The 57,671-nt window shown below is 39.1% G+C and carries 47 protein-coding genes and 1 pseudogene (2 of these 48 cut by a window edge); 43 read left to right on the top strand and 5 right to left on the bottom strand.

Annotated features, from left to right (window positions below; translation table 11 throughout):
- The 37 genes from recD2 to uvrA form a co-directional block, all read left to right on the top strand.
- On the top strand, positions 1 to 1,352 hold the 3' portion of the coding sequence (gene recD2 / locus HED67_RS05985) for an SF1B family DNA helicase RecD2 (RefSeq protein ID WP_044964823.1). Its footprint begins 862 nt before the window's first position; the window shows 1,352 of its 2,214 coding nt (coding positions 863-2,214); its start codon lies off the left edge, out of view; it ends in the stop codon at positions 1,350 to 1,352.
- Positions 1,353 to 1,587: 235 nt separating this feature from the next.
- Positions 1,588 to 1,932 carry a helix-turn-helix transcriptional regulator gene (locus HED67_RS05980; protein WP_021740609.1) on the top strand — a complete coding sequence of 115 codons (345 nt, stop codon included), beginning with the start codon at positions 1,588 to 1,590 and terminating at the stop codon, positions 1,930 to 1,932.
- Complete coding sequence (locus tag HED67_RS05975) at positions 1,919 to 2,857, top strand: ImmA/IrrE family metallo-endopeptidase (RefSeq protein WP_021740610.1); 939 nt, start codon at positions 1,919 to 1,921, stop codon at positions 2,855 to 2,857. The genes HED67_RS05980 and HED67_RS05975 overlap by 14 nt, the downstream gene beginning before the upstream one ends.
- Before the next feature lie 6 nt (positions 2,858 to 2,863).
- The gene (locus HED67_RS05970) at positions 2,864 to 3,523 is read left to right on the top strand and encodes a hypothetical protein (protein WP_021740611.1); all 660 of its coding nucleotides are present in this window, start codon (positions 2,864 to 2,866) and stop codon (positions 3,521 to 3,523) included.
- 155 nt (positions 3,524 to 3,678) lie between these two features.
- Positions 3,679 to 3,849 carry a hypothetical protein gene (locus HED67_RS05965; RefSeq protein WP_154104341.1) on the top strand — a complete coding sequence of 57 codons (171 nt, stop codon included), beginning with the start codon at positions 3,679 to 3,681 and terminating at the stop codon, positions 3,847 to 3,849.
- A 419-nt stretch (positions 3,850 to 4,268) separates the two neighbouring features.
- Positions 4,269 to 6,074 carry a hypothetical protein gene (locus tag HED67_RS05960; protein ID WP_021740614.1) on the top strand — a complete coding sequence of 602 codons (1,806 nt, stop codon included), beginning with the start codon at positions 4,269 to 4,271 and terminating at the stop codon, positions 6,072 to 6,074.
- Positions 6,071 to 8,155: a VWA domain-containing protein gene (locus tag HED67_RS05955; protein WP_021740615.1), complete on the top strand. Its 2,085-nt coding sequence runs from the start codon at positions 6,071 to 6,073 to the stop codon at positions 8,153 to 8,155. Before HED67_RS05960 ends, HED67_RS05955 begins: the two co-directional genes overlap by 4 nt.
- A 50-nt stretch (positions 8,156 to 8,205) precedes the next feature.
- Positions 8,206 to 8,622, top strand: a complete 417-nt coding sequence (locus HED67_RS05950; RefSeq protein WP_021740616.1) for a hypothetical protein — start codon at positions 8,206 to 8,208, stop codon at positions 8,620 to 8,622.
- Positions 8,623 to 8,634: 12 nt separating this feature from the next.
- Positions 8,635 to 9,888 carry a hypothetical protein gene (locus tag HED67_RS05945; RefSeq protein ID WP_021740617.1) on the top strand — a complete coding sequence of 418 codons (1,254 nt, stop codon included), beginning with the start codon at positions 8,635 to 8,637 and terminating at the stop codon, positions 9,886 to 9,888.
- Between the two features lie 58 nt (positions 9,889 to 9,946).
- Positions 9,947 to 12,112 carry a hypothetical protein gene (locus HED67_RS05940; RefSeq protein WP_044964829.1) on the top strand — a complete coding sequence of 722 codons (2,166 nt, stop codon included), beginning with the start codon at positions 9,947 to 9,949 and terminating at the stop codon, positions 12,110 to 12,112.
- Positions 12,075 to 14,507, top strand: a complete 2,433-nt coding sequence (locus HED67_RS05935) for a hypothetical protein (RefSeq protein ID WP_147487312.1) — start codon at positions 12,075 to 12,077, stop codon at positions 14,505 to 14,507. Before HED67_RS05940 ends, HED67_RS05935 begins: the two co-directional genes overlap by 38 nt.
- An 85-nt stretch (positions 14,508 to 14,592) precedes the next feature.
- Entirely contained in the window at positions 14,593 to 15,513 is a 921-nt protein-coding gene (locus HED67_RS17005; RefSeq protein WP_021740620.1) for an Rpn family recombination-promoting nuclease/putative transposase, read from the top strand.
- 97 nt (positions 15,514 to 15,610) lie between these two features.
- Positions 15,611 to 15,781 (top strand): hypothetical protein, encoded by a 171-nt coding sequence (locus tag HED67_RS05925; protein ID WP_021740621.1) that lies wholly within the window; start codon positions 15,611 to 15,613, stop codon positions 15,779 to 15,781.
- Positions 15,778 to 15,969 (top strand): hypothetical protein, encoded by a 192-nt coding sequence (locus HED67_RS05920; RefSeq protein WP_021740622.1) that lies wholly within the window; start codon positions 15,778 to 15,780, stop codon positions 15,967 to 15,969. Before HED67_RS05925 ends, HED67_RS05920 begins: the two co-directional genes overlap by 4 nt.
- A gap of 33 nt (positions 15,970 to 16,002) precedes the next feature.
- Positions 16,003 to 16,971, top strand: coding sequence for a hypothetical protein (locus HED67_RS05915; protein WP_021740623.1), 969 nt, complete (start codon positions 16,003 to 16,005; stop codon positions 16,969 to 16,971).
- Between the two features lie 27 nt (positions 16,972 to 16,998).
- On the top strand, positions 16,999 to 17,313 hold the full coding sequence (locus HED67_RS05910) for an LPD28 domain-containing protein (protein ID WP_021740624.1): 315 nt from the start codon (positions 16,999 to 17,001) through the stop codon (positions 17,311 to 17,313).
- 341 nt (positions 17,314 to 17,654) lie between these two features.
- Complete coding sequence (locus tag HED67_RS05905; protein WP_021740625.1) at positions 17,655 to 18,701, top strand: DNA methyltransferase; 1,047 nt, start codon at positions 17,655 to 17,657, stop codon at positions 18,699 to 18,701.
- A 13-nt stretch (positions 18,702 to 18,714) separates the two neighbouring features.
- Positions 18,715 to 18,957: a hypothetical protein gene (locus HED67_RS05900; protein ID WP_021740626.1), complete on the top strand. Its 243-nt coding sequence runs from the start codon at positions 18,715 to 18,717 to the stop codon at positions 18,955 to 18,957.
- Positions 18,958 to 18,961: 4 nt separating this feature from the next.
- Positions 18,962 to 19,327: a hypothetical protein gene (locus tag HED67_RS05895; RefSeq protein WP_021740627.1), complete on the top strand. Its 366-nt coding sequence runs from the start codon at positions 18,962 to 18,964 to the stop codon at positions 19,325 to 19,327.
- 165 nt (positions 19,328 to 19,492) lie between these two features.
- On the top strand, positions 19,493 to 20,974 hold the full coding sequence (locus HED67_RS05890) for a phosphoadenosine phosphosulfate reductase family protein (protein WP_021740629.1): 1,482 nt from the start codon (positions 19,493 to 19,495) through the stop codon (positions 20,972 to 20,974).
- Positions 20,975 to 20,992: 18 nt separating this feature from the next.
- Positions 20,993 to 21,379: a hypothetical protein gene (locus HED67_RS05885; RefSeq protein ID WP_044964833.1), complete on the top strand. Its 387-nt coding sequence runs from the start codon at positions 20,993 to 20,995 to the stop codon at positions 21,377 to 21,379.
- A gap of 216 nt (positions 21,380 to 21,595) precedes the next feature.
- Entirely contained in the window at positions 21,596 to 22,090 is a 495-nt protein-coding gene (locus HED67_RS05880; protein WP_221717780.1) for a Cas9 inhibitor AcrIIA9 family protein, read from the top strand.
- Positions 22,077 to 22,616, top strand: coding sequence for a DUF7666 domain-containing protein (locus HED67_RS05875; protein WP_021740632.1), 540 nt, complete (start codon positions 22,077 to 22,079; stop codon positions 22,614 to 22,616). The genes HED67_RS05880 and HED67_RS05875 overlap by 14 nt, the downstream gene beginning before the upstream one ends.
- Positions 22,617 to 24,773 (top strand): PcfJ domain-containing protein, encoded by a 2,157-nt coding sequence (locus HED67_RS05870; RefSeq protein WP_021740633.1) that lies wholly within the window; start codon positions 22,617 to 22,619, stop codon positions 24,771 to 24,773. It abuts the gene before it with no gap.
- A 15-nt stretch (positions 24,774 to 24,788) separates the two neighbouring features.
- Positions 24,789 to 25,292, top strand: a complete 504-nt coding sequence (locus HED67_RS05865; RefSeq protein ID WP_021740634.1) for a hypothetical protein — start codon at positions 24,789 to 24,791, stop codon at positions 25,290 to 25,292.
- A 151-nt stretch (positions 25,293 to 25,443) separates the two neighbouring features.
- Positions 25,444 to 26,157 carry a hypothetical protein gene (locus HED67_RS05860; protein WP_044964836.1) on the top strand — a complete coding sequence of 238 codons (714 nt, stop codon included), beginning with the start codon at positions 25,444 to 25,446 and terminating at the stop codon, positions 26,155 to 26,157.
- 284 nt (positions 26,158 to 26,441) lie between these two features.
- Entirely contained in the window at positions 26,442 to 27,551 is a 1,110-nt protein-coding gene (dnaN, locus tag HED67_RS05855; protein ID WP_021740637.1) for a DNA polymerase III subunit beta, read from the top strand.
- 28 nt (positions 27,552 to 27,579) lie between these two features.
- A complete protein-coding gene (locus tag HED67_RS05850; protein ID WP_021740638.1) occupies positions 27,580 to 27,903 on the top strand; it encodes a hypothetical protein in 324 nt (107 codons plus the stop codon).
- Positions 27,904 to 27,974: 71 nt separating this feature from the next.
- Entirely contained in the window at positions 27,975 to 28,241 is a 267-nt protein-coding gene (locus HED67_RS05845; RefSeq protein WP_221717779.1) for a hypothetical protein, read from the top strand.
- The gene (locus tag HED67_RS05840) at positions 28,222 to 30,297 is read left to right on the top strand and encodes a PcfJ domain-containing protein (protein WP_021740640.1); all 2,076 of its coding nucleotides are present in this window, start codon (positions 28,222 to 28,224) and stop codon (positions 30,295 to 30,297) included. Before HED67_RS05845 ends, HED67_RS05840 begins: the two co-directional genes overlap by 20 nt.
- 89 nt (positions 30,298 to 30,386) lie before the next feature.
- Complete coding sequence (locus HED67_RS05835; protein WP_021740641.1) at positions 30,387 to 31,361, top strand: hypothetical protein; 975 nt, start codon at positions 30,387 to 30,389, stop codon at positions 31,359 to 31,361.
- Positions 31,361 to 34,354 (top strand): DEAD/DEAH box helicase, encoded by a 2,994-nt coding sequence (locus HED67_RS05830; protein WP_021740642.1) that lies wholly within the window; start codon positions 31,361 to 31,363, stop codon positions 34,352 to 34,354. The genes HED67_RS05835 and HED67_RS05830 overlap by 1 nt, the downstream gene beginning before the upstream one ends.
- 357 nt (positions 34,355 to 34,711) lie before the next feature.
- Positions 34,712 to 34,912 (top strand): helix-turn-helix domain-containing protein, encoded by a 201-nt coding sequence (locus HED67_RS05825; protein ID WP_044964841.1) that lies wholly within the window; start codon positions 34,712 to 34,714, stop codon positions 34,910 to 34,912.
- 15 nt (positions 34,913 to 34,927) lie between these two features.
- On the top strand, positions 34,928 to 36,121 hold the full coding sequence (locus HED67_RS05820) for a site-specific integrase (protein ID WP_021740644.1): 1,194 nt from the start codon (positions 34,928 to 34,930) through the stop codon (positions 36,119 to 36,121).
- On the top strand, positions 36,108 to 37,403 hold the full coding sequence (locus HED67_RS05815) for a tyrosine-type recombinase/integrase (RefSeq protein WP_021740645.1): 1,296 nt from the start codon (positions 36,108 to 36,110) through the stop codon (positions 37,401 to 37,403). The genes HED67_RS05820 and HED67_RS05815 overlap by 14 nt, the downstream gene beginning before the upstream one ends.
- A 457-nt stretch (positions 37,404 to 37,860) precedes the next feature.
- Complete coding sequence (uvrB, locus tag HED67_RS05810; protein ID WP_221717778.1) at positions 37,861 to 39,852, top strand: excinuclease ABC subunit UvrB; 1,992 nt, start codon at positions 37,861 to 37,863, stop codon at positions 39,850 to 39,852.
- Positions 39,853 to 39,866: 14 nt separating this feature from the next.
- On the top strand, positions 39,867 to 42,719 hold the full coding sequence (gene uvrA, locus HED67_RS05805; RefSeq protein WP_221717777.1) for an excinuclease ABC subunit UvrA: 2,853 nt from the start codon (positions 39,867 to 39,869) through the stop codon (positions 42,717 to 42,719).
- A 329-nt stretch (positions 42,720 to 43,048) separates the two neighbouring features.
- On the opposite strand, the gene HED67_RS05800 is transcribed toward uvrA, so the two are convergent.
- The 4 genes from HED67_RS05800 to HED67_RS05785 all read right to left on the bottom strand — a co-directional run bounded on the left by HED67_RS05800 (position 43,049) and on the right by HED67_RS05785 (position 48,575).
- Complete coding sequence (locus HED67_RS05800) at positions 43,049 to 46,369, bottom strand: DEAD/DEAH box helicase (RefSeq protein WP_221717776.1); 3,321 nt, start codon at positions 46,367 to 46,369, stop codon at positions 43,049 to 43,051.
- A gap of 186 nt (positions 46,370 to 46,555) precedes the next feature.
- Positions 46,556 to 46,819 carry a hypothetical protein gene (locus tag HED67_RS05795; RefSeq protein WP_221717775.1) on the bottom strand — a complete coding sequence of 88 codons (264 nt, stop codon included), beginning with the start codon at positions 46,817 to 46,819 and terminating at the stop codon, positions 46,556 to 46,558.
- A 24-nt stretch (positions 46,820 to 46,843) separates the two neighbouring features.
- The gene (locus tag HED67_RS05790; protein ID WP_221717774.1) at positions 46,844 to 48,142 is read right to left on the bottom strand and encodes a DUF6198 family protein; all 1,299 of its coding nucleotides are present in this window, start codon (positions 48,140 to 48,142) and stop codon (positions 46,844 to 46,846) included.
- Positions 48,135 to 48,575: a MarR family winged helix-turn-helix transcriptional regulator gene (locus tag HED67_RS05785; RefSeq protein ID WP_221717773.1), complete on the bottom strand. Its 441-nt coding sequence runs from the start codon at positions 48,573 to 48,575 to the stop codon at positions 48,135 to 48,137. Before HED67_RS05785 ends, HED67_RS05790 begins: the two co-directional genes overlap by 8 nt.
- Before the next feature lie 455 nt (positions 48,576 to 49,030).
- On the opposite strand from HED67_RS05785, the pseudogene HED67_RS05780 reads away from it, so the two are divergent.
- The 5 genes and pseudogenes from HED67_RS05780 (at position 49,031) to fliB (ending at position 55,812) form a co-directional block, all read left to right on the top strand.
- Positions 49,031 to 50,386, top strand: a pseudogene (locus HED67_RS05780) (MATE family efflux transporter).
- Positions 50,387 to 50,689: 303 nt separating this feature from the next.
- A complete protein-coding gene (locus HED67_RS05775; RefSeq protein WP_015512645.1) occupies positions 50,690 to 52,000 on the top strand; it encodes a GntP family permease in 1,311 nt (436 codons plus the stop codon).
- A 311-nt stretch (positions 52,001 to 52,311) separates the two neighbouring features.
- Positions 52,312 to 53,874 (top strand): amidohydrolase, encoded by a 1,563-nt coding sequence (locus tag HED67_RS05770; RefSeq protein ID WP_221717772.1) that lies wholly within the window; start codon positions 52,312 to 52,314, stop codon positions 53,872 to 53,874.
- A complete protein-coding gene (gene tsaA, locus HED67_RS05765; RefSeq protein WP_221717771.1) occupies positions 53,875 to 54,567 on the top strand; it encodes a tRNA (N6-threonylcarbamoyladenosine(37)-N6)-methyltransferase TrmO in 693 nt (230 codons plus the stop codon). It abuts the gene before it with no gap.
- Between the two features lie 114 nt (positions 54,568 to 54,681).
- Positions 54,682 to 55,812 (top strand): flagellin lysine-N-methylase, encoded by a 1,131-nt coding sequence (gene fliB / locus HED67_RS05760; protein WP_221717770.1) that lies wholly within the window; start codon positions 54,682 to 54,684, stop codon positions 55,810 to 55,812.
- Between the two features lie 299 nt (positions 55,813 to 56,111).
- Here fliB and HED67_RS05755 read toward each other — a convergent pair whose 3' ends face one another.
- Entirely contained in the window at positions 56,112 to 57,155 is a 1,044-nt protein-coding gene (locus tag HED67_RS05755) for a 3-deoxy-7-phosphoheptulonate synthase (protein ID WP_246612121.1), read from the bottom strand.
- A 310-nt stretch (positions 57,156 to 57,465) separates the two neighbouring features.
- On the opposite strand from HED67_RS05755, the gene HED67_RS05750 reads away from it, so the two are divergent.
- Positions 57,466 to 57,671: the beginning of an ATP-binding protein gene (locus HED67_RS05750; protein WP_221717769.1), read on the top strand. The gene runs 1,105 nt beyond the window's last position; only the first 206 of its 1,311 coding nucleotides appear in the window; its start codon is at positions 57,466 to 57,468; its stop codon lies off the right edge, out of view.

The following is a 57,671-nucleotide window of genomic DNA, read 5'->3' as shown; positions in this document are numbered from 1 at the left end:
CTAAGAAAAATTATGAGTCGGAACAAAAAGCTGTTATACAACTTGCGGCGCTCAGCCGATATCCGATAAAAAGATATGATGTAGAAAAATGGATTTCCGGTTTGGAATCGAAAGAAAACATACAATTAGCGGAAAAGCAAAGAAAAGGGATTGAAATGGTTTTTCAAAATCCAGTTTCCATTATAACAGGAGGACCTGGAAGTGGTAAAACAACCCTGCTGCGTTTTATTGTTATGATACAGGAAAAATTGAATATGGATAGTATGATTTTACTGGCGGCCCCTACCGGAAGGGCAAGACAGAGAATGTATGAGGCAACGGGGTATCCGGCACTGACGATACATAAAAGTATCGGGTTTACAGGAGCAGAAGGGGAAGAGGCATGGAATGCTGGAGAGATGCTTTGTGATGATTTGATTATCATTGACGAGTGCAGTATGGTAGATATGCATCTGTTTACCAGCCTGATGATGAAAATAAAGGCTGGAAGCCGGATCGTTTTTGTAGGAGATAAAGATCAACTGGAATCAGTAGGTCCTGGCAATGTGTTTAAAGAACTCATTGATTCCGGAGTCATTCCGGTTACTGTTTTAGAGCAATGTTTCCGGCAGGAAAACCCTACTATTTTGGAGAATGCGATAAAAATCAACTGTGGGAAACAAAATCTGGTATATGATGACAGTTTTTCTTTTGTAACAGCACATGATGATGAAGAAGCTGCGAAAAAGATTGTGAAAATTTTTGATACGGAGTGGAATCAACAAGGGAAAAATGTAAATGCAGTTCAGGTATTAACACCTTTAAGGGAGGATACAAAGGTAAGTGCCAATGCCTTGAATATAAAAATCAAAGACAGGATCAATCCATACCAGAGAGGACAGCAGGAAATCAAAAGTGGAAACAAAATTTTTCGGATACAGGATAAAGTGATGCAAACGAAAAATGAAGATGAAATTTCCAATGGAGATATCGGGATTGTACGAAAAATAGGAAAGATGAATGGCAAGAAATACATGGAAGTGGATTTTGGAGAAGAAAGGGTTATGCGATACCAGGAAGGAGAATCTTGGAACCTTGTTCATGCGTATGCAATTACTGCCCATAAGGGACAAGGATCAGAATATCCAGTAGTCATCATTCCAGTTTTGTCATGCTTTCGGCGGCATACTTTGAAGAGAAATCTATATTATACTGCGATTACAAGGGCAAAAAGAAGAGTCATTCTTGTTGGAAGCAAACAGGCATTTTCCCAGGCAATACGGGCAGGAAGATCGAAAAAAAGAAATACGTTATTATCCTATCGGTTAAAAAAAGCATTTGCGGAATTTTTGGATAAGAATGAAGCGGCGTAAGAAAATAACAGGAAACTATTTGTAAAATTAAGAATAGTTATGATAGGGAAGGAAAAATAAACAGTCCTTCCTTATTATACTGATTATATGGAAGAATGATACAGTGAGAAAAATGTCAAAATTCTTGAATAAAAAGAAAATATTCATGTATAATAGTGTTAAGAATAGCAACAATATTGTTGACATGCAATGGTTGGTTTGTTAAAATTATAAACAGATATTTAGGAGGGTAAGCATGAAAGAATTTAATGGAGAAAAGTTTTGCAAGGATATTATTGAATTAAGAGGAACAGATTCACAATCAGCATTTGCAGAGAAACTAGGGATTAATAGATCAACATTGTCTTTGTTGGAAAACGGGAAACAGATTCCAACACTTGAACTTTTTAACAAATTGTGTACTTTGGCGTCAAAAAGTACGGAGGAATATTTTAAAGAAACAACAAAGGATTCCTTAGTATATTTAATGGGAAGTCTTGATGAGGCTGATAAGGTGAAAATTGAAGAGATGTCTGAACGCATTCGCATTAAGGAGAAATATGAGAGGTTAGCGAAAAGGAGTAGTTATGTCGGATATTAATTATAAAGAATTATTTGAACACTATTACCAGAAGGATTATGATTTCAATACATCTTCTTTGTCAGCGGAGCAAATTAAAGATATTAAGCAGACAGCACGGCAGATGAGGGTGGACTATGCATTAGCGCCAATGGGAACTAGTATCTTCAACTGGATATTAAACCAGAATAGTAACATAAGATTTGAATTGGTGCCATTTGATTCTGAAAATATTGATGGTATGCTTTATGTGCCAACAACTGGAAAGGATTGTGCATATATCATATTGAATGTAAATAAGCCATTGATTAATCAGATTTTTACGGCTGCTCATGAATTTTATCATTATATCAAAGATTATAAAAAATTTAGAGAAACGCCGTATATCTGTGATTTTAATAAGCTGAAAGATATAAATGAGATGTGTGCAAGCCGGTTTGCGGCAGAACTATTATTGCCAGAAGAAGCACTGCTAAGAGAAATCAAAGATTATTTGGTGAATATGAAAATTCCAGATACCAGTAAAATGACCTTTCATCAGTATGCGACTTTGATGATTTTTTTAACAGTAAAATATCAAATGCCATTGAAAGCTGTGATTTACAGATTGGCAGAGGAAGGATACATTAAAAATATCGAAGAATATATTAAAAATTATGAATTCATAAAAAATGTGTTAAGGGAGATTGAGATATTTAAAAAACGTGTTGAAGAACTTTATAAAAAAGAAAATAATTATGTTCTTCCGTATAGTTCCACATATGTAGATATGGAAAGGGCCTTTTCTACAGGGAATGCATCAAGGGAAGAAATTCTGGAAGATGCTAAAAAACTTGAATTGGATATGAAATTAATTGATGATATTCTTGCGCAAGATACGGAAGAAGATGACGAAGAAACAGATGATGAGGAACTCTTTGCCTTGATTCGTGCAAAAAGGGGGTAACTACAGATGATAACACCATTGAAAAAAACTCCTTTGCATGATTTGTTGAATAAACCCGTTTTATTCGATGCTAATATTTTCATGGTGGGAATTGAAGATAGAATATCTAATAAGAATTGCTCTTTTGAAAATATGAAACAACTGTATATACAGCCACTTTTTGAGAGTTTCACAGATATTTATATCCATAATGAAGTATATAAAGAATTAGATGAGAATGCAAAAAAGATGGTTGATACATATATAGGGAAAAATGTTACAATCGTAAAAGAAGATGGAGTGTATGGAACAGATCCATTGTATACGACGATTTTTAACCATATTGCAGGGCATGAACTTGTGAATTATAAACGGGGAAATTCAAAAGACAGAGGGGAAGTATACAGTTTAGCTTATGCTGCATACCATAAGATGAACTATTTTTGTTCCAAGGAAATTATGGTGGATAATATTGCACACGAACTGAAGGATTTACAGGATATTGATATTATTACATTTGATATTATTGTTTTAGCAGCGTATATTTATTATGTACATAAAAACGATTTTTCAAATACTAAAGGATTAAAATCTATTTATAAAAGGTATTGTGCAGATGTTATCAAAAGGCACGGATTGCCGAAAACATTAAACGAATATATTAAGGCATCATTAGAGTATTTATAAAGCAGACTTTGACAAAAGAATGATATGCTTCAGGTATTTTAAAATTACTAGAAGTTTTGCTATCTTCGGATCGTGAAGTAAAGGAAAAGAAAGAGATATTACAGAATGATTTTTCAATTGAAATGACAAAGACATTAGAAAGTGAGGTGTCTATTATGTGTAATCTGAGTAAAGGCGTTGAAGAAAAAGGAATTCAAAAAGGAATTCTTCTTTCAATTAGAAACCTTATGGAAACAATGGGGTGGCTGGCAGAACAGGCAATGGAAGGACTGAAAATTCCTGAAGAAGAAAAAAGGAAATATTTAGATGAATTAAAAAAAGCCTAAAAAAATGCAAAGTGGTCGTGGAGATGGTGTTTCAGTTATTATAAAAACACAGGCTTATGTGGATAAAAATGGAAAAGAATGCAATCCATTAGAAACACCAAATACCCGATTTATCCATTTAAAACGTCCCAAAATCCAATATATTCAGAATACGGATAAATAATATGAGAGAGATCTTGTAAAACGATTGTTGACAGTTTCTCTATCTAATGTTAGGATAAGGTTGTATTCATTTATGTACAATCAATTTGTGCAATGAATTTTTATTCTGCATGGTAGCAGAAGAGTTACTTTGGCATAGTCTGCAATAAAATATAGGAATAAGTTTAAGACAAGGTATAGAAAGACAAATACCTTGTCTTTTTTTGCGTGTAGGAAGGAGGAACATACCTAAAAATTGCAGACAGAAAGGAGAGAAAATGGCAGAGATAAAATTATTTGACACATGGACATTTCAGGAAGAAATGCCGGAACCATTCAGCCGGTTTTTACAAAAAGAAGGATTACGAAAAACCACTACCATGGTGGAATGTCTTTCCCAGTATAATCAGGGAAGACAGGCAACACTGCATCCCCCTACATTGAGGGCAATGCTCAATATTGCAGGGATTTATTTGAAACAAATAGAAGGAGCTCTTGGGTTTCAAAAAGGAAATTATGATTTGTTAAATTTCTATTGCATGGAATATGTAAAAGGAAAACGACGCTACGCATTGGTTTATAATCCGATCAGTGCAAAGATACGTGGTGTCTGTAAAACAGAGAAGCAAACATATGCAGCTCTGGATTCCGTTGAAAGAAACATCAGTGATGGAGAGGAGCTTTTGGCAATGCTTATTTATGTCAGTCTGGAAAAGAAAGAAGCATTATATAACCTGGAGTTTGCTCAGAATTTTATTTTATTCATGCAGCAGATGAAAGAAGGATGGAAAAATGCAAAACTTGCATTAAAAGCAGCTTTTCTTTGTTGTGATAACCTGTACCGGAGAGTCGAAAATGTACAGGATTTCAGCAATGAAGGAATTCCGTTGGAGAAAAGCCAGCTTGGAAAGAATGGTATGGAACAACTTTCCACACTTGCAATCGAAAGTGAACTGTATGCACCAAACGATGCGATAAAAGGTACATTTCGGATTTTTGGAGAAACGAAGAAAGTAAGAGAATGGACGTTAAAAGAATTACAGAAAATTTACAGACAGCACTGGCAGGTTTCTAAAGATTATCAAGACCGTATTCCACGGCTTCCAGAGGATATGAAAGTTGGGGAATATGCGCAGGATATCCTTTCTGCAATTGTAGAGTCTCCTTTCCGGAAATTTATGATCACCGGAAATGCAGGAACAGGAAAGACAACAGACGCACAGATGATTGCCCAGATTTTAGGAGTGCCTTATTTTGCTTTGAACTGTGGACCGGAAACCGATGAAAGTACACTGGTGGCAGGGATTTATCCAAATTTCAGGAAAAAGACCGAAGATAGCATGAAGTTTCCTTCTTTACAGGAATTTGTTACAGATCCGATGCAGGTATTAGAAGAAGTAGCCCATACAAGAAAAGAAGGGATTACCAAAAGCGAAGCCTTTCGGGAACTGTTAGATGCAGTGTATCAGTCCGGTTACCAGAAAGCAAAAAATGAAGGGGATTTTGTAATGCAGGAATCGGAAATCATAAAAGGCTGCCGAATGCCTTCAGTGATTGAAATTATGGAGGCTTCCCTTATTGTAGAGCCGGGGACACTTGGAAAACTTAACCGGTTATTAGATGACTCCAGGAAACTGGACCTTCTGTACGGGGAAGTCGTAGAACGACATCCAAATGCAATTATCATCATCACTACCAATCTGAATTATGTTGCAAATAGGGAATTTGATTTTTCCGTGGTATCCAGAATGAATAAGGTACAGCATCGCAAAGATTTAACAGAACAGCAGTTGGCAGAACGTGCAATGTTTCGGACAGGCTGCAAAGATATGGAAGTTTTAAAACAGATGGCAAAGGTAATGAAACGACTGGATGCAGTCGTAAAAGAAGAATTTGGAAAAGCCGGACTTTGCGGCTACCGGGAATATGAAAACTGGGTATATGAATATATGCGCACCCAAAATCTTGTAAAGGCTGCAGAAGATACGGTATTATCCAAGCTTGCATCCGATGAAGAAGATAGGGATATGCTCCGGCAGGTATGTATGGAGATTTATGTAGAGCAAGGGAAGGGATCTGTATGAGAAGTAAAGAAATAGGAAATAGCAGCCAGACAGAGAAGCGCTTGCTGCGGGATATGGAAGTATTTTCTTCTCCTCAGTTTTTAAGGTTAGTGCAACGGATTGGAAAAGAAATTACAGATAAGCATGATGCACAGATCCGGTTTTATTCCGATGCAACGGATCACAGGGCCGGTTATTTTGAGGGGCGCTATATTTATATCAATACCATGAATATGCTTACACAAAGTTTTCCGACTTTGGATTTGAGAAGCAAAAGCCTGATAGGCGTGGAAGGACATGAATGCGGACATCAGAATTACAGCAGTATCTATCTGAGACGGAAATATATAGATGGAATTGCAAGTGGGATTTTATATCCAGCCTGGCCGCTGCCGGAGACGGAGCGAGAAACTGGATTTTTACAAAGTATGAAAGAGGGTTTTCAAAAGAAAGATGCGGTTCTATTAGGACTCTATCTGCAAACAGCCGGAAGGCTGCATGGATATCTGGAAGATGCCTTTATCGAAGAACAGATGTGCAGAAGGTTTCCAGGAAGTATCCGGCAGGGGATTTTGCAGAACCGTAAAAGGAATATGGAGCAGATTTCTAGTCTGAAAAGCCAGATTGTACAGAAGAAATCAAAGCTGAAGATTATGTTACTTCTGTTGGTGCAATATATGTTTACCCATAAGGTCAACACATGGGACGGAGAAGTTGCAGAATATATGGAACTGCTTAGAAACTGTATTCCGGTTCTTTTGAAAACGACTGTTGATATGGGGGAAAGCGCAAGGTATCTTGCAACAAACCAGATTTTATTGAAGTTGTGGCCTTTGCTTTTAGAAGAAGCGGAAGGTATGGAAAGAAAAATAAAATCGACAGGAGAAAACAAAGAGAGCGTATTGAAACAGGCTTTTGATGAGTGGAAAAAAGATCTGCCACAATACTCGGAAGAACCTTTCTGCAGGGAAATCCGCATGGAGCGAAAGGAAGCTTCGGATGTTCTTTGGAATGGAGGAGAACTGAAACGTACTTTTTCAGAAGAAATGCAATCCATTCAAATGGAAAGAGAAAGTGTAGTAAAAGAGAAGGAAAGGCTGACAGAAGGAAAGACAGAGCCTTTGCTTTCTGAATTGGAGCAAGAAACTGTAAAGACAATTGATATTGGAAGAGAACTGCACAATATTTGTCTGGAATTAAAAAGAGAAGCAAGGGAAAAGGGATATGAGGAATGGATGCGGGAGCGTTTGAAAGAGATTTTAGAAAATACGGAGTTTACACCTGTGAACCGGGAAATTAAAAAGCGTGTTTTCCGAAAAGAAGTCATTTCACAAACCGCATATCAAAAATATAGAATTTTTCAACCGCAGATAAAACATACTTTAATGAAAATGAAGCAGGATTTACTACCGGTTTTAAAAAGGAAGAAAACCCATATTTTACGTTACCAGTATATAGGAAAAAGATTGGATATGGCACATCTTTGGAATCCTGAAAAAAGAATTTTTCAGACCAAAATTCCTTCTCAAAACATGGATACAGCGATTGGATTTTTATTGGATCAGTCTGGTTCCATTGACAGGAAACGGTGGGAAACCTCTGTGCTGACAGCCCTTTGTGTGGTGGAATTTGCACAGGTATTTGGGATACCGGTATGTGTGAACGGACACTGCACAGGGAGAGAGCATATAGGCAGGAAACGAGAGGAAATTGTGTGTTTGCATTCCTATTTAGAGTTTGGTGAGAAAGAGGAAGGCAAGTACCGGATTTTGGATATGGAGACAGGCGGAGCCAACAGAGATGGGGCGGCTCTTCTTTACATGGCAGAAAAAATGGTAAAAAGAAAGGAAAAGATGAAAATCCTGATTTTTTTCTGTGATGGACTTCCAAATGCACAAGGCTATGGCGGAAAAGTAGCAAGGGAAGATTTACAGAAGGTACAAAGGCAGCTGAAGCAGAAACAGATTACTTTGTTTGTGGCAGCGATTGGAAGGGATCAGGAGGATATTCAAAATATTTACGGGAATGCCTGTATCAATGCGGAGAATCTGGAACAGCTTCCGCATCAGATTGTAAAGAAACTTTTAGAATACATGGGATAGAGAAACAGGACAAGGGACTTTTTCAGGTCTCTTTTTTGATTGGAGGAATTATGGAGCAGAAAAAAGAATGGATTGAGGATTTCTGGCGTACAGGGTATGCAATCCGTCTGGGAAAAGACCAGTATTTTCAGGAAATCAGAAACAAACGTATTGTAACCGCAAAAATTTGGAAAGCCGCTTTCTTTCAAAGCTTAAGAGAAGCTGAGATATTTGCTCAAAAACATCTTTGGTATACGGGAATGGATCCGCAGATTTGCTACCGTGCTTGGGTACTGGTATCTATTGAAAGTGAAGAAGAACAGGAGTTGTTTTGGAATGGAAAGCAGTTTGTCCCGGAACTTGGGAAGGCAAAACTTTTTTCCAGTTCGCAGGAAATGCAGACTTATGTAAAACGTTTGGGACTATCCAGACAGACTTATCCGGAATTATTGCCGGTAGAGAAAAAACAGATGAAAAATGCAGCGTAAGGAGGAAACAGGATGGAAATTAAAAATTTAGCACAATTAAAACGGGTTATACAAGAGAAAAGAGAATTTATTATCAGAGTACACCGACAGGAAAAATTTTTAGGACAGAAGAGAATACCTAACGTGGTACAAAGTAATGGATTTTATTCTGTCATATCCGGACAGCCGGAGCATGAGGTCAGTTGTGCAAATCATGGAAAAGGAAGCTGGATTGATTTTGGGAAAGCAACTCAGTGGGAATTTCAGGAGGAGACATGCAGTATGTATTTGCCAGAAATGGAGCATATACCTGAAAACCTGATTTGGACGATTGAATTTTGCAAGGATAAAAAGAATATCCCACAAAAACTTTCCTGCTCCATTCTCTGTAATGCTTATTATCATGGGGAATTATTGCTGCCAGAAGCAATAAAAACCTTCCCGGAGGCACTGGAATACGCGAAGGACCATTTAGATGAAATTCCATTAGGAGAAATGAATTATATCGAAAACAGTGATGTACTCGATCAGGAGAATTGTGAGCTGGTAGCTGCCGATTCGGAAGAAATTCCAGAAGACAGCAGCAAAGAAAACGGTTTGAAAAGTTCCAAAGAGGAATGGTGGAGGATCATTGAAGGAATAAAAGAACATGAAAGTAGACTGGCAGAACAGGGAAGGACAGAAGATGCAGAAAAGATTGCCAGAGGTATGGACTTTTTCTATCCAAATGATGTTGTAACGGAGATTTTAAAAGATGGAGATGGAAGAATTTCTGGGATAAAAAGAGGAGAAATTTCTTTATCAGATGACGATTATTATTTAGCAGATACCCAGGAACCTTATTCCTTCCGTCAAGTTACTTGGGAGGATATTCTTGGAATAATGGAGGAATATTCCAAGAATGGTTATCTGCCTCCCATCTTTTCAAAGGGAACGGTTATCTGGCTTTCAGAAGAATATGAGAGCGATTCCAAAACATCAAGATTTTACTATCCGATGCAGCTGCCACCATGGAAAAGTCTGCAAATGATCCGAAAGTTGGATTGCTGGTATGCAGATACCGATTTGGATCGTAGGGAATATGCAGAAGAATATCAAAGGATTGTATCTGGAATTTTGCATGGTCTTGTGATTTTAAACCCGAAAAAACTCGCATTAGAAGAGGTGATTAAAGAATGGGAAGTGAATTTTACAGAACCCGAAAAAAGTGGGTATCGAGCAGCCTTTGATGAAATTCGTAAAGGTAAAATCCCAATTGTTCGGGACTGTAATTACATAACAGATTAACCACAAAAGAAAGAAATAAAGGGCTGTGCAAGACAGCCCTTTCCAGAAAGGAGAACAAATGGATATATTAAAAGAAAAAATAGATGCAAACAGTTTTCAGACTATGAAGCATATCATTTTCCTTACCTCAACAAAGAATGATAAGATACGGTATTTTGAAAAAGAAGAGGCAGATAAACGTTTTCTTCCAATAGGGAAAGAACAAAAGGAGGAAGACGCTTATACCTTTCAGTATCCGGGTGAGATGCTGGAGAGGTATGAAGAAAAGATAGGGGATACTGTTCAAATCCGCAGGGCACTGGCATTTGCCCTTGTAACTATGTCTGATTTTCATGAAGCACAAATGTATGTGGGAACACAATATGAAAACTTTCTGAAACGGATAGAACGAGAAGCGAAAACCGATATTTATCTGGCAGGGGCTATGTGTTTTTTAACTCCGTCTGAAAAGAAACAAAAGTTTTATTATGAACGGATTAAAAGTTATTCATACAAAGAACTTGCAGAATGTATGTGTATCCTGTTTTTATTCAAAGGGAAAAAAGAAATCTGGGAAATGCTAAAAGAAAATGTATGCTCTTTCTTTGAAAATGAAAGAGCAGTAAATATCTTCCAAAATGCTGAAATGTATATCTGGTTTTTCAGAACTTATGAAAAGGAAATTAAAAAAGAAAGAAAACAGATATTTTCGAGATTAAAACTTTTGGTGAAGATGCAGCATACCTACGTAAAAGAACGTTCAGATCTATTTCAGCAGATGCGAAAGGCAGGTTACCAAAAAGAAGAAATTTTTTATTTAAACCTGCGGATGCTGCAGGCTGCAAAGGAAGACAAGTTAGAAACAGTAAGCCAGATAACATGGGAGCGTGCTTCAGAAAGTTTTTGCATTTTTATATGTAACCAGGAAAAGGAATATTCGGAGGAGCTTTATCAGCTTTGCAGAGAACTAATACAAAAGCATCGTTCTTATGAAATCAAAATCGGCGGATATGATGGGATTTTAGGCGCCATGAAATGTCAGGTAACTGTTAAAAATTCCAAGATATATGCACTGCTTCATACTTATGCAGGAGAGCGACAGGCAAATCCTAGCTGGTTTTTTATTCCATCATGTAAAACACAGGCAAAGAAAATCTTTTCCCTGTTGGGGAAAAAGGATTTTGATAAAAAAATACGGGAGACTTTATATAATCAGTCTTTTACGGAACAGGAACTTCAGGAGTATCTGAAGATTTATCAGGAATTGACAGATGTAGATTATATTCAACAGATGCTGCAAGAAGAGAATTATCAAAATCATAAAATTTTTGAAACATTTGCAGAAAAGAATTTCTTAGATCCCCGACAGATTATAAAAGAATTGCTTACAAAGGGAGAAGGAAAAGCGATTTCTGAATGGGAAGAACCGGAAAAAAAGAAGTATGGCTATATTCTTTCCTATATCGAAGATTTGGATACGGATTTAAAATTTCAGACTGCAAAACTTCTTTTGGATAACCGATCCATGGAAGAAATCAGAAAAGAAGGAAAACGGAATTTCTTATGGAAGAGTGTCGGAATTCAGGAATTTTATTACAGACGGGAATATGATAAGATGAATTTTTTGAAACTTCATTTGCAACCAAACCAGGTCCTGCAGTTGTTTTTCTGGATAGAAGAATCTGTTTATCGGTTTCAGCCACAAAAATATTTTGCTTTTCTTTTAAAAGTCTTGGAAAAAGAGGAAAATCTTATTTGGCTTCCGAAAGAACAGGCACAGGAATTTTGGAAAAAACTAATGGAGCTTGGGATAGAAGAAGCTGGAAGTAAGAAATTTAGAATGCTATACATGGAGAAAGAGGAACGGGAGAAGTTTTATAAAGAACAGGAAGAAGCCGCAAAACAGAAAAAAGTGGCTGAACTGGAAAAGCAGACAAAAGAAGCATACCAGCATTTTTGGAAACTGCAGCAGGAGAAAACAGCAGAAGAGATTTTTTGGAAAATCGATTCACTTTTCTATTCTTATCAAAAAGAAGCCTATATAAAAGCAACGGTTCAGTTCCTAAAAAAATATTTAGAAAAAGTGGGGTGGAAATTACCAAAAGCAGCAATTTGGGAATATTTAAAACTGCTATTAAACTTAGGGAAAAAAGAAGGGATAGAGATTGCAACTATAAAAGAGTGGTTGATAAAAACGGAGGTAGAAGATGCTTACGACGGTGAAGGAACACATGGAAATTATTAAGGGGTTGGAAGGACTTGGCTGGCAGGAGATTTTAGGATTTTCAAATCAGCAGCTCCTTCTTTTTACAAAAGAAATTGATACAGAGAAAAAGAGAAGAATATTAAAACAGCTTCCAATCGAGTATGGAAAGAAATTGGTTGCCTATCCGAAAATTCTTTCAAAGATTATAAGTCTACTGGAAGCAGGAATTTCAGCCTATAGAATAGAAATGTTTATCGGCAGTGCCGATGAAAAACTATTTGACCGTTCCTATGAGGAATTGGAAGCAGCTTTGAAAACAGAAGCAATTTCGGACAGATACGTAGCTGTATATCTCCAATATTATTTTTCCAGCCATTTGTCCGAAAAAGAGTGCAGTACATTAAATGGAAATCTGGAGTTTCTCGAAACATATTGTGATAAAAAGCTACAAGATTTAAGCTTTTCAGAACGAATGTTTTTGAAAGAACCGATTTTTACAGGGGACTTTTTAGGAGAAGTGATTGGAGAAGAACACTTCTTTCAGGATTTAGGAAAAGTGAATGTATTGGAACTTTTGAAGTATTTGTCAAAGTTTCAACTGCCAATGTTAAGTAAAGAGGCATATAGGCAGATTATAAAAAATGCAGAAGAACTTTATCCGTTATTAAGAAAAATCGCAGACCGCTTGCATAAAGACGTGCTGTCTTGTTTTTTGACAAGGTGGCTGGAGAATGAACAGTTATTGTTTGATTTAAACAGATTTGTAAGACAAGGATGGATTTCGCAAGGGAATTTCTATACAAGAGCAGGGTATATACAGGAGGTTTACCGGTATGCCATAAAAGCGGTGGACCGATTGAAATATTATCAGGAGTCAGTACTTCTTTATGCAGTCAAACATCAGAAAAAACACTTTTTGAAGTTGTATGAAGAAAATACAGAACTGTTTCTTGAACTTCCATGGAATTCTATTTTATTTCAAAAAGCATTTTATGAGGAGTATGTCAATCTAAATACATTAAATTTTCAAAATTTAAAGGAATGCAGAAAAATAAAGGAATGTTCTGCTATAGAAAAGACAGATATGCTACAAAAAGAGTATACTTTTGCGGAAATAAAATTATTTGCTGTCTGTCCTGACAGAGCGTATATCCGTTTGTACCACAAACTAAATTATAGAAGGGTAGACGATCGGTTGAGAGTTATGCAGGAAGTGGTGAAAAAGAGACTCTTGGACAAGGTAACCAGCGAAGAAACGCTGGAAAGAGTTGCGGCTTTTTTATCCCACAAACCATTATCTAAGTGGGTGAAAGAAGAATTGGGAAATATTTCCGGCCTAGTAGGGATGGATATACTAGATTTGTTTCTTTCCTGGGAAGAAGTTGTACGTTTTCTTCCAGAAGTGAAAAATGGTTTCCAACTGCGGTATTTGATAGCAAATAAAGAAAAATTAAGTGGATACCCAAATTTTCAGTCTGTCTATGCTGAACTAGTAAAAAATGATCCTCACTGGGAATGGATGAAGAACACTTTTGCTTTCTCCGATTCGTTTATCAGAGAACATGAAGCAAATATCCAGACATTTCTGGAACAAGGCGGTTCTGAAATTTTGTATGAATTTTATAAAGGAGATACCGGACAGACAGAAATGTTGCGTAGATTGTTGGTCGCAGAGCTTATGGGGAAATTTAAAGACTTAAAATACCATGATGCAGATCTGGAAAAGGAACTTGCTTTTCCGATTTCAGAAAAACAGATGAAACTGTGGGCAGAAAATCTGCAACTTCAGAGAAAGGAATGGAAGATCTGGGAAGAAGACCGTTTTCTTCCGGTGATGCAGATTGGGGAGCTGCCGGATAAAACCTGTTTGAGTTACAAGACAGGAATGTATCGAAAGTGTCTGCTATCCTGCTTTGACAGTAATAAGAAAATTATATATATTTCTTATCAAGGTAAGATTGTCCTTAGGGCAATCCTTCGGCTTACAAAAGCATCTGAAGAAAAAATGGAAAGGGAGAACAAAGAATTTCAATTTGTAGATTTTACAAAGGATACGGGAAAGAAAGAGAAACCAGAGCAACTGGTTCTGTTTTTGGAAAAAGCCTATGTAAAAGGGATTTCAGACAGATTGGAACAGGAGATGTTTAAGCTTCTTTTTCGTATGGTAAAGGAAAAAGCAGGAAGACTCAGCATCTCATTGTTGATCAGTCGTGATTACTTTGGGAACATTCCAAGTGGATGGTTTCAAAAAGAGAGTAGATACATCTATATCTCGGCTACCAAAGGAAAAGAGCAGTATTTGGACTCCCTAGGTGGAAATCATGGAATTGCTTCTGAAGGAAAATACCTGCAAGCATCGGTCTTCCGTCCAATATCCCCGGAAAAGTGTGCTTATGAAAGAATGGAGGGAGAGGAATTCTCTGAAATATCATAGAAAATTCAATTTGTCAGGTCCTATGAAGTTTGATATAATAATCGTAACAAGAGAGTGACTGGTTGTAGAAAAGAGAGGAATTTACGTGGAACATACAAAAGCAGATATTATATTTAAAGATTTTTGGCGGAATAATGAACGGTTTGCCGATCTTTTCAATGTAGTTGTGTTTGGAGGAAAAGAGGTTATTAAGCCAGAGGCATTGCATGAAATGGATACGGATGTTTCCGGTGTCATTCAATTAAAAGATTATAAGGAAACGTTATCCAGAACAAGAGATGTCATTAAAAAGACCGCTTATGGAGTAGAATTTGTTGTTCTTGGAATTGAAAGCCAGCAGCATATTCATTATGCCATGCCGCTACGTCATATGGTGTATGATGCAATGAGTTACCTGAAGGAATATCAGGAAATTACACGCAAATATAAAAAAGATACCGGGAAAAAGACAGAAGATGAATTTTTATCAAAGATGAAAAAAGATGACCGGCTTCATCCGGTTATCACATTGACAGTGTATTATGGAGAAAAACAGTGGGACGGACCGTATTGTCTGAAAGATATGATTGTAGAAATGCCGGAAGAAATTGCCGCTATTTTCTCAGATTACAAAATGAACCTCTTGGAAGTACGGGATTCAGACCGATATGTGTTCAATAATACAGATGTTCAAAGTGTTTTTGAAATTACCAGGGAAATCTTTGCCGGCCATTTTGAAAAAATTCAGGAGAAGTATGGAAACAAGGAGATGGGTTCAGATCTATTAACAGTTGTCGGTCAGATGACAGGATCAAAGGAACTGATTCGTATGAGTAGAAATATGGAGGTAAACAGTATGTGTGAGGCATTAGAAAAGTTGAAAGAAGAAGGCGAACAAATGGGTAGAGAAAAAGAGCGAGAAGCAGTCATTCTTACAATGCTGCAGAATAATTATCCGATTTCTGAGATTTGTAAACTTTTGAATATCCCCGAAGAAGAGGTGTTAAAAATAAAAGATAGAAAATAATACCATTTTTCAGAACAAAAGGAATATTAGATTTACTGAAAGGCATCAAAAAAATTTTTGGTGTCTTTTTTGTACCCTAAAATGAAAGGAGAAAAAATTGAAGAAACTGATATGTAAAAAATGTGGAAACGAAGTTTTACCTGAAAAAGATAAAGCATTAAAAAAGGAATATCCATATTATTGCAGTTTTTGTGATGAGAACAAATATAGATTTGAGTGTATGAGAGTAGAAGAGAATAAAGCACAGAAAAGGAAGGAACTGATATGACAGATGAAGAAAGAGTATTATCCTGCCAGCGTGAGATCCGAAGACTTCGGAGTGTGGTCCGGGAGTATGAAGAAGAAAGAAGACTGTTTCTTGCATGGTTGGAAACGGAAAGCAAAATACCGTCTGAAAACCAGGCTGGATTGAATAGGGTGAAACAATATTTGGATACATATCTGTACCAAGATTAGAAAAATAATACGATTTAGGAGAAAGGAGAAAGTATGACAAAAGGATATTTTGTAATAGAGGGAAATGGAAAGATTAGAAAAGCTACTTATTTAGTGTCAGATGCATATCTGGACAATGGATATGGAGAACAGATTATCCGGGCATTTGCAGAAAAGCGAGAGCTGGAATTTTTGGAGCAAACATATCAAAAATTGGATCTGACTGATAAAAGAAATATACAATCATTACAACCAGAGTGGTATCGAAAAACAACTCATTCCAATAAAGGAGATATTTTTTCAGAATATGCTTATGTAGTTCGAAAAGAGAAATTGCGTGTGTATCACTATGGAAAATTGCTTTTTTGTCTGAAACGAGAAGATGCAGAAATATGGCTATACTTATTAGAAAATATGCAGCAATTGGTAGATTATTTTTTATATTCAGATGAACGATTGGAGTATCAGTGGGAAAAATATTTTTCCATGTTCCAATTTTTGCAGAAAAAAATAGAAGAAGGGTTCTGCCAGCAAGAGTTTCAGCAGTATATGCGGAAAGAAGGGAAAAATCTTGCTTTTTTCAGAGATGAACATCTGGTGGATGTATGGGATAGATATGATAGACCTGCGTATCAAAAAATATGGAAAAAAGGGAACCGGGAAATCTTATTTATTGTGACAAAGCAGGAGCGTATCTGGAGAGCATACATACAAGGTCCGTATAGTCGGATTGCAGTATTTCAACAATGTTCCAGTGAGAAAAAAATGTGTGACATGATACGATTAGAACTTAGAAAAGAAAGCCTTAAATTTGAACAGTATGCAAAGATAACTGCTTATGTTAGTAAAATAGCAAAAGAATTGTTCAGTCAGAAAATTAATTTAGAGGAGGTACAACAATACTTACAGGAAGAACAGCAAAGAACACCTTGGTATCTTTGTAAAGGTGCTCTTTCCATTAGTAATATTATAAATTACTTAAAAATGGATTTGCGAAATGAACAATATAGACGTAATAGGTAAAGACAGTAGAAAGAAGAGGGAAATAATATGGTGAGATATGATGCACGAAAAGAAACTTATGAAGAAATAGAGATTTTTGATACTCGGGCACTTTTTTCAGCAGGAAGAATTCAAAAAGATAGTCTCCCAGAAGGTTTTTATTGTTATGAAGTTCGTCATGATGATGAGTGTATAAGGATTCCGTGTGAATTAAGTTCTCATATTTTGGTAAACTTTTGGAGGACAGTAATATCTAGAGTTCCACTTATAAAGGAGAAAGAATGTAGGAGATATATAGAAGATGAAGACTGGGGGTATACTGGAAATGCAGAAATACAACTGGAATCGTGGATTGAGGCATAATACATAAAATAAAAATAGCAGTCAGGCTAACAGGATATAGTGTTATTTTGTTGACTTGACCACTATATTGTGTTACCATAAACTTGTAGTTCAGTTTTATTCTTCATAAAGAAGAATGGTAATTTTTTTCTGACCATAAGGTTAGAATGAAGTTTTGAAGTTTTGATACTTAATTAAAAAGCGCGTATATCAAAAGCATTCAGGAAGAAATTCTTTGAGTGCTTTTTTTATTGCCTTTTGGAAAGGAGAAGAAAGAAAAATAAAAAGCAGAGAGAACGATATGAAAATCAGAAGGGATTTTTGTATCGTTTTTTTGTATATGCAGAAAGGAGTGTGACAATGTGCAGGAAAGTGATTTACAGCGTGCAAGTAAAATTTTGCGCACAGAATTTGGTTCCGACTGGAAACAGATTGTACAGACGTTAGGAACAAGAGAGCTTACGCATTGCGTAGGACAAGACCTGACTTCTTTTATGGCATTTCCAGAACGGGCAGAAGGAGGCAGCAATCAGTGGAGAGGAAATTGTTCCCCGCAGGTTGTAGCGAAACTCATTCAGTTTGTAAAAAAATGCAGGCGATATGAAAAGAATAAGGATTTTTTATTTTTGGATCCCATGAGTGGTTCTGGGACCAGTCAAGATGTGGCAGAGGAATTGCATATTCCCTCTGTCTTATACGATTTAAACCCACATCCGCCAAAGGGGATTGGAAACTGGAATGCATTAAAGGATGAAGTTGCGCATAGTGCAGACCTGATTTTTTTCCACCCACCTTACCATGATATTATCCAGTATTCCGGAAATATGTGGGGCAGGCCGCATGAAGATGATTTGAGCAGATGTGAAAATTATGAAGATTATATTGAAAAACTGAACTATGTGATCAAAAAACTGTATTTCAGCCTAAGACAGAATGGGTATCTGGCAATTCTGGTAGGAGATATCCGGCAGAAAGGCGTCTTTCATTCTATTGCAGCAGATATGCTTCATATTGGAAATATGAAGTCCTGGATTGTTAAGGGGCAGTTTCATTGCACTTCCAGTAAGACACAGTATTCCGGAAAACCCTTTATTCCTATTGTGACGGAAACACTGGTGCTTTTTCAAAAAGAAGAAATTCTTCTTGTACCATTTTCAATTAGAAGGGAAGGAATATTCCAGATACAAGAACAGGACTCCATTGCACTGACGTGGTTTCATTTATTGCGGATGACACTGGAACAGTTAAATGGACATGCAACGTTAAAGCAGCTATATCAGGAATTAAGAGAGCACCCGAAAGCCAAAAAGAATAAAAATTATGAGGCGAGAATTCGGGCAACTTTATATGAACATGCCGATTGTTTTCTGCCTTTAGCAAGAGGAACGTTTCGGCTAAAATACCGATAGGAAAGAGGTGTGTATGAAAGATGAAACAATGGCAGGATATTATCAGCTGCTGATTGCAATCTTTTGTAATCTGAATGCAAGAGAAGCAAGATATCTTTATGATTATGGACCGGCTCACCCAGTCTGCAGAAGAATGATGTATAGAAAATTAAAGCATCAAAAACAAGGAGAATGTCTTTCAGAGGAAGAAATTTTAGAAAGGCTGGATCAGTTGGAAAAGAATGGATGTTTTTACAGAGAAAAGAAAGGAGCGTGAAAATATGCACCTTCATAAACTGACAGATCTTTTGTCATTTCATGAGGTGGCAGTTGGAGGAACCCTTCCCCAGACAGAGTATTATCGTGAAAAGCTGAAAAGACTGCATCCTATGCAGATGCTTTCGTCGAACATACTGCTGCCACTATATGAAATTTCTTTTTCTTATATGACAGTAAGGGGAAATTACAGGCAGGCGAAAAAATATGCTTTCCTGGCAGAGTACAGCGAAGTAGATTTTGAGGCAGAACTTTTATTAAAGGACTGGATTGCGGAACAGAATGCCAGAAAACCTTACCGCAAAATTTCCAATGTACAAATTCTGGAAATTCAAAAAATTGCGTATGGGATACTGGATATCCGGTCGTAAAAGTGTTCCACTTTTTCTTATCCTGAGAAATTCAGGTTGCTGCTTAGGAAAACCGGCCATTGCGGGCTTGTTTTTCGAAAGTGAAGGTCAGGCAGTGTAAAAAGACACACCTACAAGCATGGCTTTTCCGTTTAGAGCAAACTTTTTGTAAAGAACGGAGAAAAAATGGAACAGTTAAGTTTTTTTAGCATTGAAAAGAAAATCCAAAACGCCATAACCCTGTTAAAAATGTTTGAAGCAAAAGCCATAGAGATGCATCCGGAAGGATACTATTTATGTTTTAGCGGTGGGAAAGACAGTCAGGTAATTTATGAACTGGCAAAACAGGCAAAAGTAAAGTTTCAGGCTTATTATAATGTTACAACCGTAGATCCCCCGGAATTGGTCTATTTTATCCGAAAAATGTATCCTGCGGTTATTATCAATCAGCCTGATACAACCATGTGGGAACTGATTAGCCAAAAGCATTATCCGCCCACACGAAGAATGCGTTATTGCTGCTCTGAATTGAAAGAAAGAGGAGGAAAAGGACGGTTTGTAGTCACTGGTGTGCGTTGGGCAGAAAGCAGGAAACGAAGAAAAAGAGGATTTGCAGAAATACAAGGACCGTCTGAACCAAAGGTTATTTTAAACAGCGACAATGACGAAAAAAGAAGGCAGATAGAAAATTGCCAGATAAAAGGAAAACGGGTGTTAAATCCAATCTTGGATTGGACAGATGATGAGGTGTGGCAGTTTATCCATACACATATCCGAACTTATTGCAGCCTTTATGATGAGGGCTTTACAAGGATTGGCTGTATTGGGTGTCCACTGGCTTCCACCAAGCAGCGGGAGAAAGAACTGGCGCGCTATCCTATGTTTAAAAAGGCTTATTTAAAGGCGTTTGACCGAATGCTTTCTTACCATAAGGAAGGAACACATGGAAGTGCTACATGGAAAGATGCCGAAGATGTTTACAGGTGGTGGCTATATGGAAATCCCCCAAAAGAAATACAGGTTACTGGACAAATAGAATTATCCATCGAAAGGGAGTTGGGAAACATTGTGAAAGAAATAGAGAAAAAGAAACCAGAGCCTTCAAAAAAGTGGGAAGATGTTTTTCAAAAGAAACTGTATGACTGGAAAAAGATATACCAGTTTGGAACAGAAGAAAACCTAACCACAGACGGAGAAGTATTAAACCAAATCAGAAGGGAACTGGTGCAAGTCTATGAGAATTATTTTTCTGGTACAACTGCTTGTGACAGGTATAAAAAGAAAATTCCACAAGCTGTCAAAGATGATTATATGGCAGGAGAAGTAGAAATTTTTGAAACTGCGCAAAGGCTGGTAAAGAAATATAAGCAGAGCCAGCAGTTTCGATATGTGCTTGTGAAGCGCCCTCAAATCAGGGAAACAGACCGGAGAAAACTTCAAGTTGATCTTTTGGTCGGAAAAATTCAGAAATTAGAGGTTTGCGTAAAGAGAAAAGACATTCTTGGAATGCGTATCTTTTCAAAGGAAGACGAACTGGACAAAATGCTGGCGGAGGTTTATCAAAAAATAAAAGAACTTCCCAGAATAAATGAGGGTGTAGAAAGCGCCGGAAATAAGAAAAAATCCAGTTGGAAAAATCAGATGATATTAGAAGAATTTATTCGTTAATTGAAAGGAGGAAACAGGGTGACAGATCAAAAAATGATTGCAAGTATGGTAGGCGATTTTTATGGGGTTTATCTTGGAAAATCCATGTTGGGAATCCAGGGACTTCTAAAAAAATATCATAACCATAAATTTATTATTACCTTGATTTCTAATTTGGAAACAACGGTAGAAATTGATATGCATAAGGCGATGCATGAGATTTATGATTTCTATAAGAAACATAGAGGAAAAGGGCAGAGAGAGGACAGCGAATGGGAACAGATCATTGAAGAAGCCAGTAAGATTGGCAAAAAATATGAAGGAAATGCGTGGTGCAAGCAATTCCTGATCCAAATGATCAGCATTATTGAGGAAGAAGACACGGAAATCAGAGCAAAAAGAGAAGAATTAGAAAAAGCGGCATGATGGGAAGGGGAATCCCCCTTCCTGCTTTTATAGGAGGAAATAGGAATGCTTGGAAAAATGATAGAAAATACAAAAGATTTGAATATGGTTGCAGACCGTTTAAGAGCAAGAGGCGAAATTTCACGTTTGCAGGAGCTTTGTAAAGAATGGCTGATACCGGAAAAGGATATGCAGGATTTTTTGCAGGGAAAAAGGCTGCGGCTGGCAGAAGTGCCGTTGGAAGAAAAAATTTTTTCTACTGCTTCTGAAAAGATTGCGGAAGAAATGTATCAGTTTGAAGGACCAGGGCTGGCAGTGGCTTTAGGGCAGTATCTTATGGAACGCTGTGAAGAGAAAACCTTAGGGGAACAGATTCTGCTACCTCATAAATCTTTGGAAAAAGCAATTAATTTCATTCTGCAAAGAGTATATGAAGAATCAAAAGACTACCTGCAACAGAATCGAAATGGGCAAAATGGTGCAGGAGTCGCAGTCAGTTCCCAAAAAGTGTACCATTGGCTGGAAGAATACTATGCGTTAGATGATGCTGAGGAAGAAAGAAAAAAGAAAGAGGAAGAACGGGAAAGAAAAAGAAAAGCACAAGAAAAAACTGTTGTAAAAGGCGTGAAGACTTCTGTAAAGGAAAGCAAGACCAAAAAAGACAGTCAGATTTCTCTTTTTGATATGCTGGAAGATAGAGAAAAAACGGAGGAAAAAAATGATTGCGTATAAAGCGTTTCAGAAGAATTTGAGTTGTTTGGGGTTTCAATATAAAGAAACAGAATGGAATTATACAGAAAAGGCTGCCTGCAGGAAAACGGGGTTTCATTGTGCAGAAAACCCGCTGGACTGTCTGATTTACTATAGCAATCCGGATTTAGCGCAGTATTGTGTGGTTGAAGTTGCCGGAGAACGCCAGGAAGAGGGCGATGACAGCAAAATTGCCTGCACACAGCTTCGGATTGTTAGAAGACTGACGTTATTGGAACTTTTAATAGAAGGGGTTGCATATATGCTCCAGTATCCACACAGAAGGCTGAGTAAAATCATACAGATAGAAAAAGGAAGTCCCATGGGTGGATTTACAGTGGTGCGTGGGAAACATCCCATCGGAAAAGGGAGGAAAGATACAATCCTTCTTCTCATCAGGGAAGATATTAAGGGAAATATCGTTAATTTTTCAGTCATCATAATTGACGGAAAAGAATATGTTCCAAATGTTTATTATGATTTTGATGGAAGAAAGGCAGAAGAATAAATGAGAAAAACGGAATTATTGGAAATCGGCTGTTTAGAGGCAACAAAAAAGATGTTAAAGTTTTCCAAAAAGGAAGAAAAAAAATCCAGAAAACAGAGATTACAAAAGAAAAAGAAAATGAGGAAGTTTGAATATGAAGTATCTGTAAAGATTTGTAAAAAAGGGGAGATTTTGGCAGTTTCATTTTTCAGGATAAAAGAAATGCTTGCCGGACAAGTGCAGCCGGAGATAGTTGTATTCTTAAATAAAAAGGAGCGTACCTATCTTTCGTACCTTCCAAGAGAAGCAAAGTGGAGAACAGCCACAATTATAAAGATTATGGGCTATTTTTATGGGAGTTTTTATCACTGTACCAAAAGAGATTGGGCATTATTCAGGAAATATTTTGACACAGAATGTAGCAGATGGACATCTTTAAAAGTTAGTTCTATCAGAAGTATTATAGAAGAGTTTCAAACGGATATTTTATGGGATAGGATAGAGGAAAGGCGCAGACAAGAAACCAATGAATGGGATCAGGTAATGTCCCAAATTCCGGTACTTCCAAAGGATTGGGAAAGGTGGTGTAGAAAATCGGCCATTACGCAGCACTATATTTTCTACAAACCGGAAAGAAAAGGAGAAGGCTATTGCAGCAGATGCAACACGAGAGTGCAGGGTATTTTACCAAAACATAATCAATATGGTATCTGCCCGAAGTGTAGACAGCGAATACAATATAAATCCAAGAAAATGCAAAAAAGGATTATTCACAAAGCAGAGTGCACCTATTTGTTGCAGAAGTTCGGAACTAATCAAATGGTGATTCGGAAGTTTAACGTCTATGCAAAATTTCATCAAAAGCGTGACTTTGTTCCGGAAATAAGCTGGTTTGAAACCAGAAGGGTAATCGTAGAAAAAGATTTTTCCCAGACAGCATATTATTATGGACAATATAAGGATGGCTCCTATCGGTGGAGAGAGTCTTTATATGCAGAGTACCATTATGATTTTGAAGGGAATAAAGGCACGCTATATCAGAGAACCTTATTTTCTTTGAACCAGGGAATTTTGAAGACTTCCGGGTTATACGAACTTCAAAAGAACATGAAAATGGTAGAACCGGAAACGTATTTATTATACCGTTATCATTGTCCGGCTATTGAGAAAGCTGCAAAGGCGGGATTGAAAAAGTTTGTGATCCAAAGCATCCATAAAAAGAGCCGACTTCCAAATCACAGAAAACTGATGGAAATTTTGGGAATCAATAGTTGCCTGCTAAAGCAGTTGGTGAAAATGGACGGCGGAATAGCTGGTTTATCCTGGTTGCAAAAGATGAAGAATACACAAAAGTGGATTTCAGAGGATATACTTCGTTATTTTGAAAAACATAATATTTCCACAATAGATGTTGCCTTTATTGAAAATCAAATGTCGCCACAGCAGATTTACCATTATTTAAGAAGAATGGAAAAGGAAAGCGGGCTGCCCGTAGAGAAGATTTTGACGATATGGAGAGATTATCTGTCCATGGCAAAAAAAATAGGAGAAAATCTAAAGGACTCCATCGTTTATAGACCACGGGAGTTAGAAAGAAGGCATGATGAGGCGGTAATAGCCCTGCAGGAAATAGACACAAAGCAGAGAGCAGAGGAACTACGGGAGAAATTTCCAAATCTGGAAAAGGTTTGTAGGGAAATCACGCCCATCTATCAGTCACTGAAAGATGAAAAATATGCAGTGCTGGTTCCGCAAAAGATTGAAGATATTATAAAAGAAGGAAAAGCATTGCATCATTGTGTAGGTACTCAGGAATGCTATTTTGACCGGATCAGCAGAAAAACCTCTTATATTGTTTTCTTACGCAGACAGGAAGAATTGGAAAAGGAATTTTATACGATGGAAATTGAACCAGATGGAAACATTGTACAAAAAAGTAAGGACTATAACAGAACGGGAGAGGAGTATGAAGAGGCAGAACCATTTTTAAAGAAATGGAAAAAGAATGTATTGAAAAAGATAAGGAACCAGGAAAAAGATCCTACAAAAACGCAGGTTACACTATGGACTGCGGAGCTTTCTGCTGCTTATAAGGATCATGTGGTGATGAAAGGTGGAAAATATCAGGGCCAGTATCTGTCAGATGTGCTGAAAGCAGAACAGGAAGCAGCTGCTTAGAAGAAAAGGAGAAATATGGAAAAAGAATATCAAATAGTGACAAAAAATATACCGGATAAGAATTTGCAGAAATTAAAACATATCCGGCAGAGAAACCAGTATGGTTGTTATGAGGAGAACCTGGAAGGAATGTATACAGAAAGAGGGGTATACAGACTGTTTCGCAAATATGTTAATAAACAGGAATATCCTTTCTATCAGGACTGGAAACAGGATATGCTGAAAATGGGCATTTTACTAAAAGGCCCTAAAACAGAGCTGGCAGTAAAAAGAAAGGGTGAGCATATAGTGGAAGAAATCTGTATTACGGTGAAGACGATAGAAGATGCCTGTAACCTTGTACGGCAAGCATATAGAGATTCCGATGTATGTTTGGGAGAGCTTTTTCGAAACATAGAAATTCAAGGATTGAGCATTCAGGAAGTAGTGGAAGTATTTTCCATACTGTATCGTGAACTGGAAAATGACAGAGTCTGTCGTGTGAATGTGGAAGAAAAATTTTTCACATTTGTAGCATAGAAATTTGATGATGGCGGGGGTGTGTCGGTGACATGCCCCCTAAAAAATACCATGAACAGCCAATTACGCAATAAAAAAGGCAATTTAAACAAAGAACCTTGTGGTTTTACCGGAGCATGCTATTCTAAAAGAAAAAGGGGAGGGAATACAAATGATGAAAATTGCGATATTTTACCAGAAAGAAAGCAAGCTTCTGGGTGATATACGAAAGAAGATCCGAAAGGAAGCGTGTCAGCCAGATAACGTATATGCGATTTATGAATATTCTACGATAAAGGCTTTGCGCAAAGCAAATGAACAAAGTCCTATGGATATCGTGTTTTTGGAAGATACGATAGATAATTGTGGACTGACAGCCGCCAAATATATCCGGGAAACAGGACAAAAAACTTCTCTCTACTTTTTCGGGAAATCTGCTAATCGGGCTTTTTACGGTTATGAATATAGAACGGCATATTATTTGACGGAAAAAGAACAAGTGGAAAGTTTAAATATCTATCAGCACTTTTTCAAAAAGTATTTTCCAAGGAAAACGATTTTCCTGTTTGATCAAAGCATGGATTCTGCATGGGCTATGTGTTTATCCGAAGTTGTTTATATTGATTTAAAAACCGGGGATATTTGTACAGAAAAAGGAGAGAAAAAATCGGGTTATATACTGACAGAGAAAGTATTGGAAACAATACGAAAAAAGACCTCTTTTCTAAACGTTTCCGGAGAATATCTTGTCAATCAGGATTTTATAATAGATGTGACTGGGCAGATGATTTACCTATATCAGAATAAAAGCATTTTATGTAAAGAAAAGGAGATGGATACGATTAAAGAGTTCCTTTGGAACATGGGACAAAAAGAGTTTTTATAAGGGAATATTATACATACAATATATAGGAAAAATGGATTGTAAAAAACTATATATTGTGTTATTATATTGTTGAATATATTTTTACAAATGGAAAAATTTGTAGTTAGTATTTCATTTTGGCAGAAGCCAAAAGCAGTATTTTAAGGAATATCCTGAGAAATAGAAAGAAAGACATGAAGAATCGTATGGTTTTTTGTGTCTTTTTTTGTATGCAGAAATGGAAAGGAGGACAAATTCAGTTTTTAAAAGCAGACATTATCGTTGTATGAAAGGAGAACTATTTTATGAAAATTATTTGTAAAAAGACAGATTTAGCAAAGGCAGTTCAGACTGTAGCAAAGGCAGTTCCTGCAAAAGCAACCACCTCTATTTTGGAGTGTCTTTTGCTCCGGGCAGAAAAAGAGGAGATTACCCTTACCGGGAATAACCTGGAATTGGGGATTGAAACAGTAATGCCGGGAAACATTGAAGAGGAAGGCAGTATTGCAATCCAGGCAAAAGTATTTGGGGAGATTGTAAGAAAACTTCCAGAGGGAGATGTCGTACTGGAAACAGGGGAAAAAGATCAGGCGACTGTACGCTGTAAGAAGACGAAGTATAATCTTTCTGTAAAGTCAGCAGAAGAGTACACCTGTATTCCCGATATGGAACGGAAGAATCATGTCACGATTTCAGAGTTTGACTTAAAAGAGGCAATCCGGCAAACGATTTTTTCAGTAGCAGATACTTCCTCAAAGAAGGCAATGACAGGAGAACTGTGGGAAATTAATGGAAAAGAACTGAAAATTGTAGCGCTGGACGGACACCGTATTTCACTTAGAAAAATCAAACTGAAAAAAGAATATGAACCGCGAAAGGTCATTGTTCCAGGAAAAACACTGGCAGAAATCATCAAGATTATTGGCGGAGATCCGGAGAAGGAAATTGCAGTTTACTTTACAGAGAACCATATTCAGTTTGAGATAGAAAATACCAGGGCAATCTCCCGGTTGATTGAGGGAGAATATTTAAAAGTGGAGCAGTTATTATCAAAAGATTATGGAACAAAAATCAAAGTTCAAAAAAAGGAATTACAGGAATGTATTGACAGAGCAAGTTTGTTATTGAAGGACGATGCAAAAAAGCCAATTATTCTAAATATTGAAGAAAATATTTTGTCATTGGAAGCAGCATCAAACATGGGCTCTATGAATGAAAGTATGTTCGTTGTAAAAGAGGGAGAGAAATTACGAATTGGGTTTAATCCAAAATTTTTATTAGAGATGCTGCGAGTGATTGATGATGAGGAAGTCTTCATGTATTTTACGAGTGCAAAAACGCCATGTACTGTAAGAGATGAAAAAGACAGTTATGTATATCTGGTTCTTCCGGTCAACCTTAGTGCCGCAGCGTAAAATGAGAGAAGAGGGTGAATAAGAAGGTATGGAAATTGTTCGAAATGGGCAGAAAATTCTGTTGACAGAGTGGGAATTATTTCAGGCGTATGAAGAACAGAAGTATTTGTACTTAAAAGAAAGCGTTCTGGAAAATATGGAAGACTGTCTTCCAAAAGAGATGTATAGCAAATTGAAAGCAAATGAAGATTACAAGGAAAGAAGCATCACTTTATTCCAAAAATATTATGAGGATTATCATATGGAATATGATGTGGCACTAAAAGAGGCAATCCGCGATTCTGCGAAAAAGTTTCTTGATGCAGAAAAAGCAGAACTTGTAGAAGAAAAAGGAAGGAACAGTAAAGGATGAAAAGAGAAAATTATATTATTACGGTAAAAAGCATTTATATACGTAATGCGGAGATGTTTTGCCCGGAAAGCATGACGGAACAGGAAATTTTGAACTTAGATGATATCGATATTTTTCAGTCCTGTGAGTTTGAAAGATACTGGAAAAATGCAGAAGTTTCTGCTTACTTATGTCAGATGGCTTGTGCAGAAGAAGAATTAAAAAGGGAACTTCAGAAAATTGCAGAATATTTCAAGATACCAGCCTGTTTTTTAGAAGCAATTCCTGTAAAAAAAGATTTGGAAGATGATATATTTCATAATAATGGAGAGAAGGAAAATGAAGAAAGCACTACTTAAAAAGATACCTGTTGTGGAAGCCGGTATTAAGGATAAACAATATATGGAACTTTGCAGACAAAACTATCTGATGAAGGTACAAAAGGCTACGGTAGCACATAAACGGACTTTAATCCTAAATCTTTATGACGCGGAAAACATTATAAAGGAGCAATATCAGCCGTTCTGTCGCATCTTTTTTTCTAATAGAGACTTTATTACATATTTTATAAAAGAAAACCGTTGGTCTATAAAAACTTTGGATATCTTGGAAGCTGAAAAGGGGAAATTTATATCTCAGATTGCGATACGAACATATAAGGAAAAAAGGAGTATTCAACAGTTTTTTCATTGTACAGATGATGCCGTAGACAGTATACAACTGATACAAATAGAACAGCAGAAAAGAAAAGCAGAAAAGTCGTTAAAAAGAAAAAAAAGAAGTATAAAAGATATAGAGTCTCTATTTCGCAGTGTGAAACCAGTGACTGGGAGATTTGAAAAATGGCTGGAATACGAGGTGTTAAAAGAAAGTCAATATATTTTCTATCAGTATTCCAGAAGAAAGATGATAGATTGCACATGTAGTCATTGTAAATCGGAATATCAATTGGAGAGATCTATACCAAGGCATAACAAAGAATATGTGTGTCCCATTTGCAAGCGGAAATCAATTTTTAAAGCAAAAGGAAAATCAGGATATTTTTCTGATTATTCAGAAGCAGTTAAAATTGAAAAAGCATCAGATAGAATCATACTACGTCATTTTGAAGTTAGAAAATCTTATGCTGCGCATGGTACGGGAGAATATACATTATCTTATCATGAAGACTATCGGGCTGTATTTCAGGAAAAATTCCATTTTTATTACCCGGTTTATAGCTGTTTGGCTCATAAGAATGTATGGAAAGAGAAATATATAGATCCGTATTTTCACTACAGATATCATTTGAATTATACGATAAAAGCATATCAGACGATAACCCAAATGCCTGGAATGGTGTATCCATATAATTTGAAAAATGTTTTTAAAGGAACACCATTTGAATATTGCTCCTTAGATTATTTTGTCAAAAATAATCGTTTTGTAGAGCTGCCGGTTGTATATTATCTGAAGACATATTTAAAATTCCCATTGCTTGAACAGTTCGTGAAGCAGAATATGTTTTATATCGCTTTGGAATGCCTATATCAGCTTCCAAACGAATGGGAAGAAACAAAGGAAACGAATACAAGACATTTCTTAGGAATAAATTCACGATATTGCTCTATCCTAAGTAAGTATAATATGGGGATAAGAGAATGGGGCGTTTTACAGAAAATGGAAAAACTAAAAATCCATTTGTCGGAACAGGAAATTTTTGCATATTGTAAAATTTTTGAGAGTAATAGAGATTTCTTGGAATTAAACCAGTATGCATCTATTCGGAAAATTGTGAGTTATCTGGCAAAGCAGATTGAAAAAGAAGAAAAAGGAAAGGCATATAAGTTGTCCGGTGATGTATCTGGTATCAGTCATGCAGAAATGAAATGTTATCAGACGTATATAAGAAGCTGGAAAGATTATATTGAGTGGGCAGAAAAATTGGAATATGATCTGAAAAGCCGATACGTTCTGTTTCCAAAAAATTTTAAAGATGTTCACGACAAGACTTTCCGGGAGTATCAAAAACAACAAGATAAGATGGAAAGAAAAAAACAGGCAAAAGAAAGAAGAACTGTGAACCAACTTTTGAAGAAAGATATAAAACTACTGGGGAAACAAATTCAGAATCAGGACTATATCTTAAAAGTTCCTGGAAATTATCAGGAAATCCAAAAAGAAGGACAGGCGTTAGGACATTGTGTAGGAAGTTATATCCCTCATATTGCCAATCGGGAATGTGATGTGTATTTTATCCGGAAAAAGACCGATCCGGATAAGCCCTTTTTTACGGTTGACTGGAGAAGAGGGAAGATTGTGCAATGTCAGGGGAAAGGGCGGATTCGTTATCCGCAGGAAATGGTAGAATTTGTTCATTATGCAGAAGAAAAATTAAGGCTTCTAAAAGGAGAAGAAGAAAAAAAGGCTGCATAGGAATATAAAAATTTTAAGAGAATAGAAACACAGGCAGAAGGATTAGAACATTCTTCTGCCTTTTCTTATGAAGAGAAAGGAACAGAGATATGAATGATGTATTGGAAAAATTACAACGTGTCAAAATCCAAAATAAGACCAGGCTGTCCAAAGAAGACCAGCAATTTTGTCAGATACAGCAAAAATTATATGACAGTACCAGAAATCATTTTTTAAGTATGTTTGTAGATATGGAAACACTGCACCAGCAGGAACTGACCTTTTATGGAAAGGTACAGAAATATGCAGATAGGGTGTACAAACAGAACCTGATTTGTATGGATAAAAAGAAACAAATAGAACTGATGGAAAAGGTACATAATCATTTTATCAGAACCATTATTTCCTTCTTTAACCGGAAATATGGTCTTGCCATACAGAAACATTCGTATGAACGCTATATTTCCCTGCAGGATTCTGCAGAACCCGTATTACATAAGCGGATTTCTTCTTTAACAGAAGAAGAGAAGCAAATTTATCGGGAAGAAAGGAAGAAATGCTGTAAACAGAAAGAAGAAAATCTTCATGAAGTTTTGTTTGCCAGAATTGAGTATCCGTTGATTTTGGATGATATTTTTTCTTATCTGGGCGGTTTTAGTTTTCAGGAGAAAGTGGAGCAGGAGATTAAAACAGATGCAAAAGCAGGAGTGACCTATGCAAAATATAAATTGCAAAGTAAAAAACTGTCCATTCAAAACCTGTTATGCAGCAAAACAGATCTTTGGGGAGAATACGAAATCTGTCTGGATAGTGAAAAATATAAAGCACTTTTACGGGCATTGACTTTTTTTGACTCCAGTAAAGAACAAGTTTCTATTTATGATGGCTGGCTGGAAAGATTTGTAAGTTTTTCATATAGCGGGAAAAAAGAGAAAGAAGGGATTTTTGATGAACACCCTGCGCTTGGAAAGAAAGTTGTTAAATTTAAGTATTTTAAAAATGGCAGATGGGATATTGTTTTTGTCAGTGGTGTACATGCATTGTCTTTTGCCAAAGAGTATCTCGGCTATAAGGAGGCGGCCTAATGGGAAAATACAAAAGAGATAAGGGACTTCAAATACCAATGGAGCAAAGGCAAAAATTGAATGCGAAAATTCTGTATCTAGTGGAAAACCATGAAGCAGAACTATATGGGATCACACCAGAGGATATTTTTAATGTATATATGGGAAATGGTGGGCTGCATGGACTGGACAGGAAAGACTTTCAAAATTTTCATGCTTATACAGAAGCGAAAAAAGAAATAGAGCAGGGACAGTTTTTTACACCAGCGGAAATATGTGAATTTCTTGTTGCCTGCGTCAAACCGGAACCGAAGGATATAATTTATGATTTGACTTATGGTAAAGGAGATTTTTTTAATTATCTTCCTACAGAAAGTAATATCTATGGAACAGAAATTGATATGAAAGCGGTGAAGATTGCCCAGTACCTCTACCCGAAGGCAAACCTGCAATATGGCGATATCCGGCAGTATTCCCCTGTTTTAAGCGGGGATATTGTGTTTGGAAATCCGCCCTTTCATCTGGAATGGGGAACAAAAGAAGCACCGGTATCTTCCCAGATGTATTACTGCAAAAAAGCATATCAGGTACTGAAAAACGGGGGTCTTTTGGTTTTGCTGGTCTCGGAAAGTTTCCTTTCAGATGATTTTTCAAATAAAGGGGATATTGAAGAAATCAATCACATGTTTAATTTGATTGTACAATTTTCTTTGCCGGCAGATGCATTCAAAGAGTATGGTGTGACATCTTTTCGGACAAAAGCAATGATTTTGCAGAAAAAGAGTCAGTATGTAACAGAAAGACCATACACTACAGAGTTGGAAGTTCTGAAGCGGCCACAGGAAATTTATCAAACTTATGTGTTACCGGTTCTTCAGGAACGAAGAAAAAATGCTGCAAATATTTATTTTGAATGTCAGAATACAGATTTAGAGGCAAAGCAGAAACAGGTATTTCAGGAAAAAACGGTGAAACTTTTGTTTGATATCAAAAGAAATCGAAATATCGCTCATAAAGCTGGACTGGCAGAAGCGATTTTGCAGAAATACCTGAAGCAGACGAAACCGGAGGAACTCTCCTGGCAGGAGTGGGAAAAAATTAAAATACAGCCGGAAGATGTTTTACGGAAATTAAAGGGGATTTTATCTTCTGCGAATAAGACATACAGGAATGAAATCCGGATTGTAAAGACAACTTATGGATTTAAAGAAAAGGATTATCGGGAAAATGGGACCGATATGAATTTGGGTTCTATCAATTCTTTTGTATTATCCAAAAGAGAAGTTCCTGGATTTGAGCAGTTCTTAAAGAAGAAACGGCGAGAATTTGCATTGCAGGAAACATCTTTTGAGAAAATGAAGCAGGATGACAAAATTGCAGAATATCTGGAAAATTGGCATGTAACAAGTCAAATGACAGGGGAGGTCAAATATCTGAATGCTGTACAGAAAAAAGAAGTGAATAAACTGCTGCAGAAACGATACGTTGCCCTACAGTTTTCTATGGGAACTGGAAAAAGCCTTTGTACACTGGCAATGGCGCAGTACAGAATGAAATATAATCCTGTCCGGAATATATTCATTGTCGGCACAGCCCTGGCAATCAATAATACATGGGAAGAAATATTGGAAGACTATCAGATTGATTTTTACCGTATTCGGAAGAGGGAGGACATAAAAAGGGTACAGAGAGGACAGATTGTGCTCTTGACTATCAATCTGCTTACGGAATTAAAAAGGGAGATGAAAAAACTGTTACGTATCCGCTGTCAGAAAGTCATGTTGATTTTTGATGAAAGTGATGCAATTACCAACGGAAGTTCAAAACGTACAAAAGCAATGCTTTCTGTTTTTCGAAAATGCAGATATAAAGTGCTGGCAACAGGAACACTGACAAGAAATAACGTGGTAGAAGCAGCACCTCAATTAGAACTGCTTTATAACAACTCTATTCATTATCTGGCAAAGAATGAATGGATCTACCGATTCAAAAACGGACAGATGGAAAAAAATAGGAACTTCTTTTTGAATCAGCCATTTCCAGCTTATAAAAGAGGGTATGAACTGTTTTCTTATTCCTATTTACCAAAGAAGATTACAGTGTTTGGTCTGGAGAAGGCAAATCAGGATATTTATAATGCATCATTTTTAGATGAATTATTAGAAAAAACAGTCATAACAAAAAATTTTGAAGAAGTGGTAGGAAGGAAAATTTATAAGATTTACCAGGGAACCTGTTCTTTTAGCGAAAGGGAAAAAGAAGTGTATCGAATAGCAGTAAAAGAGTTTGATAAAATCCGCAGGAAGTATTTTGCAGCTTACGGCAATGCACGAAAGGATTCCATGTTTCGGATTTTGCAGCAACTGCTGCTCCTTCTGAAGATATGTGCAGATCCTTCTCTTGCATACGAATACGATAGCAATGAAGTACCTACGAAGGTAAAAAAAGCAATCCGTCTTTTGCAGATGTGGAAGTATGAGAAGGTTGCGATTGGAGTACGCAGAATAGAAGTGGCAGATTCCTATTACCGATATTTAAAGCAGGCATTTCCAGAAAGGCAGATCTTTTATATCACAGGGGATAAAGTTCCATGCAAGCAGCGGCAGAGGATTGTAGAAAAACTAAGAAAGACAGAAAATGGGATATTACTTTCTACGCAGCAAAGCTTGTCAGAATCTATGAATATAGATGATGTGGATAAAATTATCCTACCAGAGCTTCATTACAATCATGCGGCTATGGAACAGTATTATTTTCGGTTTATCCGGTATACGTCCAGAAATTTTAAGCAGGTGGTATTTTTAATTTATGAAAATTCCATTGAAGTGAACCTGCTAAAGATGATACTGGCGAAGGAGAAAATTAACCTGTTTATGAAAAATCAATTGCTAGAAAACGGAGAACTATATGAAAGATTCGGCATCAATCCCCAGATATTTTCCCTTTTGATGACAACCAGTGTGGACCAGGAAGGAAAACTTCAGATTCAATGGGGCGAACAGAAGATTAGTTAGTATTTTCTTATTTGACAACAGATATAGATAATCGTAGTTTTATAATAGAATTTTTATTTGAAGAAATTCAAATATATTACAGATTTGCTCTGCTAATGACAGAGTATCATAATTTTGGAATTGTTATTCCTATAATTCTTTAGAAAGACATCAAACAGATTTAGTTTTGGTGTCTTTTTCTTAAATTTTTCTCAAAATGAATCCAACAGTTGCAAGAACAAATCCTAAATAGCTGAAATTATAGTTCATAGAATGGCATACAAAGCTTCGAACTTTTGTGTGCTCTTTTGTGAAGTGAGTTTAAGAAACTAGAAACAGGATACATAGATGTCATTTAAATTGGGAAGGAGGTGGAATATGGCAGATATGGAGGTTACCAAAAAAGTATATAGCGCGGATGAAATACAAGTGATTTTAGGAATTGGAAGGAGTAAGGTATATGAATTTCTGGATTCTGTAAATAAAAAGCAGGAACCGTTTCGGGTTATAAAAATAGGAAGAATATATCGGGTGCCTAAGGATTCTTTTGATAGATGGATGAATGGAGAAACTATATAGAGCAGAGGTGAAAGAATGGTTAAGAAAGTAAAAAAATATCCACATGCATTTTTTGAGAGAAATACCTGGAATCATAGAACAAAAAAATTATTGCCGGATTATACAATCAAATATGGGAAAAAGGGTGGATTTGAAACAGCTGAAGAAGCAGAAAAAGCGTATCAGGAACATATAAAAGAATTTGATAGGAAGATGAATATGACCTTTTTAGAAGTGGATAAAGAGGTAACATTAAAAAACTTCTTACTTTATTGGTATGTGAGTATCTTTTCCGAAAGAGTACAGTCAACTACCCGATATTTAGTATCCTATGTGCTATATGGAATGCTATTACCTAATATAGATGAAAAAATAAAATTGAAGTTTGTCAGCACAGATTATTTGAATGAGTTATTGGATAAAGTGGCAAAATACTGCAAATCGGCAGGATTCAAAAGCAGGGAAACATTATATATTGCAATGAAAGATGCACAGTTTCTTCGTTTAATAGATAATAATCCAGTAAAAGCAACGAAAACATATCCAAGACCCAAAAGAAAGATTACCGTTTTAAATAAAAGTCAGACAAGATGCTTTTTGACAGCCGCAAAAGAAAGAAATTGGTTTTTAGAGATTATTTTGGGGTTATATTGTGGCCTGAGAAAAGGGGAAATATTAGGACTGAAATTTGACGATTTTGATTTTGAAGAAAGAACGGTCACAGTTCAAAGACAGTTGGTAGCTGATATAGAAACCAAGGAGGGAACTTATGAAATTATAAAGTATCAGAGTATTTTACGTGATCCAAAAAGCGAAAGTGGAAAACGCAGATTAAAAGTGCCCGAAATTATATTGGTGGAAGTCGAACGCAGAAAAGATAGAATTCAATTACTGAAGGAAAGAATGGGAGAAGACTTTCAAGATCAGAATTTTATTTCTTGTCAGAAAAATGGAAATCCAAGAGGGTTGTGTTCTTTAAATACAGAAATCAGGAGACTATGTGAAAGAAATGGATTGCCACATATTACAGTGCATGGATTAAGACATATGTATGCTACAATTCTAGCTGAGAGAGGAGTGCCTTTAACGAAAATATCAGCATTGCTGGGGCATCATTCCGTACATACAACATTTGAATTTTACCTGGAAGTAATTGAGGGTGGAAATCAGATTACAGATTTTTTGAATAAGGAATTTCTAGCAGAGGAGGCAGCGTATGGATCTAAATAAAATAAAACTCAGAGCGTATGTAGATTATCGTGTTGGCAATGTGATAAAAATTAAAGGAAAGTTTGGATTTCGTGTAACTGTGATATTTGATGATATGGAAGAAAAGGAATCCCAACATTCTGGTTTTGCAAAGAAAGAAGAGGCAGAAAAAGAAAGAAATCATGTAATTGCTCAATTACACGATAAGAAATATGTTGTTTATAAAAATATAAAAGTGGAAGAGCTACTGACGTATTGGTTGGAAAATATTATAAGAAGCAAGGAAGGTGTAAGTGCTTGTACTTACAATACTTATAAAAATTGTATTGAAAAGCACATTATTCCAGAATTGGGAAAATTAACTTTAGTAAAGTTAAATCAGGGGCACATTTCAAAATTGTATAAAAAGTTGGTTGAAAAATATAGTTCCATTCCAAGAATAGCTAAGCCGATTTTGAATACCTCATTAGAATTTGCACTTTCTAAAAATTTGATTACATATAATCCGGCGGAGGGATTAAATCTTCCTAAAGGTGCGAAAAAGGTTCCATACCATGAAATCGTAATTGATGAATCAAAAACGTACGCGTTGGAGCAGGTAAAGCATTTAATAAAAGTAGCAAAAGATACACGTATTTATCTGTATATATTATTTGCACTCTTAATGGGATTAAGGAAAAGTGAAATCAGTGGAATAAAGTACACAGATATAGATTATGAAAATCGCACATTAAAAATAGAACGGCAATTAGGAAGAAGTTTAGAGGTAGACGAAAATGAAATAGCACCAAAGACACGAACAAAGCAGGAAATTGATGTGAAGACACCTGCAAGTAATCGTGTGGAGAAAATTCCTAATTTTTTATTTAGCGAAATACTAGAAGAAAGGAAAAAATATGAGAAAAACCGAAGCAGGAGACAGCATGGAAGATGGGTATTTCAAGATATGGATTACATTTGTTGTTCTAGTTATGGAAGACCAAGATCTACCACATACATATATACCCATTATAAAAAACTAATAGAAGAAGCAGGATTGCCATATATACGATTTCATGATTTACGTCATACGTATACCACATTATTAATGAAGAATGATATCAATCAAAAGGCAATAGCAGCGTCGTTAGGACATTCCAAATCGATTATTACATTTGATGTCTATACAGACAAGCAGGCATTAATAGAAGGAGGGGTAGAGGAGATTGATGCATTTATAGATGAAGTGCATCCATATGATAGTGAAGATATTCAAATACTAAAAGAAAAATATGGAAAGAAAGTTCTGCATAGATTGGCTTAATCTATATGGGAAATCAATAGAAAAGGGTATACTGCAGGTTATTTGCTGTATGCTCTTTTTTTTACGGGAAAGAGAAAAGTAGATAGTAGAAAAATTCTTTTATTGACGAAATACACAAGAACAGATATACTAAAATTGAACGTATGTTCGTGCATAAGAATACAATATATGGAATAAAAATGCAGAAAAATATCAGTAATGCTGTTCTGTGTGCTTAGGTATTATGATTGACTAATAGGTCTTTATAGTTTTGAAAAGGGATAAATTGTGGTATACTGTAGTATCAAATCATGGAGGATAGTACGAGGTGTTGCGAACCGGAAAATATCCACTTGGGTGACCAAATTCGTACATTGGCGTTTTTTTACCTATTTTTCAGCAAAATTGGAACGTATTTTTCACCTGACATGTACGAATTTTCGGGTTAATAATGAAAATAGTAAGGAGGTTTTTGACTATGGATCACTTCGAACTGGTATCAGAATATGCTCCTACAGGAGATCAACCGCAGGCTATCGAACAGCTTGTGAAAGGTTTCCAGAAAGGCAACCAATGCCAGACTTTACTAGGGGTTACGGGGTCTGGCAAGACTTTTACAATGGCAAATGTTATCAAGGAATTAAATAGGCCAACACTCATTATTGCACATAATAAAACGCTGGCTGCACAGCTTTATAGCGAATTCAAAGAATTCTTTCCGAATAATGCAGTTGAGTATTTTGTCTCCTATTATGATTATTATCAGCCGGAGGCTTATGTACCCTCTTCGGATACTTATATAGAGAAGGATTCAGCGATCAATGATGAAATTGATAAGCTGCGTCATTCTGCGACAGCGGCATTATCGGAGCGCAGTGATGTGATTATCATTTCGTCTGTTTCCTGTATTTATGGTCTGGGCAGTCCCATCGATTATCAGGAGATGGTGATTTCTTTGCGTCCCGGCATGCTGAAAGACAGAGATGATGTCATCCGTAAGTTGATCGATATCCAGTATGTACGTAATGATATGGATTTTAAGCGCGGTACCTTTAGAGTACGCGGGGATGTGGTGGAGATTTTTCCGGCGAATGCAACGGATACAGCGGTACGTGTGGAGTTTTTTGGAGATGAGATTGACAGAATTACGGAATTTGATGCATTAACAGGCAGTGCGAAGGCAAAACTGGAGCATGTAGCTATTTTCCCGGCATCTCATTATGTTGTTGCACCGGAGAAGATGGAGAAGGCGATTTGTGCGATTGAAGAAGAATTGAAAGAACGGGTGGAATGGTTTAAGCGTGAAGATAAGCTTCTGGAGGCACAGCGAATTGCAGAGAGAACGAAGTTTGACATAGAGATGATGCGTGAAACCGGCTTTTGTTCCGGTATAGAGAATTATTCCAGACATTTGTCCGGATTGAAGCCGGGAGAGCCGCCGCATACGCTTCTGGATTATTTTCCGGATGATTTTCTGATGATCGTAGATGAGTCCCATATTACAATTCCGCAGGTGCGGGGGATGTATGCCGGTGACCAGTCACGAAAGACAACATTGGTAGATTACGGATTCAGGCTGCCTTCGGCTAAGGATAACCGTCCGCTTAATTTTGAAGAATTTGAATCCCATATCAGCCAGATGCTTTTTGTCTCTGCGACACCGAATGTCTATGAGGGTGAACATGAATTGCTGAGAGCAGAACAGGTGATCCGACCGACTGGACTGCTGGATCCGGAGATCAGTGTACGGCCAGTGGAAGGACAGATCGATGATCTGATTTCCGAGGTGAATAAGGAAATTGAGCATGGACATAAGATATTGATCACTACACTGACGAAGCGAATGGCTGAGGATTTGACGGATTATATGAAAGAACTGGGCATCCGCGTCCGATATCTGCATTCAGATATTGATACGCTGGAGCGGTCGGAGATCGTGAGAAATCTCCGATTGAATGTCTTTGATGTACTTGTAGGCATCAACCTCCTGCGAGAGGGTCTGGATATTCCTGAGATTACGCTGGTGGCGATTCTTGATGCAGACAAGGAGGGGTTTCTGCGTTCAGAGACATCATTGATCCAGACCATTGGCCGTGCGGCCCGTAATACAGAGGGACATGTCATTATGTATGCGGACAGAATCACAGATTCTATGGATAAGGCGATTACCGAGACTAATCGAAGACGGGCCATTCAGCAGGCTTATAATGAAGCTCATGGCATTACTCCGAAGACAATCCAGAAGGCTGTCAGAGATTTGATTAGTATCTCGGAGGCAGCGGATAAGTCTGAAGACAGTTTTGTTAAAGACGCGGAGTCTATGAGTTATAAAGAGCTGAATGCGGCGATCCGCAAGCTGATGAAGCAGATGCATTCAGCTGCGGCAGAGCTTGATTTTGAGAAAGCGGCTATGCTGAGAGACAAGATCATGGAATTGAAGAAGATGATCCATGAGATAGAGGAAGATTAAGAAAGGAAGTAACGATGTCAGAATTGACGCAGAAAGATTTTATAGATATAAAGGGTGCCAGAGAACATAACTTAAAAGGCATTGATGTGAAGATACCGCGCAATAAGATGGTTGTATTGACGGGACTCAGTGGCTCAGGTAAATCTTCTCTGGCTTTTGATACGATTTATGCGGAGGGACAGAGACGTTATATGGAGTCTCTGTCATCCTATGCCAGACAGTTCCTTGGTCAGATGGAGAAACCGAATGTAGAGAGTATATCTGGTCTGTCTCCGGCCATTTCTATTGATCAGAAGTCAACAAATAGAAACCCGCGGTCCACTGTGGGAACAGTGACAGAGATTTATGATTATTATCGATTGCTGTATGCCAGAATCGGAACGCCTCATTGTCCGAAGTGCGGCAAGGAGATCAAGAAGCAGACAGTGGATCAGATGGTGGATGCAGTGATGGCCTTGCCTGAGAGAACGAAGATTCAGCTTCTGTCTCCGGTTGTACGAGGCCGTAAGGGCGAGCATGTAAAGATTTTTGAGCAGGCAAGAAAGAGCGGCTATGTACGTGTGATGGTGGATGGCCATCAGTATGAATTGTCGGAAGAGATTAAGCTTGAGAAGAATAAGAAACATAATATTTCCATTATTGTAGACCGGCTGATGGTTCGTGAGGGTATCGAGAAGCGACTGACAGATTCACTGGAGACCACGCTGAAACTGGCAGAGGGATTGGCGATTGTGGATCTTCCGGATCAGGAAGACAGTATGACATTCAGTCAGAGTTTTTCATGCCCGGACTGCGGGATCAGTTTTGAGGAGATTGAACCGAGAAGCTTTTCATTTAATAATCCTTTTGGTGCTTGTCCTGTATGCCATGGCTTAGGTTATAAGATGGAGTTTTCACCGGAACTGATGATACCGGATACTTCCCTGAGCATTTCCCAGGGAGCCATTGCGGTGATGGGATGGCAGTCGTCAGCGGATGCTTCCAGCTTTACCCACGCTATTCTTGTGGCTTTGGCGGAGGCTTATCATTTTGATCTGGATACGCCATTCAGAGATTATCCGCAGGAAATCAAGGACGTCATTTTACATGGTACAGGCGGACGTGAAGTAAGAGTTCATTATCGCGGACAGCGCGGTGAAGGTGTTTATGATGTTGCTTTTGAAGGCCTGATCAAGAATGTGGAACGTCGGTACAGAGAAACCGGTTCAGAGCTGACGAAGCAGGAGTATGAGAATTTCATGACCATTACCCCGTGTAAAGAGTGTGGCGGCAGACGTCTGAAGAAAGAGTCATTGGCGGTAACTATCGGCGGCAGGAATATCAGTGAATTGACAGAGCTGTCTATTACAGATCTGAATGCATTTATGGATCAACTTGAATTGACGACACAGCAGCATTTGATCGGCGATCAGGTCATTAAGGAAATCCGTGCAAGACTGGGATTTCTGATTGATGTAGGTCTGGATTATCTGATGCTTTCAAGAGCAACAGCAACACTGTCCGGAGGAGAGGCACAGCGCATTCGATTGGCAACACAGATAGGTTCCGGGCTTGTTGGAGTGGCTTACATTCTGGATGAACCAAGCATCGGTCTGCATCAGAGAGACAATGATAAGCTGCTGAAGACATTGAAGAATTTGAGAGATCTGGGCAACACTCTGATTGTGGTGGAGCATGATGAGGATACCATGCTGGAAGCGGACTGGATTGTGGATATCGGACCGGGAGCAGGTGAGCATGGAGGATATTTGGTGGCAGAAGGAACCGCACAGGATATCATGAAGTGTGAGAAGTCCGTAACAGGTGCTTACTTGAGCGGTAGGATCAGAATTCCGGTACCAAAAGAGAGAAGGAAGCCGACAGGATTTTTGCATATTATCGGTGCGGCAGAGAACAATCTGAAGCATATCAATGTAGATATTCCTTTGGGAGTGATGACCTGTGTGACAGGCGTGTCCGGTTCAGGCAAGAGTTCCATAGTGAATGAAATCCTTTACAAGCATCTGGCGAGAGACCTGAATCATGCAAGAACCATCCATCCGGGTAAGCATGATGACATCCTTGGAATGGAACAGCTGGACAAGGTGATCAATATTGATCAGTCTCCGATTGGTCGTACACCGCGTTCCAATCCGGCAACTTATACCGGCGTGTTTGATCTGATCCGTGATTTATTTGCCTCATCAGTGGATGCAAAAGAGCGAGGTTACAAGAAAGGGCGTTTCAGCTTTAATGTGAAGGGCGGACGGTGTGAAGCCTGTGCCGGTGATGGTATTATCAAGATTGAGATGCATTTCCTGGCAGATATTTATGTCCCTTGTGAAGTGTGCCATGGCAAGCGTTATAACAGAGAAACACTGGAAGTGAAGTATAAGGGCAAGAACATCTATGAAGTATTGGATATGACCGTCGAAGAAGCAGTGAAGTTCTTTGAAAACGTGCCGTCTATCCGCAGAAAGCTGGAAACGCTGAATGATGTGGGGCTTTCTTATATCAAGCTGGGACAGCCATCCACCACATTATCCGGTGGTGAGGCACAGCGTATCAAACTGGCCACAGAACTCAGCAAACGCAGCACAGGACGAACGATTTATATCCTTGACGAGCCGACAACCGGTCTTCATTTTGCCGATGTTCACAAACTGACAGAAATCCTCAGACGACTGGCTGAAGGCGGGAACACTGTTGTTGTTATTGAGCATAATCTGGACGTCATCAAAACCGCAGACTACATCATTGATGTTGGACCGGAAGGCGGTGCCAGAGGCGGTACGATTGTTGCCTGCGGTACACCGGAAGAAATCGCAGAGAATCCGAACTCTTACACTGGCATTTATGTCAGGAAATTTCTCGAAAGAGATAAGTAAAAGATTAAGCAGGCACTGCAAAATCTGAAGCCAAAAAAGTGCAACCATAAGATTTTGAAACGATGTATGCTGAAAATCAATAGTATCAAAATCGAATGATAAGCATAATGAGTCAATCAAAATACAAGAGTGCGGACAAAAACATAAATAAGGGAATCGAAAGGTGTTAGCCATTACAGGTGCTTCGACGTGGCCGGTCCTTAGGCGCAGTTTTTTTGCACCTTAGTACCGTTGCACACGTCGGCAGTGCGAAGGTGCCTGTGACGGCTAACACCTTTCGATTCCCTTTATAGATTGCCTAAGACCGCACTCTGTATGTGTTTGAACGGCTATTGGAGGATCTGCAGCAGATCTTCTTTGGTTAGATGGCTGGCTGTGACGCCTTCCTCTGAGAGTATCTGGTCTGACAGTGCTTTTTTGTTTTCCTGAAGTTCCAGTATTTTTTCTTCAATGGTGTGCCGTGCAATCAGTTTATAAACAGTGACAGTGTGTTTCTGCCCGATACGGTGTGCACGGTCAGTTGCCTGATTCTGAGCAGCGGCATTCCACCATGGGTCATAGTGGATGACGATGTCGGCTCCGGTGAGATTGAGACCTGTGCCGCCAGCTTTTAGAGAAATCAGGAACACGGGAACTTTGTTATCATTAAAAGCATTGACAAGGCGGGTGCGCTGCTCGCTCTTTGTACTGCCGTCCAGCCGATAGTAGAGAATGCGTTCTGTTTTCAGACGGCGTTCAATCACATCCAACATAGATGTGAACTGTGAAAACAGAAGAATTTTGTGGCCGCCAGCCATGGCATTTTCAATGAGCTGGATACAGGTGTCCAGTTTCGCTGAGCCGCCATGGTAATTCTGATAGATTAAGGACGGGTCGCAGCAGAGTTGGCGCAGTTTGGTTAATTCAGCCAAAATTTGGATTTTACTCGTCTTAAACATACTGTCGCTCTGCTGTTCCAGATTTTTCTGGAGTTTCAGTGCATTGGCAGTGTAAAGCTTCTTCTGTTCATCCGTCATCTGGGCATAAACCGCATGTTCCAGTTTGTCCGGCAGTTCCTTTAAGACATCTGTTTTCAGACGCCGCATGATAAAAGAACGGACAAGCTGCTGAAGCCTCGTGGCAGCGATTTTATCCTTATTTTCTACAATCGGCTGTTCCAGTTCTGAGCGGAAATAAGCATAAGGATATAAGAATCCTGGCATCAGATATTCAAAAATACTCCACAATTCACTGAGACGGTTTTCAATAGGTGTACCTGTCAGTGCAAAGCGGGTAACAGAATGAATGCTGCAGACAGAGCGTGCAGCCTGGGTGTGGTGATTTTTGATATATTGCGCTTCATCGATGATCTGATAATGAAAATGGAGATTTTCATAGCTGGCAATGTCACGTTTCAGCATGTCGTATGAAGTGATGAGAATATCATAATCTGCATAGTGTGTCAATAATTCCTGCCGTTCTTGAGCGGTACCGGTGATGAGCAAGGTTTTCAGATTGGGTGCGAAATGCTCGATTTCACTGTCCCAGTTGTAAACAAGTGACGAAGGGCAGACGATCAGACTAACAGGAGGCGGACATGCTGTATGGGAAGCAGTTTCTGCCAAATCGACAGTTTTGGATATCGCTTCAAGCCTGGCATGTTCCAACAGTGTGATGATCTGCAAAGTTTTTCCAAGTCCCATATCGTCAGCAAGGATACCGCCAAATCCAAGCTGTGCAATGGTACAGAGCCAGCGATAGCCGGTTTTCTGATAGTCACGCAGAATGGGTTTCATGGCATCAGGAACTTCATAATCGCTGTCAGCCACAGATTTCATATCACGAATCAGTGATTTGAAATAACGGTCTCTGTGGGACTGCATATCACTGTTGTGGCTGGTAAGAACGGCATCAATATAGGATGCGCGATATAAAGGCACAGAAATCCTGCCACCACGGATAGCCTGTTCAGAGAGCCGAAGTCCGTCTGCCAATTCAGATAAAACGCTGAGAGAATTATTCTCCAATTTGAGAAATTCTCCGGATTTCAATTTGTAGTATTTCTGTCGGCGTCTGTAACTGTTCAGAATGCCGGCCAGTTCATCATAAGGCAGACTGTCAGACTGAATATCTATTTCAAGAAGACCCTTGGATACGGATACACCAACGGCAGTCTTTGGTGCAGACAGAATGCGGATCCGTTTCATATTGGAGGAAATGAAAACCTCGGCCAGTTCATAAAAATGCGGCAGTCCCTGTTCCAGAAAGAGGAAAGCAGCCTGATCGTCATGACTGATGATAAAATCAGCATCAGCAACAGGGGAATCTTCATTCCCGGATACTGAGGCAGGCTGAAAATAAGTCTGAATAGCCGTCAGGATTTTGTTCTCCATAGCGGCATCACGAAAACCATCTTCACAGGAGATAGGCGTGGCAAGAGAAAATGTTTCTTCGCCATAACGGGCATAAGCTGTACAACTGATGATATTCTCAGCCGGATTGTCAAGGTAAATACTGAAATGCGCTTCAGGCGGTTCATAACCGGTCAGATCAACACCTTCAGTGTGAAAATCTGTATGGGCTTCCAGATGCTTCAGTACACTGCCGTAAAAAGGTCGAAGCTGTTTCTCGGAAAGTGTGATTTCACGGACTTTCTGACGATTTAACTCTGTCAGATAGGGCTGCATGTCCTTTTTGAAGGCTTCTGAGCAGCGATACAGGATTTTATCTTTTAGAATCCAGAACGTCCGGGCACCGGAGAGTATCAGACAATCTTCGATGGTCAGATGGTAGGTGTCACTATCTTTGGCTTTGAGTTCAAGTGTAAGTTCCGGGTCTCCGTCTGTAACATAAATGGGCCGGATATGATCATCGAGATCAAACTGAAGCGTATGTCCGATCATCATATTCAGAAACATGTCGACAGCGGTTGGAGACAGCGGAAGGTAACGCAGTGCCTTCATTGTCTGGAAACGATAGGTGCTGTCCTGAACACAGTGGAAATGGTATTCGTACTCTTCAATCCGCTGCATAATAAACGCCAGCATGCTGCGGCTCTCAGAAGTGAAAGCCGCAGGTTCATGGAAAAATTTCAGATTCTTTCCATATTGAAATAATTCACCTTGACGAATAAGGCGGGCAAACTCCAGCAAGTCTTTGATGACGTATTTCTTGCCGGTGCCAATCTTGAAGTCGACGGAAAGTTTATGATATTGTTTATGAAGAATTGGCTCCAATTCAATCAGAACTTTGGTTTCAGATGCTTCAGCAGGATAGTGGCTGCCGGAAGATTGATGAATATAAGATTCAATCAATGTCTGGCCAATCCGATTTTGTTTTTTTGACGGAAAGCTTGTTTGAATATGTCGTCTGGAGATATATTTCAAAAGAATAGCGACGCAGTGGCAGCAGAGCCCTTCTGATTGGTAAAAATCGGAGCAGGAACATAAGCTGCCGACAATCTGGCCCTCATCTTCATCGATGGATACCTGGGTTTCATGTTCACTGCCGTCTGCATCAAGGACAGTAGCGGTGATCATAGGGGTATCTGTCAGTGTGTTAATATCCGTTTCAAAGTTTTTAATGCGCTTATCGATCAAAAAAATATCCTGACCTTTTCGATAATCTGCATCAGAGGAGGCTTTGATAACAGTCATTCTGGTAATTGCCATGAAAACTCCTTTCAGCTGTGAATGCGTGTTTGTGCTGCACAGCGTATAGCAGGCCGGAATAGCCACAGCCTGCTGTAATCGTAAACTTCATTATAGCATATTTGACAAATTCTGTCCGCAGTTTGAAACGAATAAGAAAAAATATGCAGATATCATGGTGACATCTGCATATAGATTGAGCAGTCATTATGAATGGATTTCTTCAGGATAAAACAATCCCCAGTCGCTGCGGAGTTTTGTCATAATATCCATGACATCAGAAGATTCCCGGAGTTTCATGATCGTCGTATTGCCTGTAAGAATCGCTGTTTCCATATCTTCAAGTTCATATTGGAGCGCATCGGATGTGTGACCGGCCTCAATGATGGTCTGTTTTGTGGCCATCTGGCCGGAAGGATTCATCAGCAGAATGGATGCCTTTTCATCGGCCAGTGCTTTCAGCTTATTCAATTCACTGCTGTTGAGGGTAATGGACTATTTAAGTCTTTTTGCTGTTCCCAGAATAACATCCATGACATAGTCATAACCAAGCGATGTATCCAAAGACAGATGGTAATTGGCGGAAGCGCCCCATATCTGTCTTGTATAATAATGATAATTATCTGCCCTGCGGCGTTCCTCTTTGAGAATCAGACTCTTTGCCTCTTTTTCACTAAGATTTTTCTTGTCCATCACACGCTCAATTCTGTTTTTTAAAGGTGCATGCAGGAAAATATTCAGGCAATCTGTTCGGCCTTTCAGAATCTGGTCGGCACATCGTCCAACGATGACGCAATGACCTTTGGCTGCAATTTCCTGAATCACTTTGGACTGAGCATCAAAAATCTTATCCTTTGGTGCTTCTGTCTCAGGGAAAGTGTACATATGATTAACTAAATCATAAAGCAGGCTGTTAGTCAGGGATTCCTGATGTTCACCGACGTAATTGGAAGAGTATCCGGTGGTTCCGGCAGTCATTTCAATGATTTCCTTATCATAAAAATTATAGCCAAGCTTGTCGGCAAGAATCTGTCCGAGCTCGCTGCCGCCGCTGCCGTACTGTCGGCCGATGGTAATAACAGAGGCGTATTCAGAGGGAGTGGCTGCTTTTTTTGCATTTTTATCAGAAGATTCTTCTTCAGAGGATTTGGCATAATCTTCCGGGAACAGAAGCGGTTTGACGAAAGCCAGAGCTTTGCCGAACTGTCTGGCAATAAAACCGACTAACAGCGCGGCGATAACAGTACCTTCACGGACGCCATCCAGACGATGAGCCAGTACAAATGAAAGCACAGCGGCAATCACAGCCATGGAAACATCAAAACAGACTTTTGTGCTGCCGAATTCACGGTTCCATGTCTGAACGATGGCACGAACAAAGGATTCGCCGGGCAGCATGACGACATCTGCCAGGACTTCAATATATACGCCGAATCCCAGAATGACACATCCTATCAGCAGATAAATAATTTTAGAAGGATAAGATTCCGGCTGAACAAAAGCCAGCAGAATCATAGTGAAGTCAATGAAATAGCCGAATAAAATGGAAACAGGAATCTGAAGATAGTATTCCGGTTTGAAATTTTTGCGGAGGATCAGCAGCTGCAGAAAAATCAGCAAAAGACTGAAAATAATGGTGAAATTACCGAGGGTCAACGGAAAATTCAGGCTCAGTACATATGGAATAGAAGAAATAGGGGATGTACCGAGATTAGCTTTGGTAATTAGACTTACGCCAAGGGAATTGACGAACAATCCGATAAGAAAGATAATATAACGTTTGAGCTTATTCATGGGTGGTGTCTCCTTTGTTCATTAGATTTTCATATATTTTTGAGAATGTTTCCATAAAAGCGGCCTGCTCTTCAGAGCTGATATTTCTGAAGGCTTTTTTTTCAATAGAAGCAAAATTATCTTCGACCAGATCTTTCAGACGACTGCCTTTATCTGTCATAAAGATATAAAACGTCCTGCGATTGCCGTCCAGCATGCGTCGCTCAATGAGTCCCTTTTCTTCCATGCGATTAAGTACAGAGGTGAGTGAGCCAGGCTCAATATGGCAGGCAGCGGCAATTTCTCTCTGGTTGGCGCCGTTGTGATCCCGAAGATAATCCAGAACTTTAGGTTGACCGGAGGTCAGACCTGATGGTTTAACCTGTTCCATGAAATTTTTCTGTATCATGGAATGAACGGCCATGGCAAGATAATGAAAAGATAAAGATGACATAGAATAATCCTTTCTTGCGATTAATTGGAATGAAATCATAAGATTCTGTTTCAAAATATTATAATTCAAACAATTAGAATTATAACATTCAAAGGCGAGATGTCAATAGAAAATAAAAAAATACAAGCTGGATAGCTTGAAATTCGTAATTAACAGGTCTATAATACTAGTACATCATTTTCGAAATAACTACACCATTCACTTGCCTGCGAATCCGAGTGTGCAGGTAGAAAAGCCTCGGCGTAGCCCGCTACGCCTGCGTTTTTTTACCTGCACACTCGAATCCGCATCCTACGCGATTGGTATAGTTATTTACGAAACGATGTACTAGAGCAGCTCATCGTTTGGGCTGCTTTTTGTACGCTGAATTTTAAGGCCTGTATAGCCTTGAATGCAAATTCAAAGAAAATGCAGAGGAGATACAGCTTTTTATCTATGAGAAGGAGTGTGAATAAATGAGTCAGTCTTATGAAATTGATATGTGTCACGGACCGTTATTTGGAAAGATTATTCGCTTTTCAATTCCGCTGATGCTGTCCGGCATTTTACAGCTGCTGTTTAATGCAGCAGATATTATTGTGGTTGGCCGATTTGTCGGCAGTACGGCATTAGCAGCAGTGGGTTCCACCAGCTCATTGATCAACCTGCTGATTAATCTTTTTATCGGATTTTCTGTGGGTGCCAATGTTCTTGTGGCCCGTTTTCATGGTGCCGGAAGAGATGATGAAGTGAATGAAACGGTACATACAGCTATTACCCTGAGTATGGTTAGTGGTATTTTTCTGTTGATTCTTGGTGTGACTGTGACAAGAACACTTCTGATCTGGATGGGGTCACCGGATGATGTTCTGGATCAGTCCAGTTTGTATCTGAAGATTTATTTTCTGGCCATGCCGGCGACACTGCTGTATAATTTCGGCAGTTCTATTCTTCGTGCAGTGGGAGATACGAAAAGGCCGCTGTTCTATCTGGTGACGGCAGGAGTTATTAATGTTTGCTTTAATCTGTTTTTTGTTATTGTTTGCCATCTGGGTGTAGCAGGTGTCGGACTGGCAACGGTGATTGCGGAATATATCTCTGCGGTACTGATCATTCGCTGCCTGATGAGAAGCCGGGGGTGCTGTCATCTGGATCTGCATCAGCTGGGAATTGTAAAAAATAAATTGCGTCAGATCATGCAGATCGGTCTGCCGGCGGGAATGCAGGGTGTCGTTTTTTCACTGTCCAATGTATTGATCCAGTCATCCATTAATTCCTTTGGTTCTACAGCCATGGCAGGCAATACCGCCTCTATGAATATCGAAAACTTTATTTATATATCCATGAATACTTTTCAGCAGACCGCTATGAGTTTTACAAGCCAGAATTATGGTGCCGGCGAGGAAAAACGGATTCACAAGGTGCTGTTTATATGTCAGGGACTGGTGATATCTGTAGGTCTTATTTTCGGTGTGGGTGCATGGCTTGCCGGAGACACGCTGTTGTCTATTTATTCATCAGATCCCAATGTAATTCAATTTGGAAAGGATTGAATGTCTGTAATCTGTACGACTTACTTCTTATGCGGCATTATGGATACAATGGTTGGTGCACTCCGAGGTGTCGGTTATTCGCTGCTGCCAATGATTGTTTCGCTGATTGGTGCCTGCGGCCTGCGGATTGTGTGGATTTTTACTGCGTTTCAGATTCACAGAAGTCTTTGGATGCTGTATATTTCCTATCCAATTACCTGGATTATTACCGGTGGTGTTCATATTCTTTGTTATATTCTTGTCAGAAGAAAGCAATTACAGACGGTAAAGAATCTGTAAAAATTCAAAAATTATGTGTGTATGAAAAAAATCAGTACACATAAGAAAGTGAAAATAAATTATGTGTCAAAAATGACACGATATTAGAAATAAAAACACATAAATACAAGAAAAAACAAACGATAAAATGGCTGAAAATCCCCATTTTACAGCATGTTAAAAAGTTGGCATATTATTTGCTTAATAGTTGGTATAAGAAATTATTTCACAGGTGAAGGGCAGGCATTATGTGAGATAAGGAAAGTGGTTATTCAAAAGAGAGTGGATGATCACAATCAGACAAATAAAAGGGGGATTGCTATTATGAATTTTGGTATTCTTGTGTTATTAATTGCCATTATTCTCTTTGCGTTACTGGCGTTTAAGCAGTTAAGCGCATTGATTCTTGCTCCGGTAGTGACGATTTTCGTATTAATCTGTTCAGGTATTCCGATCATGGAAGGCTTGCAGGATATGTTCATGCCGGCGGCAGCAGATTACGTTTCTAAGTATTTCCTGACATTCTTTGTCGGTGCATTGTTTGGTGCGGTTTACCAGTTTACAGGTGCTGCAGAATCTATTGCACGATTTATCGGCGGTTTATGTCATGGTAAGTTTGTAGCTCCTATTATCATGTGTATCACAGGTATTCTTACTTTTGGTGGTGTCAGCGGTTTCGTTGTATTCTTCGTTATTTATCCGATTGCACTGAACCTTTTCAAGGAATCCAATCTGACAAGACGGCTGATTCCGGCTGCAATTTCAGCAGGCTGCTGGACATGGTCCATGTCAGCACCGGGTTCTCCGTCCATTCAGAATGTTATTGCGATCAAGAGTCTTGGTACTTTATCAACAGCTGCATTTGTACCATCTCTGATTGTATCCATTATTGAATTCCTGTTAATCTTTGTATGGCTGGAATATCGTGCCCGCAAGTTCACAAAGAACGGTTATTATTTTGATGATGCAAGATTAAAGACACAGCTGTCAGCAGAAGATTTGAACATTCAGGGACGTGAAGATTTGCCGCACTGGGTAATCGCATTCATTCCTATTATTCTGATTCTTGTTCTGTTTAATGGCTTTCATCTTGATGTTGTGCCATCTGTATTTGCAGGGGTTGCATTAGCAGCTATTCTGATGTTCAAATTCGTCAAGGGCGGTATTGAACAGTGGGTGAAAGTTTTCAATAAAGGTGCAGCAGACTCCGGTGTTGCCATTTTGAATACAGCCATCGTTGTTGGTTTCGGTGGTGTTGTTAAGAATACACAGGGATTTGCAGATCTTGTTACAGCATTAAAGGGTATGTCAATGCCTCCACTTGTATTCGTTATGATTACAGTTGCTATCTGTGCCGGTGCCTGCGGTTCTGCTTCAGGTGGTATGGGTGTTGCGTTTAACGCACTGACAGATACATATCTTGCACTTGGTGCAAAATTACCTTACATTCATCGTATCGCTACAATTGCAGCAGGTACACTGGATACTCTGCCTCACCAGGGTGCTCAGATTACATTGCTTGGTATCTGCAAGCTGACACATAAGGAAGCCTACTTTGATATTGCGATTACACAGATTATTATCCCATTTATCACATGTGGTCTTTTCATTGTTCTTGCTCAGATGGGATTATAAGAAGTGTTTAGAGGCCTGATTTTAGGTGTATTTGAATTGAATAAACAAGCGAATAATTAAAATGTGGTAACTGTTCAGAGCCAACCTCCAAAATGCTACGCATTTCGTCGGTGTGGCGTATCCGCCAAATAAAATTTCAAAAACAGTTTTAAAAATGCAAGCATTTTATACCTGGTTTTTGAAATTTTGCTTGGCTCTGAACAGTTACAAAATATGAATGTTTCAAAAGATGTCTGATGGCGGAATGTTGTCAGGCATCTTTTGTCGTGCTAAAATAAAAGCAGTAGTGGTTACGAACAGGAGGGATTCATATGAAGGTTTATGAAGGTGCGATTCTGACGTGCGATGCCAATGATCAGGTAGCACGTTATCTTGTAGAAGACGACGGCAGAATTTTATATGTAGGAGATGAATTGCCGGAAAGATATATCTCTGTTCGTCATGAGCGGCTTGGAAAGAAAGCATTGATTCCGGCCTTCACGGACAGCCATATTCACTTTGCGAGTTTTTCCACATTTCATGCCGGACTGAATGTCATGAATGCTGCCAGTAATGAAGAGATTCTTTCGATGCTGTCTGATTTTGCAAAGAAAAGTGACCAGAAGATGCTGATCGGTTTTGGTGCGTCCCCGTACTCGGTTAAAGAGAGAAGACTTGTCAACCGAAATGAGCTGGACCGGGTCTGTCCGGATAAACCGGTTTTCATGGTGAAATATGACGGACATGCCTGCATTGTGAATACGAAACTCTATGAGCAGGTGAAGGATAAAGTGTCGGGGCTTCGTGGCTGCCATGCGGATACAGGGGAAATGAATCAGGAAGCCTTTTTTGCCATTTCGGATTATGTGACGAATTCGATTTCAGTACCACAGTTGTTAAAGAATATGCAGAAAGCCATTGATTATATGGCCTCCAAGGGGATCGGAATGATCCACACGGTAAGTGGGGTGGGGTTTGTCAGAGATCTGGATGTGGATTTGGAGAGATGGTTTGGACGTGGGCTGAATAACGGTATGCAGATGCGTGTCTTTTTCCAGACCATGGATGTGAAGAAAGTACGGAAACGGCATCTGCTGAGAGTGGGCGGATGTTTTGCCACTGCGTTAGACGGCTGCTTTGGTTCAAAGGATGCAGCGCTTCGTGTGCCTTATGAGAACAGCGACAGCAAAGGTGTTTTGTACTACAGTGATGCGCAGGTGGCAGAATTCTGCAAAAAGGCCAATCGTGCCGGACTGCAGATAGAGATGCATGCCATCGGTGATGCGGCTTTTGATCAGGCCACCAGAGCTTTGAAAGCGGCTTTGGATGATTATCCGCGGGAAGATCACAGACATGCCATTATCCATGCCTGCCTGCCGACGAAAGAAGGCATCGATATCTGTGAGAAATATCATATTTTGTTGCCGGTACAGAGCGCATTTATCGATTGGCCTCAGGAACCGGATGAATATCTGGCGGACATACTGGGAGAGAGGAGTCGGCGGCTGAATCCTCTCAGGACATTTGCAGATCATGGAATTATCATGAGTGCCGGATCAGATGGTCCATGTACAGCCCCGGATCCGATTGAATGGATGTATCGTGCTTGCAATCATAGTGTCCCGGAAGAATCCCTGACCGTACAGGAGGCACTTAAAATGTGTACGTATAACGGTTATTATACAACCTTCGATGAAAAAGAACGAGGCAGCCTGGAGGCCGGTAAAATCGCAGATATGGTTATTTTATCAGAGAATCCTTATGAGAAAGATGTCAAAAATCTCCGGGATATTCAGGTTAAGCAGCTTCTGCTGCAGGGACGTCCGTACAAGCCATTAAAGGGCAGTGCGATTAGCCAGGTTCTGAAGGGTATGAGAAGCAGGAGCAAAATCTAAATGGACAATTTAACATTAAAAGTTATAGCCAGAATTTATACGGATTTTGGCGAGAAGTTTGGTGTGCCGAGGCAGAGCGGCCTGGTTCCGGAACTGACCGGGAAGATAATATTTGAGCCGGAATATCGTGTGCCGGAGGCACTCTCCGGGATAGAGGGTTATTCGTGGCTGTGGCTTTTGTGGGGATTTTCGGAATCATCCAGGAATAAATGGTCACCGATGGTGCGTCCGCCAAGGCTGGGCGGCAACAAAAAAGCGGGTGTTTTTGCCACACGTTCTCCTTTCCGACCGAATCCGGTAGGCATGTCTTCTGTGAAAATAGAGGACATTCAGCTTCAGACAGATGAAGGACCTGTGATCATCGTTTCGGGTATTGACATGATGAACGGCACGCCGATTTATGATATTAAACCCTATCTGCCCCATGTGGACTGCCATCCGGAGGCACTTGGCGGCTTCAGCGGACAGTTCAAGGATTACAGGCTGAAAGTGGAATGCGCCCGGGAACTTCTGGTATGTTTTCCGCCGGACAAAAGAGAGGCATTGCTTGGTGTATTGGCACAGGATCCGAGACCGGCTTATCAGAATGATCCGGAGCGAGTGTATGGCGTTAATTTTGCCGGGCGAAATGTGCAGTTTAAGGTGGATGGTGATCGGCTGACTGTTTGCAGTGTGGATGGATGCACGATATAAGAATTGGGTATTGACAGGACCATGCAGAATTGAAGCAAATGATATGGAATCCTGCGTTTAATAGAATGTGGCCGAAATGAATAAACAATAAAAAGACAACAGGGAGTGACGACAATGGAGTATGTATATCCGGATTATTACCGGCAGTTTACATGTATCGGCGGAGAATGTCCGGATACGTGCTGTGCGGGATGGGAGATTGTCATTGATGACAAAACCCTTGAAAAGTATAAGAAATATCCCGGCGGTTTCGGTAATCGTCTGCGCAATTCAATTAATTTTAAGAGAAAAAGTTTTAAGCAGTATGACAGAAGATGTGCTTTCCTAAATGAGGAAAATCTCTGCGATATTTATACGGAAGCCGGGGAAAAACTGTTTTGTAAAACATGCAGACAGTATCCGAGGCATGAAGAAGAATATGAAAATGTCAGGGAATTGTCATTGTCTCTGTCATGCCCGGAGGCAGCGCGGATGATTTTGTCACAGGACAGACTGAATCTCATTTATGATGAAAAAAAAGGGCATTCAGAGGACTATGGGGATTTTGATGAACTGCTTTTTTCACAGCTTTTAGACGGCCGGGATGCTTTCTGGAAACTGATAGAAAATGAAAACGTACCGATGGCAGTGCGGATGATGCAGATGCTGTCCATGGGCCATCATTTGCAGAAAAATATCAGCGAAGGTCAGCTGTTTGGGCTGGAAAATATATATGACCATTATCTTTCAGAAGGGGCAGCAAACCGAATGAATGTGTACCTCAAAGAAAAATGGGAAAAGCCGGGAAGTCGTTATCATGTCATGAAAGGCATGTTTTCATGCCTGCATAAACTGGAAGCCTTATCCGCAGACTGGCCGGGGAAAGTAAGACATTATGAGAAAATCTTATTTAGCGGTGGCAGGAAAAAGTATGAGGCCCTGCACCAGTACCGGATGCCGGACAAAATAGCCGAGCAATTATTAAGCTATTTCATATACGTCTACTTCGCCGGAGCTGTTTACGACGGTATGCCGTATTCAAAAGTCAAACTGGCCGTCATCAGCACCATGCTCATCGAAGACATAGTCTGTGCAACAGCCGCAGAAAAAGGCGAACTCACCTTTGAAGAAATCGCAGACGCCGCCCATAGTTACGCTCGGGAAGTCGAACACTCCGACCTTAACCTCCAACGCCTGTCTATCATGTTCAGACACCAGAAATGCTTCCATATCGGACGCCTGTGCGGTGCATTGTTGGAATGGTAAGTATTTAATGTGCATTTGTGAGCAATACATTTTATTAATTGCTGATTTACAGTATTGCGGAGCACAACTTCTGATTGAAAAGTAACATCGCACTGAAAAACATCATGCGGCTGCATCAACACACTTCAAAAAAGGATTGCAGCTTGTTCTTCAGTACAGGTGCTTCAACACCGGCCGCTCCTAAGGCAGCGTATTTTGCTGCCTTAGTAGCGCTGCCAGGGGTTGGCAGTGCAAACGTGCCTGTACTGAAGAACAAGCTGCAATTTTTTTATTGTATACTGAGGCAGCCGCCCTATATTTTACAACTGCTCCGCAATACTGTAAATCAGCGCCTCCGTCTTTTCCCAGCCAAGGCAAGGGTCTGTAATGGATTTGCCGAATATGCCTTCACCGATCTTCTGGCTTCCGTCTTCCAGATAGCTCTCAATCATGAAGCCCTTGACAAGCTTTTTGATGTCATCGGAGTGACGGCGGCTGTGCATGACTTCGTTGGCGATACGAATCTGTGCCATGTACTGCTTGCTGGAGTTGGAGTGGTTGGTGTCAATGATGCAGGCCATATTCTCAAGGCCTTTTTCGGCATAGCTGTCGTAGAGACGGCTGAGATTCTCAAAATGGTAGTTCGGGATATTGTTGCCGTGTTCATTGACAGCACCGCGGAGAATAGCATGAGTCAGCGGATTGCCGGGTGTTTTGACTTCCCAGCCTCTGTAGACAAACATCTGCGGGCTCTGGGCAGCTTCTATAGAATTGAGCATCACAGAGATATCACCGCTCATCGGGTTCTTCATACCGCATGGGATGCCGACACCGCTGCCTGTAAGACGATGAATCTGGTCTTCTACGGAACGGGCACCTACAGCTACATAACTGAGCAGGTCAGAGAGGTAGCGGTGATTCTCAGGGTAGAGCATTTCATCCGCACAGGTAAGGCCGGTTTCTTCGATGGCTCTTGCGTGGAGCTTGCGGATGGCGATCAGACCTTCCAGAAGATCCGGCTGCTTTTCTGGGTCCGGCTGGTGGAGCATGCCCTTGTAGCCTTTGCCTGTTGTCCGGGGCTTATTGGTATAGATACGCGGTATCATAATGATTTTGTCAGCAACTTTCTCCTGAACCCTTGCCAGTCGGTGAATGTATTCCATCACAGGCTCTTCACTGTCTGCGGAGCATGGGCCGATAATTAAGAGAAACTTGTCGGATTCGCCTGTAAAAACACGGCGAATGGCTTCGTCGCGTTCGGCTTTATGTTGGGCGATTTTTTCAGAAATCGGGAATTGTTTCTTAATTTCCTGTGGGATTGGGAGTTTACGGACAAACTCCATCTGCATCTGTTCATGATTCATGGGTCAAACCTCCGTTTTAGTTGAATTTATCTTTTATACAAATATTGTAAAAATCAAAGTGATACCATTATAACACAGTTGCTTTAAGGGTTCAACGCTTTAAATTGAGAAAAATAAAAAATGATTTGAAAGATCAAATAATATTTGAGGGTTTCGGGTTGGAATTTGCCGAAATATCATAGATAGGCTTGAATTACTATAGGAAATAGGAGTATAATCGGGTAAATAAACATTTTGTTAAAATAAACCATGTCAGAGAAACAATGTCATGACTATCAGACATGGACAAGATAAACGGAGGAAATGAAGAATGTACAAAATCGTATCGAAACTGTTAATGTACGGCGATATGCCGAAGGACAGCATTTTAATGCAGTTAAGTGATATTTTTAAACAGATGGATCAGGATACACAATCAAGAGATGAGCTGGTAACAAGGATTTTTACCCAGGTGAAACATCTGCTTCAGGTGGCCACCGATTATGGTTTTGACAAGAATCTCTGGCACAATTATCT

This window comes from Pseudocoprococcus catus (assembly GCF_019734885.1).
GTDB classification, from domain to species: domain Bacteria; phylum Bacillota; class Clostridia; order Lachnospirales; family Lachnospiraceae; genus Coprococcus_A; species Coprococcus_A catus.
Note: the sequence above shows the minus strand (reverse complement) of the source record. Positions and strands in the feature narration are given on the sequence as shown.

Bases quoted from the DNA above. Each gene is read 5' to 3' on its own strand.
- HED67_RS05980 (WP_021740609.1), top strand. From the start codon at position 1,588: ATGAAAGAATTTAATGGAGAAAAGTTTTGCAAGGATATTATTGAATTA.
- HED67_RS05975 (WP_021740610.1), top strand. From the start codon at position 1,919: ATGTCGGATATTAATTATAAAGAATTATTTGAACACTATTACCAGAAG.
- HED67_RS05970 (WP_021740611.1), top strand. From the start codon at position 2,864: ATGATAACACCATTGAAAAAAACTCCTTTGCATGATTTGTTGAATAAA.
- HED67_RS05965 (WP_154104341.1), top strand. From the start codon at position 3,679: ATGTGTAATCTGAGTAAAGGCGTTGAAGAAAAAGGAATTCAAAAAGGA.
- HED67_RS05960 (WP_021740614.1), top strand. From the start codon at position 4,269: ATGGCAGAGATAAAATTATTTGACACATGGACATTTCAGGAAGAAATG.
- HED67_RS05955 (WP_021740615.1), top strand. From the start codon at position 6,071: ATGAGAAGTAAAGAAATAGGAAATAGCAGCCAGACAGAGAAGCGCTTG.
- HED67_RS05950 (WP_021740616.1), top strand. From the start codon at position 8,206: ATGGAGCAGAAAAAAGAATGGATTGAGGATTTCTGGCGTACAGGGTAT.
- HED67_RS05945 (WP_021740617.1), top strand. From the start codon at position 8,635: ATGGAAATTAAAAATTTAGCACAATTAAAACGGGTTATACAAGAGAAA.
- HED67_RS05940 (WP_044964829.1), top strand. From the start codon at position 9,947: ATGGATATATTAAAAGAAAAAATAGATGCAAACAGTTTTCAGACTATG.
- HED67_RS05935 (WP_147487312.1), top strand. From the start codon at position 12,075: ATGCTTACGACGGTGAAGGAACACATGGAAATTATTAAGGGGTTGGAA.
- HED67_RS05920 (WP_021740622.1), top strand. From the start codon at position 15,778: ATGACAGATGAAGAAAGAGTATTATCCTGCCAGCGTGAGATCCGAAGA.
- HED67_RS05915 (WP_021740623.1), top strand. From the start codon at position 16,003: ATGACAAAAGGATATTTTGTAATAGAGGGAAATGGAAAGATTAGAAAA.
- HED67_RS05910 (WP_021740624.1), top strand. From the start codon at position 16,999: ATGGTGAGATATGATGCACGAAAAGAAACTTATGAAGAAATAGAGATT.
- HED67_RS05900 (WP_021740626.1), top strand. From the start codon at position 18,715: ATGAAAGATGAAACAATGGCAGGATATTATCAGCTGCTGATTGCAATC.
- HED67_RS05895 (WP_021740627.1), top strand. From the start codon at position 18,962: ATGCACCTTCATAAACTGACAGATCTTTTGTCATTTCATGAGGTGGCA.
- HED67_RS05890 (WP_021740629.1), top strand. From the start codon at position 19,493: ATGGAACAGTTAAGTTTTTTTAGCATTGAAAAGAAAATCCAAAACGCC.
- HED67_RS05875 (WP_021740632.1), top strand. From the start codon at position 22,077: ATGATTGCGTATAAAGCGTTTCAGAAGAATTTGAGTTGTTTGGGGTTT.
- HED67_RS05870 (WP_021740633.1), top strand. From the start codon at position 22,617: ATGAGAAAAACGGAATTATTGGAAATCGGCTGTTTAGAGGCAACAAAA.
- HED67_RS05865 (WP_021740634.1), top strand. From the start codon at position 24,789: ATGGAAAAAGAATATCAAATAGTGACAAAAAATATACCGGATAAGAAT.
- HED67_RS05860 (WP_044964836.1), top strand. From the start codon at position 25,444: ATGATGAAAATTGCGATATTTTACCAGAAAGAAAGCAAGCTTCTGGGT.
- dnaN (WP_021740637.1), top strand. From the start codon at position 26,442: ATGAAAATTATTTGTAAAAAGACAGATTTAGCAAAGGCAGTTCAGACT.
- HED67_RS05850 (WP_021740638.1), top strand. From the start codon at position 27,580: ATGGAAATTGTTCGAAATGGGCAGAAAATTCTGTTGACAGAGTGGGAA.
- HED67_RS05845 (WP_221717779.1), top strand. From the start codon at position 27,975: ATGACGGAACAGGAAATTTTGAACTTAGATGATATCGATATTTTTCAG.
- HED67_RS05840 (WP_021740640.1), top strand. From the start codon at position 28,222: ATGAAGAAAGCACTACTTAAAAAGATACCTGTTGTGGAAGCCGGTATT.
- HED67_RS05835 (WP_021740641.1), top strand. From the start codon at position 30,387: ATGAATGATGTATTGGAAAAATTACAACGTGTCAAAATCCAAAATAAG.
- HED67_RS05830 (WP_021740642.1), top strand. From the start codon at position 31,361: ATGGGAAAATACAAAAGAGATAAGGGACTTCAAATACCAATGGAGCAA.
- HED67_RS05825 (WP_044964841.1), top strand. From the start codon at position 34,712: ATGGCAGATATGGAGGTTACCAAAAAAGTATATAGCGCGGATGAAATA.
- HED67_RS05820 (WP_021740644.1), top strand. From the start codon at position 34,928: ATGGTTAAGAAAGTAAAAAAATATCCACATGCATTTTTTGAGAGAAAT.
- HED67_RS05815 (WP_021740645.1), top strand. From the start codon at position 36,108: ATGGATCTAAATAAAATAAAACTCAGAGCGTATGTAGATTATCGTGTT.
- uvrB (WP_221717778.1), top strand. From the start codon at position 37,861: ATGGATCACTTCGAACTGGTATCAGAATATGCTCCTACAGGAGATCAA.
- uvrA (WP_221717777.1), top strand. From the start codon at position 39,867: ATGTCAGAATTGACGCAGAAAGATTTTATAGATATAAAGGGTGCCAGA.
- HED67_RS05800 (WP_221717776.1), bottom strand. From the start codon at position 46,369: ATGGCAATTACCAGAATGACTGTTATCAAAGCCTCCTCTGATGCAGAT.
- HED67_RS05790 (WP_221717774.1), bottom strand. From the start codon at position 48,142: ATGAATAAGCTCAAACGTTATATTATCTTTCTTATCGGATTGTTCGTC.
- HED67_RS05785 (WP_221717773.1), bottom strand. From the start codon at position 48,575: ATGTCATCTTTATCTTTTCATTATCTTGCCATGGCCGTTCATTCCATG.
- HED67_RS05775 (WP_015512645.1), top strand. From the start codon at position 50,690: ATGAATTTTGGTATTCTTGTGTTATTAATTGCCATTATTCTCTTTGCG.
- HED67_RS05770 (WP_221717772.1), top strand. From the start codon at position 52,312: ATGAAGGTTTATGAAGGTGCGATTCTGACGTGCGATGCCAATGATCAG.
- tsaA (WP_221717771.1), top strand. From the start codon at position 53,875: ATGGACAATTTAACATTAAAAGTTATAGCCAGAATTTATACGGATTTT.
- fliB (WP_221717770.1), top strand. From the start codon at position 54,682: ATGGAGTATGTATATCCGGATTATTACCGGCAGTTTACATGTATCGGC.
- HED67_RS05755 (WP_246612121.1), bottom strand. From the start codon at position 57,155: ATGAATCATGAACAGATGCAGATGGAGTTTGTCCGTAAACTCCCAATC.